General features: G+C 59.4%; 61 protein-coding genes and 1 pseudogene. 31 read left to right on the top strand and 31 right to left on the bottom strand.

Annotated features, from left to right (window positions below; translation table 11 throughout):
* The first annotated feature begins 45 nt into the window (after nt 1-45).
* The 8 genes and pseudogenes from KO536_RS02985 to KO536_RS02955 all read left to right on the top strand — a co-directional run bounded on the left by KO536_RS02985 (nt 46) and on the right by KO536_RS02955 (nt 4,376).
* Nucleotides 46-636 carry a cysteine hydrolase family protein gene (locus KO536_RS02985; protein WP_133076072.1) on the top strand — a complete coding sequence of 197 codons (591 nt, stop codon included), beginning with the start codon at nt 46-48 and terminating at the stop codon, nt 634-636.
* Between the two features lie 146 nt (nt 637-782).
* On the top strand, nt 783-1,103 hold the full coding sequence (locus tag KO536_RS02980; protein ID WP_219261037.1) for a hypothetical protein: 321 nt from the start codon (nt 783-785) through the stop codon (nt 1,101-1,103).
* Nucleotides 1,104-1,166: 63 nt separating this feature from the next.
* Complete coding sequence (locus KO536_RS02975; RefSeq protein WP_133076070.1) at nt 1,167-1,724, top strand: Smr/MutS family protein; 558 nt, start codon at nt 1,167-1,169, stop codon at nt 1,722-1,724.
* Nucleotides 1,725-1,969: 245 nt separating this feature from the next.
* Nucleotides 1,970-2,728 (top strand): response regulator transcription factor, encoded by a 759-nt coding sequence (locus KO536_RS02970; protein ID WP_326397667.1) that lies wholly within the window; start codon nt 1,970-1,972, stop codon nt 2,726-2,728.
* A gap of 4 nt (nt 2,729-2,732) precedes the next feature.
* Nucleotides 2,733-2,993 carry a hypothetical protein gene (locus KO536_RS02965; protein ID WP_133076068.1) on the top strand — a complete coding sequence of 87 codons (261 nt, stop codon included), beginning with the start codon at nt 2,733-2,735 and terminating at the stop codon, nt 2,991-2,993.
* A gap of 123 nt (nt 2,994-3,116) precedes the next feature.
* Nucleotides 3,117-3,335: pseudogene (locus KO536_RS24175) on the top strand (site-specific integrase); the annotation flags it as partial.
* A 22-nt stretch (nt 3,336-3,357) separates the two neighbouring features.
* Complete coding sequence (gene folE, locus KO536_RS02960; RefSeq protein WP_019826593.1) at nt 3,358-3,903, top strand: GTP cyclohydrolase I FolE; 546 nt, start codon at nt 3,358-3,360, stop codon at nt 3,901-3,903.
* Nucleotides 3,904-4,004: 101 nt separating this feature from the next.
* Nucleotides 4,005-4,376 (top strand): glutathione S-transferase N-terminal domain-containing protein, encoded by a 372-nt coding sequence (locus tag KO536_RS02955; protein ID WP_133076067.1) that lies wholly within the window; start codon nt 4,005-4,007, stop codon nt 4,374-4,376.
* 65 nt (nt 4,377-4,441) lie between these two features.
* On the opposite strand, the gene KO536_RS02950 is transcribed toward KO536_RS02955, so the two are convergent.
* Nucleotides 4,442-5,044, bottom strand: coding sequence for a glutathione S-transferase family protein (locus tag KO536_RS02950; RefSeq protein WP_133076066.1), 603 nt, complete (start codon nt 5,042-5,044; stop codon nt 4,442-4,444).
* A gap of 10 nt (nt 5,045-5,054) precedes the next feature.
* Nucleotides 5,055-6,221 (bottom strand): PLP-dependent aminotransferase family protein, encoded by a 1,167-nt coding sequence (locus KO536_RS02945; RefSeq protein ID WP_133076065.1) that lies wholly within the window; start codon nt 6,219-6,221, stop codon nt 5,055-5,057.
* Between the two features lie 82 nt (nt 6,222-6,303).
* Here KO536_RS02945 and KO536_RS02940 point away from each other — a divergent pair, with 82 nt between their 5' ends.
* From KO536_RS02940 to KO536_RS02930, 3 genes are all read left to right on the top strand, one after another.
* Nucleotides 6,304-6,744: a MarR family winged helix-turn-helix transcriptional regulator gene (locus KO536_RS02940; protein WP_019826601.1), complete on the top strand. Its 441-nt coding sequence runs from the start codon at nt 6,304-6,306 to the stop codon at nt 6,742-6,744.
* Nucleotides 6,745-6,961: 217 nt separating this feature from the next.
* The gene (locus tag KO536_RS02935) at nt 6,962-8,311 is read left to right on the top strand and encodes an NCS2 family permease (RefSeq protein WP_219261035.1); all 1,350 of its coding nucleotides are present in this window, start codon (nt 6,962-6,964) and stop codon (nt 8,309-8,311) included.
* A gap of 61 nt (nt 8,312-8,372) precedes the next feature.
* Nucleotides 8,373-8,999 carry a LysE family translocator gene (locus KO536_RS02930; RefSeq protein WP_019826607.1) on the top strand — a complete coding sequence of 209 codons (627 nt, stop codon included), beginning with the start codon at nt 8,373-8,375 and terminating at the stop codon, nt 8,997-8,999.
* Between the two features lie 175 nt (nt 9,000-9,174).
* Here the strand turns inward: KO536_RS02930 and uraH are convergent, their stop codons facing one another.
* The gene (gene uraH, locus KO536_RS02925; RefSeq protein WP_133076062.1) at nt 9,175-9,528 is read right to left on the bottom strand and encodes a hydroxyisourate hydrolase; all 354 of its coding nucleotides are present in this window, start codon (nt 9,526-9,528) and stop codon (nt 9,175-9,177) included.
* A gap of 374 nt (nt 9,529-9,902) precedes the next feature.
* Between uraH and puuE the strand changes: the two genes are divergently transcribed.
* The 8 genes from puuE to KO536_RS02885 all read left to right on the top strand — a co-directional run bounded on the left by puuE (nt 9,903) and on the right by KO536_RS02885 (nt 17,797).
* Complete coding sequence (gene puuE / locus KO536_RS02920) at nt 9,903-10,832, top strand: allantoinase PuuE (RefSeq protein ID WP_133076061.1); 930 nt, start codon at nt 9,903-9,905, stop codon at nt 10,830-10,832.
* The gene (uraD, locus tag KO536_RS02915; protein WP_133076060.1) at nt 10,829-11,344 is read left to right on the top strand and encodes a 2-oxo-4-hydroxy-4-carboxy-5-ureidoimidazoline decarboxylase; all 516 of its coding nucleotides are present in this window, start codon (nt 10,829-10,831) and stop codon (nt 11,342-11,344) included. The genes puuE and uraD overlap by 4 nt, the downstream gene beginning before the upstream one ends.
* 61 nt (nt 11,345-11,405) lie before the next feature.
* Nucleotides 11,406-12,401, top strand: coding sequence for an allantoicase (alc, locus tag KO536_RS02910; RefSeq protein ID WP_019826615.1), 996 nt, complete (start codon nt 11,406-11,408; stop codon nt 12,399-12,401).
* Between the two features lie 150 nt (nt 12,402-12,551).
* The gene (locus tag KO536_RS02905; protein ID WP_133076059.1) at nt 12,552-13,055 is read left to right on the top strand and encodes an ureidoglycolate lyase; all 504 of its coding nucleotides are present in this window, start codon (nt 12,552-12,554) and stop codon (nt 13,053-13,055) included.
* Nucleotides 13,056-13,103: 48 nt separating this feature from the next.
* Nucleotides 13,104-14,393 carry a urate hydroxylase PuuD gene (locus KO536_RS02900; RefSeq protein WP_133076058.1) on the top strand — a complete coding sequence of 430 codons (1,290 nt, stop codon included), beginning with the start codon at nt 13,104-13,106 and terminating at the stop codon, nt 14,391-14,393.
* Nucleotides 14,394-14,478: 85 nt separating this feature from the next.
* The gene (locus KO536_RS02895) at nt 14,479-15,843 is read left to right on the top strand and encodes a nucleobase:cation symporter-2 family protein (RefSeq protein ID WP_219261034.1); all 1,365 of its coding nucleotides are present in this window, start codon (nt 14,479-14,481) and stop codon (nt 15,841-15,843) included.
* A 135-nt stretch (nt 15,844-15,978) separates the two neighbouring features.
* Nucleotides 15,979-16,764: an outer membrane protein OmpK gene (locus tag KO536_RS02890; RefSeq protein ID WP_219261033.1), complete on the top strand. Its 786-nt coding sequence runs from the start codon at nt 15,979-15,981 to the stop codon at nt 16,762-16,764.
* 247 nt (nt 16,765-17,011) lie between these two features.
* A complete protein-coding gene (locus KO536_RS02885) occupies nt 17,012-17,797 on the top strand; it encodes an outer membrane protein OmpK (protein ID WP_133076055.1) in 786 nt (261 codons plus the stop codon).
* A 19-nt stretch (nt 17,798-17,816) separates the two neighbouring features.
* On the opposite strand, the gene KO536_RS02880 is transcribed toward KO536_RS02885, so the two are convergent.
* Nucleotides 17,817-18,419, bottom strand: a complete 603-nt coding sequence (locus tag KO536_RS02880; protein WP_133076054.1) for a TetR/AcrR family transcriptional regulator — start codon at nt 18,417-18,419, stop codon at nt 17,817-17,819.
* 232 nt (nt 18,420-18,651) lie between these two features.
* Here KO536_RS02880 and KO536_RS02875 point away from each other — a divergent pair, with 232 nt between their 5' ends.
* A complete protein-coding gene (locus KO536_RS02875; protein WP_219261032.1) occupies nt 18,652-19,854 on the top strand; it encodes an MFS transporter in 1,203 nt (400 codons plus the stop codon).
* Here KO536_RS02875 and KO536_RS02870 read toward each other — a convergent pair.
* Nucleotides 19,851-20,792: a DUF808 domain-containing protein gene (locus tag KO536_RS02870; RefSeq protein WP_133076052.1), complete on the bottom strand. Its 942-nt coding sequence runs from the start codon at nt 20,790-20,792 to the stop codon at nt 19,851-19,853. The two genes, KO536_RS02875 and KO536_RS02870, sit on opposite strands and share 4 nt — an antisense overlap.
* Nucleotides 20,793-20,924: 132 nt before the next feature.
* Here KO536_RS02870 and KO536_RS02865 point away from each other — a divergent pair, with 132 nt between their 5' ends.
* Entirely contained in the window at nt 20,925-21,530 is a 606-nt protein-coding gene (locus KO536_RS02865; protein WP_219261031.1) for a TetR/AcrR family transcriptional regulator, read from the top strand.
* Nucleotides 21,531-21,606: 76 nt separating this feature from the next.
* Here the strand turns inward: KO536_RS02865 and KO536_RS02860 are convergent, their stop codons facing one another.
* Nucleotides 21,607-22,047 (bottom strand): heme-binding protein, encoded by a 441-nt coding sequence (locus KO536_RS02860; protein WP_048360808.1) that lies wholly within the window; start codon nt 22,045-22,047, stop codon nt 21,607-21,609.
* A 267-nt stretch (nt 22,048-22,314) separates the two neighbouring features.
* Between KO536_RS02860 and gcl the strand changes: the two genes are divergently transcribed.
* The 7 genes from gcl to KO536_RS02825 all read left to right on the top strand — a co-directional run bounded on the left by gcl (nt 22,315) and on the right by KO536_RS02825 (nt 31,111).
* Entirely contained in the window at nt 22,315-24,090 is a 1,776-nt protein-coding gene (gene gcl, locus KO536_RS02855) for a glyoxylate carboligase (protein WP_219261030.1), read from the top strand.
* Between the two features lie 53 nt (nt 24,091-24,143).
* Nucleotides 24,144-24,926 carry a hydroxypyruvate isomerase gene (gene hyi / locus KO536_RS02850; RefSeq protein WP_219261029.1) on the top strand — a complete coding sequence of 261 codons (783 nt, stop codon included), beginning with the start codon at nt 24,144-24,146 and terminating at the stop codon, nt 24,924-24,926.
* A gap of 129 nt (nt 24,927-25,055) precedes the next feature.
* Nucleotides 25,056-25,946: a 2-hydroxy-3-oxopropionate reductase gene (locus KO536_RS02845; RefSeq protein ID WP_219261028.1), complete on the top strand. Its 891-nt coding sequence runs from the start codon at nt 25,056-25,058 to the stop codon at nt 25,944-25,946.
* A 144-nt stretch (nt 25,947-26,090) separates the two neighbouring features.
* Nucleotides 26,091-26,990, top strand: a complete 900-nt coding sequence (locus tag KO536_RS02840; RefSeq protein WP_219261027.1) for an urea transporter — start codon at nt 26,091-26,093, stop codon at nt 26,988-26,990.
* Between the two features lie 39 nt (nt 26,991-27,029).
* On the top strand, nt 27,030-27,851 hold the full coding sequence (locus tag KO536_RS02835; protein ID WP_133076046.1) for an ion transporter: 822 nt from the start codon (nt 27,030-27,032) through the stop codon (nt 27,849-27,851).
* A gap of 93 nt (nt 27,852-27,944) precedes the next feature.
* The gene (locus tag KO536_RS02830; protein ID WP_133076045.1) at nt 27,945-28,952 is read left to right on the top strand and encodes a sulfate ABC transporter substrate-binding protein; all 1,008 of its coding nucleotides are present in this window, start codon (nt 27,945-27,947) and stop codon (nt 28,950-28,952) included.
* A gap of 230 nt (nt 28,953-29,182) precedes the next feature.
* Entirely contained in the window at nt 29,183-31,111 is a 1,929-nt protein-coding gene (locus KO536_RS02825; RefSeq protein WP_219261026.1) for a DNA topoisomerase III, read from the top strand.
* A 3-nt stretch (nt 31,112-31,114) separates the two neighbouring features.
* On the opposite strand, the gene KO536_RS02820 is transcribed toward KO536_RS02825, so the two are convergent.
* From KO536_RS02820 to ccmA, 13 genes are all read right to left on the bottom strand, one after another.
* On the bottom strand, nt 31,115-31,957 hold the full coding sequence (locus tag KO536_RS02820) for a PhzF family phenazine biosynthesis protein (protein WP_133076043.1): 843 nt from the start codon (nt 31,955-31,957) through the stop codon (nt 31,115-31,117).
* Nucleotides 31,958-32,101: 144 nt separating this feature from the next.
* Nucleotides 32,102-32,233 (bottom strand): putative transporter small subunit, encoded by a 132-nt coding sequence (locus KO536_RS02815; protein ID WP_219261025.1) that lies wholly within the window; start codon nt 32,231-32,233, stop codon nt 32,102-32,104.
* A complete protein-coding gene (locus KO536_RS02810; protein ID WP_219261024.1) occupies nt 32,215-33,882 on the bottom strand; it encodes a sodium:solute symporter family protein in 1,668 nt (555 codons plus the stop codon). The genes KO536_RS02815 and KO536_RS02810 overlap by 19 nt, the downstream gene beginning before the upstream one ends.
* A 371-nt stretch (nt 33,883-34,253) precedes the next feature.
* The gene (locus KO536_RS02805; protein WP_133076041.1) at nt 34,254-34,649 is read right to left on the bottom strand and encodes a hypothetical protein; all 396 of its coding nucleotides are present in this window, start codon (nt 34,647-34,649) and stop codon (nt 34,254-34,256) included.
* An 87-nt stretch (nt 34,650-34,736) separates the two neighbouring features.
* Entirely contained in the window at nt 34,737-35,939 is a 1,203-nt protein-coding gene (gene ccmI / locus KO536_RS02800; protein ID WP_219261023.1) for a c-type cytochrome biogenesis protein CcmI, read from the bottom strand.
* Nucleotides 35,932-36,408 (bottom strand): cytochrome c-type biogenesis protein, encoded by a 477-nt coding sequence (locus tag KO536_RS02795; protein ID WP_219261022.1) that lies wholly within the window; start codon nt 36,406-36,408, stop codon nt 35,932-35,934. The genes ccmI and KO536_RS02795 overlap by 8 nt, the downstream gene beginning before the upstream one ends.
* Complete coding sequence (locus KO536_RS02790) at nt 36,405-36,941, bottom strand: DsbE family thiol:disulfide interchange protein (protein ID WP_133076038.1); 537 nt, start codon at nt 36,939-36,941, stop codon at nt 36,405-36,407. The genes KO536_RS02795 and KO536_RS02790 overlap by 4 nt, the downstream gene beginning before the upstream one ends.
* Entirely contained in the window at nt 36,938-38,923 is a 1,986-nt protein-coding gene (locus KO536_RS02785; protein WP_219261021.1) for a heme lyase CcmF/NrfE family subunit, read from the bottom strand. The genes KO536_RS02790 and KO536_RS02785 overlap by 4 nt, the downstream gene beginning before the upstream one ends.
* Complete coding sequence (gene ccmE / locus KO536_RS02780; protein ID WP_133076036.1) at nt 38,923-39,384, bottom strand: cytochrome c maturation protein CcmE; 462 nt, start codon at nt 39,382-39,384, stop codon at nt 38,923-38,925. The genes KO536_RS02785 and ccmE overlap by 1 nt, the downstream gene beginning before the upstream one ends.
* The gene (gene ccmD / locus KO536_RS02775; RefSeq protein WP_133076035.1) at nt 39,381-39,557 is read right to left on the bottom strand and encodes a heme exporter protein CcmD; all 177 of its coding nucleotides are present in this window, start codon (nt 39,555-39,557) and stop codon (nt 39,381-39,383) included. Before ccmD ends, ccmE begins: the two co-directional genes overlap by 4 nt.
* Complete coding sequence (locus KO536_RS02770; protein WP_219261020.1) at nt 39,554-40,312, bottom strand: heme ABC transporter permease; 759 nt, start codon at nt 40,310-40,312, stop codon at nt 39,554-39,556. Before KO536_RS02770 ends, ccmD begins: the two co-directional genes overlap by 4 nt.
* A gap of 84 nt (nt 40,313-40,396) precedes the next feature.
* A complete protein-coding gene (gene ccmB, locus KO536_RS02765) occupies nt 40,397-41,065 on the bottom strand; it encodes a heme exporter protein CcmB (RefSeq protein ID WP_133076033.1) in 669 nt (222 codons plus the stop codon).
* A complete protein-coding gene (ccmA, locus tag KO536_RS02760) occupies nt 41,062-41,643 on the bottom strand; it encodes a cytochrome c biogenesis heme-transporting ATPase CcmA (RefSeq protein WP_374105687.1) in 582 nt (193 codons plus the stop codon). The genes ccmB and ccmA overlap by 4 nt, the downstream gene beginning before the upstream one ends.
* A gap of 245 nt (nt 41,644-41,888) precedes the next feature.
* On the opposite strand from ccmA, the gene KO536_RS02755 reads away from it, so the two are divergent.
* Together KO536_RS02755 and KO536_RS02750 are read left to right on the top strand one after the other, a co-directional pair.
* Nucleotides 41,889-43,460: a flagellar hook-length control protein FliK gene (locus KO536_RS02755; protein WP_219261019.1), complete on the top strand. Its 1,572-nt coding sequence runs from the start codon at nt 41,889-41,891 to the stop codon at nt 43,458-43,460.
* A complete protein-coding gene (locus KO536_RS02750; RefSeq protein ID WP_219261018.1) occupies nt 43,457-43,771 on the top strand; it encodes an EscU/YscU/HrcU family type III secretion system export apparatus switch protein in 315 nt (104 codons plus the stop codon). The genes KO536_RS02755 and KO536_RS02750 overlap by 4 nt, the downstream gene beginning before the upstream one ends.
* Nucleotides 43,772-43,899: 128 nt before the next feature.
* Here KO536_RS02750 and KO536_RS02745 read toward each other — a convergent pair whose 3' ends face one another.
* The gene (locus KO536_RS02745) at nt 43,900-45,177 is read right to left on the bottom strand and encodes an amidase (RefSeq protein ID WP_219261017.1); all 1,278 of its coding nucleotides are present in this window, start codon (nt 45,175-45,177) and stop codon (nt 43,900-43,902) included.
* A gap of 29 nt (nt 45,178-45,206) precedes the next feature.
* The gene (locus KO536_RS02740; protein ID WP_219261016.1) at nt 45,207-45,620 is read right to left on the bottom strand and encodes a VOC family protein; all 414 of its coding nucleotides are present in this window, start codon (nt 45,618-45,620) and stop codon (nt 45,207-45,209) included.
* A 108-nt stretch (nt 45,621-45,728) separates the two neighbouring features.
* Here KO536_RS02740 and KO536_RS02735 point away from each other — a divergent pair, with 108 nt between their 5' ends.
* Entirely contained in the window at nt 45,729-46,595 is an 867-nt protein-coding gene (locus KO536_RS02735) for a LysR family transcriptional regulator (protein WP_219261015.1), read from the top strand.
* 26 nt (nt 46,596-46,621) lie between these two features.
* Here KO536_RS02735 and KO536_RS02730 read toward each other — a convergent pair whose 3' ends face one another.
* The 10 genes from KO536_RS02730 to KO536_RS02685 all read right to left on the bottom strand — a co-directional run bounded on the left by KO536_RS02730 (nt 46,622) and on the right by KO536_RS02685 (nt 55,403).
* Nucleotides 46,622-47,014, bottom strand: coding sequence for a DUF2802 domain-containing protein (locus KO536_RS02730; RefSeq protein WP_133076027.1), 393 nt, complete (start codon nt 47,012-47,014; stop codon nt 46,622-46,624).
* Nucleotides 47,015-47,497: a chemotaxis protein CheW gene (locus KO536_RS02725; RefSeq protein ID WP_133076026.1), complete on the bottom strand. Its 483-nt coding sequence runs from the start codon at nt 47,495-47,497 to the stop codon at nt 47,015-47,017.
* Nucleotides 47,498-47,535: 38 nt separating this feature from the next.
* On the bottom strand, nt 47,536-48,258 hold the full coding sequence (locus tag KO536_RS02720; RefSeq protein WP_133076025.1) for a CheW domain-containing protein: 723 nt from the start codon (nt 48,256-48,258) through the stop codon (nt 47,536-47,538).
* Between the two features lie 84 nt (nt 48,259-48,342).
* On the bottom strand, nt 48,343-49,131 hold the full coding sequence (locus KO536_RS02715) for a ParA family protein (RefSeq protein WP_133076024.1): 789 nt from the start codon (nt 49,129-49,131) through the stop codon (nt 48,343-48,345).
* Between the two features lie 38 nt (nt 49,132-49,169).
* Complete coding sequence (gene motD, locus KO536_RS02710; protein WP_219261014.1) at nt 49,170-50,060, bottom strand: flagellar motor protein MotD; 891 nt, start codon at nt 50,058-50,060, stop codon at nt 49,170-49,172.
* Between the two features lie 2 nt (nt 50,061-50,062).
* The gene (locus KO536_RS02705; RefSeq protein ID WP_133076022.1) at nt 50,063-50,803 is read right to left on the bottom strand and encodes a flagellar motor protein; all 741 of its coding nucleotides are present in this window, start codon (nt 50,801-50,803) and stop codon (nt 50,063-50,065) included.
* Nucleotides 50,803-51,948 carry a chemotaxis response regulator protein-glutamate methylesterase gene (locus tag KO536_RS02700; protein WP_133076021.1) on the bottom strand — a complete coding sequence of 382 codons (1,146 nt, stop codon included), beginning with the start codon at nt 51,946-51,948 and terminating at the stop codon, nt 50,803-50,805. Before KO536_RS02700 ends, KO536_RS02705 begins: the two co-directional genes overlap by 1 nt.
* A gap of 49 nt (nt 51,949-51,997) precedes the next feature.
* Entirely contained in the window at nt 51,998-54,160 is a 2,163-nt protein-coding gene (locus KO536_RS02695) for a chemotaxis protein CheA (protein WP_219261013.1), read from the bottom strand.
* Between the two features lie 62 nt (nt 54,161-54,222).
* Nucleotides 54,223-55,011, bottom strand: coding sequence for a protein phosphatase CheZ (locus KO536_RS02690; RefSeq protein ID WP_133076019.1), 789 nt, complete (start codon nt 55,009-55,011; stop codon nt 54,223-54,225).
* A gap of 20 nt (nt 55,012-55,031) precedes the next feature.
* Nucleotides 55,032-55,403 carry a chemotaxis response regulator CheY gene (locus KO536_RS02685; RefSeq protein ID WP_019828845.1) on the bottom strand — a complete coding sequence of 124 codons (372 nt, stop codon included), beginning with the start codon at nt 55,401-55,403 and terminating at the stop codon, nt 55,032-55,034.
* Nucleotides 55,404-55,576: the final 173 nt, after the last annotated feature.

The raw sequence follows: 55,576 nt of genomic DNA, 5'->3' as shown, positions 1-55,576 counted from the left end.
GCCAGTGGAGAATGTCTCAAAAGCCCCATTCAAAGGAGCCCCCGAATGCCCGCTTTAAAGACGATGTTTCAACTCACTGGACGTGGTTATGCCGCGGCCAATCTGAGCAATGCCAGCCTGCTGATCATCGATGCGCAAAACGAATATCTGAACGGGCCCCTGGCCTTGTCCGGCATGGACGCTGCCACTGCCAACATCGCCCTTTTGCTGGAGGCTGCCCGCAAGGCCAAGCGCCCGGTGATCCATATCCGTCACCTGGGCACCGTTGGCGGCATGTTCGACCCGCAGGGCGAACGAGGCGCGTTCATCAAAGGCCTTGAACCCCAGGGCGATGAGCTGATTATCGAAAAACGCATGCCCAACGCCTTCAATGACACAGGCTTGCAAAAAGCACTGGAGAACCTGGGTTCCCTGGATGTGATCGTCTGCGGCTTCATGAGCCACTCCAGCGTCAGCACCACCGTACGCGCAGCCAAAGACTATGGCCTGCGCTGCACCTTGGTCGAAGATGCCTGCGCCACCCGAGACTTGCCTACCCCGGACGGCATTATCAGCGCAGAGCAGGTTCAGAAAGCCGAGATGGCGATCATGAACGACAACTTCGCCACCCTGACCCTGACTAAAAACCTGATTTGATCTGAATCGGCTTCTGACGGGCGGCCTGCGCAACCGCCCATCAATAAAGACCGTCCACCTGCACGCAGCTTCCTGTTTCCCCCCTCCCAGGAACAACCTGCCCAATTCCCTGTCGAAGGGCCGATACCCTTTAAGGAAAGATCGGAATGAAGATCTCCGATGGTTTTGATGCTCGACGCTTACGCCCCAAGGCACACCGTGACTGGCGCTCACGCCTGGTACTGGTGTTTGCCGCGCTGATTGCGCTTGTGGGCGCGCTGTTACTGGTGGCAGGTGCCGCCAGCCTGATTGGCCGCCCCGGCGCCCTGGGTGAGCTCAATGCCAGCCCGGCGGGTGCAACACTGGTACTGGTGCTTGGCATACTGGTCTGCTGGCTGGGCGTCTGGATGTGGCGTCGTCGCCGTCGCCTGATGCGCCAGCCACTGGGCCTGAACATGGCCCCGCACCTGATGAAAAAACAAGACTGACGCACATCCGCCGCCCGATTGTCGTCGACTTGGGTAAACTAGCCGCCCTTCACGGAGGCTGACATGCAAGACGACGATTTTTCCCTGTTCAAAAACGAGATTCGCGGCGTTAAACCGATCAAGCATGATCGGGCGGACACCGGCAAACCCAAAGCTGACCGTGCACAGCTGGCAAAACTGCGTCAGTCAGCCACTGTGCGCACCAATGCGACCATCATCGACGGCCTGTCAGACCAATTCGTGATCGATGTTGGCCCCGAAGATCAACTGAGCTGGGCCCGTGATGGCGTGCAAGAAAGCCAGATGCGCAAGCTCAAGCTGGGCCAGATCAGCTTCGAAGGCAGCCTTGATCTGCATGGCATGACCGTCGAAAAAGCCCGCGAAACCCTTTGGGAATTCCTCAGCGAAGCTACCCGGCTTGAAGTGCGCTGCGTGCGAGTCACCCACGGCAAGGCCGTACGCCTGGACGGCAAGCGTCCAATGATCAAGAGTCACGTCAATACCTGGCTGCGCCAGCACTCACAGGTACTGGGCTTCTGCTCCTGCCAGGCCAAACATGGCGGTGCCGGCGCGGTGTATGTGATGCTCAAGCGCACCATGATGGAAGGTCGAGACGAATAACACGCTCTGCAAGGATTTAAACCCGCTTGCCTCAGGCAAATCGGTCAAGTCGAGCAGTTATCCACTAACTGCTCAATAAATGCATACTTCATCCGCCCTCTCCAATCCTGACGACTCGCTAAACTTCGCCCCCCCATTAAACTATCTAACTATGCAAAAAGTATGGCTACCCTCGCCTATTAACCTGCTGGATAATACGGGGTAATCGGCGCTTATTTAGCCCTCCACAAATGGATAACCTTTTTGTGACCCCACACCCTCCCAAAACACGCATATTAGTTGTCGACGACCAACCGCTTATCGTTGAAGAGATGTGTGAATTTCTTGAGAGTAACGGGTTCACCTGCATTCCCAGTTACAGTAGCCGCCAGGCCATTGACCTATTCAACGAAGACCCGTCGATCGCCCTGGTGGTGTGCGACTTGCTGATGCCCGGTTTCGACGGCATAGAACTCATCCAGAGGCTCAAGCAATACTCCAAGAAGCATCGCGTCTTCGATGCCGTCCTGCTAAGCGCCCAGGGCGAAAAAAAGGATCTGGTCCGTGCTCTGCGCGAAGGTTTCTCCGACTACCACCAAAAGCCTGTCAACCCCGACTCGCTGCTTCAGACGCTGAAGAAACTCGAAGAAAAGCAAACAGACAGCGCAGCACACAATCAGAGCACCGAGGCCTTGAGCAGGCGTTTGCAAGGCCTGATAAATTCCATAAGCGACATACATTCAGATATTAGAAAAGCCCATCCGCCCCGTACAAGAAATACCAGCAGCCCATCGGACACCGAACAAACGGACTATAAGGAATTTTTATTCAGCAAGTTATCACCTCGCCAACTGCAAGCGGCACAACTTGTCAGCGAAGGTAAAACAAACTACGAAATCGCCAGCGACATGGGCATTACGCCAAATACAGTAAAACTCTATATTTCACAAATACTGAACTTGACGGGCGCCTCCAATAGAACACAGTTAGCGCTCGCTTTAAAATCACATGGATTGAGTCTATAAAGCGATGAACATACGCTACAGCAAAGGGGTTGGCTCCTTTATCACTATTTGTATGCCGGACGCGGTGAGGGTCGGTTTACACCGTCAACTGAATGCAATTAAGAGCGCCAGGAACAGCCTGCAGGTACGCCTGGCCAGTGAGCGCGCAGAGGGCTTTAGTGAAGCACTCAAGACCCTCGATGTATTAACCTGTGAAGATATGGCCAGTGTCTCCCAGGTGATACACGCTGTGGTTCAAGCCAGAACCCAGGCGCTGACACTGTAACCGGGCCATGCACCAAAAAACTCACGGGCCAGGCTGGCGGTGGTCACGATGATTGGTTGAGCGCGCGCCTGGTCGAGTCGGGCTTATTTTCAAGAAGCGCCATCAAATCTGGCCCTCAAAGTGCGCCGACAATACAACTGTCGCCATACCTACGCTACCATGTGCCTCATGGCAGGCATGAACCCTGCGTTTATCGCCAATCAGCTTGGCCACGGCGTGCAGATATTGCTCTCGACTTACGCTAGGTGGCTCAATTCCAGCACAGACTGGAGCGAGCTCGGGAAACTCGAAAACAGCATGATTGGTACAAAATTGGCACGACCCGACGAGGTGCCACTATGAAACCCGCATGGAATATAGCCCTGTGACATTGGAACAAAACTACACCGCGATCCTCGGTCAACTCGGCGAAGACGTTTCCCGTGAAGGCCTTCTGGATACGCCAAAGCGTGCAGCCAAAGCCATGCAGTACCTTTGCCGTGGCTATGAACAAACCCTGGAAGAAGTCACCAACGGTGCCTTGTTCAGCTCTGACAACAGCGAAATGGTGCTGGTTAAAGACATCGAGTTGTACTCGCTGTGCGAACACCACCTGCTGCCGTTTATCGGCAAAGCCCACGTGGCTTACATTCCGAGCGGCAAAGTGCTGGGCCTGTCTAAAGTGGCGCGAATTGTCGACATGTACGCCCGCCGCTTGCAGATCCAGGAAAACCTGAGCCGCCAGATCGCCGACGCAGTGATGCAAGTCACCGGCGCCCTGGGCGTTGCCGTGGTGATTGAAGCCAAGCACATGTGCATGATGATGCGCGGTGTCGAGAAGCAAAATTCGTCGATGATTACATCGGTGATGCTGGGTGAGTTCCGCGAAAACGCCGCCACCCGTAGCGAGTTTCTCAGCTTGATCAAGTAATTGACGACCCGAAAAAGGCCGGCGTTTATCGCCGGTTTTTTTTCGCCTGCCTGTTTTCAGGTAAGCTGCGCCCCTTCTTACTTGCCCATGAGGCTTTTACTGTGTTTATCAAAGCGCTTCGCGTAGGCCTGGGTCAGCTCATCATCGCTGGCGATTTTGTTACCCGGCCCAGCAAAAAGCAGCGCCCGGCAGCCGCTCAGGCGCTGGTCGATCAAGCTGCAAAAAGCCTGACCCTGTACCAGTTCCACGCGTGCCCGTTCTGCGTGAAAACCCGCCGCACGTTGCGCCGCCTGAATGTGCCGGTAGCCCTGCGGGATGCGAAAAACAACGAGCAGGACCGTCAAACCCTGCTGGAGCAAGGCGGCAAGATCAAAGTGCCTTGCCTGCGCATTGAAGAAGACGGCAAGACCACCTGGATGTACGACTCCAAGGTGATCATTGAGTACCTGAACCAGCGCTTTGCCAACGTTTAAAGATCACGCCCCTCCCGCCCATAAAAAAACCGGCTCAAGGCCGGTTTTTTTTATGGGCGATCAGCTCAATCGAGCATCCCCACATGCCGCGGATGGCTGGCCACTCTTTGCAGCCAGGCCTGGATGCCAGGATAGCCGCTGAGATCAAAGCCGCCCTGATCGGCCACATGGGTGTAGGCGTACAACGTCACGTCAGCAATCGAATACTGCTCACCCACCAGGTACGGGGTGCGATTGAGCTGTTGCTCCATCACATCCAGCGCCTTGTAGCCGCGCTTTTGCAGTGTGCGGTACTCCTCCAGACGCTCTTGCGGCAACCCCAGGTAAAACTGGATAAACCTTGCCACCGCAATGTAAGGCTCATGGCTGTACTGTTCGAAAAACTGCCATTGAAGCACCTGGGTGCGCAAACGCGGCTCAGCTGGCAAAAACTCGCTGCCGTCGGCCAGGTAGTTGAGAATCGCGTTGGACTCCCACAGGCACGTGCCGTCTTCCAGCTCCAGCACTGGCACTTTGCCGTTCGGGTTTTTCGCCAGGAAATCCGGGGTTTGTGTTTCGCCCTTGAGGATATCCACCGCGAACCACTGATACTCAATGCCCAGCAAATGCAGCATCAGCTTGATCTTGTAGCAGTTGCCCGAATTGTAATCGCCATAAACCTTGAGCATCGTGCCTCCTTTAGGCCGCTTGAGCGGCCTGAGCCTGACGAATAACGTTAGCCAGGCGCTTGAGGCCTTCGTGCAGACGCGCCGGGTCGATGTGGCTGAAGTTCAGGCGCAGGCTGCCTACGTTCTGGTCCGGGTTGGCGAAGAACGGTTCACCCGGCATGAATGCCACGTTCTGCTCCAGCGCAGGCTTGAGCAACGTACGGGTGTCGAACGGCTGCTTTAGGGTCAACCAGAAGAACAGGCCGCCCTGTGGCACATGCCAGTCCGCCAGGTCCGAGAAGTGCTCTTCCAGCGCCAGCTGAAAACCGTCACGGCGTACGCGGTAGAAGTCACGCAACTCGGCCAGGTGGTTGGTCATTTTCTCGGTGCCGATCCACTGCAAAGCCTGCCATTGGCCAACACGGTTGGTGTGCAGGTCAGCCGATTGCTTGAGGCGCAGCAAATGGGGGAACAGATCAGGGCTGGCAATCAGGAAGCCAACGCGCAAGCCCGGCAACAGGGTCTTGGACACGGTGCCGGTGTAGATCCAGCTGGCTTTTTTCAGGCGGCTGACAATCGGCGTTGCACTGCCACCGTCAAAGTTCAGTTCGCGGTACGGCTCATCTTCAATCAGGGTGACGCCGAACTCGTCGAGCAAGGCCGCTACCGCGTCGCGCTTGGTTTCGCTGTAACGCACGGCAGACGGGTTCTGGAACGTCGGGATCAGGTAGATGAAGGCCGGGCTGTGTTTTTCCAGCTGCACACGCAAGGCGGCCAGGTCCGGGCCGTCGGCTTGCAGCGGGAACGTCAGGCACTCGGCGCCGAACAGCTGGAAGATTTGCAGCGCCGCCAGATAGGTCGGCGCTTCGAGCATGATTTCAGTGCCTTTGTCGATGTACAGCTTGGCTGCCAGATCCAGCGCCTGCTGCGAACCGCTAAGTACCATGACCTGGCTCGCATCGCAATCAACGCCCAATGCGCGGGCCTCTGCGGCCAGTACTTCACGCAGTGCCGGCTCGCCTTCACTCATGCCGTATTGACCCATCGAGGCCGGCATGTCGGTCCAGTCGACCTTGGGCAGCATGGCTTCAGCCGGTAGCCCGCCAGCGAAAGACATGACTTCCGGGCGTTGGGCCGCAGCCAGAATTTCACGAATCAAAGAGCTTTTCAGGCGGGAAACACGTTCGGAGAAGGCCATACAGATCACCGGTAGCGGAAGTAATTGGAAATAAGTCAAACTGGTTGACCGAAACTACGCCGCGAAGCCTAGATACGTCAATATGCTTGACCTTAAAAATCCGACCACTCAGCGTGCCGCCATGGAAGCCTTCTTCTTTGGCTATCAAGCGTTTACTGCAAAGGCAGACGAAATGCTGGCGCGCCGTGGGCTGAGCCGGGTGCATCAGCGCATCGTTTTTTTTATCGCCCACCATCCCGGTGTAAGCGTCAAGGAACTGCTGACGCTGCTGGGCGTAAGCAAACAAGCCCTCAATACGCCATTACGCCAGCTGATCGAAATGGATCTGGTGCGCAGCGTCGCGCCCGAGACCGACAAGCGCAAACGCCTGCTGGAGCTGACTGCTGACGGCGTCACCTTCGAGAAAAACCTGCGCCGCGAGCAGGTCAAACTGCTGCAACGGGTGTTCGCCCAGGCCGGTGACGACGCCGTCAATGGCTGGCTGGCGATCAATCATGCCCTGGGCCAAAGCCGCCAGCCCTAGCCTGGATACTGGATACTGGATACTGGATACTGGAGCAGGGCTCCCACAACAAGCCCACTTCCACCCATCACTTTCGGCCACAATCCAGAAAACATTATTTGCTTTTTTTGTATACAAAAGCATAATTCATCTCGCCTGCATTCTTGACCCAAAGGTCAGAAAAATGCTGCGCGCCTCACCAGTGCCCTTAAAAACAATAAAAGCCTGAGGAAAAACCGTGGACAGCCAAAAGTCAGAAGTACCCGCCGTTGAACTTTCTCCCCCCTCCTCCCGCGGCTGGCTGGAGCGCCTGTTCAAACTGTCGCTGCATGGCACCACGGTCAGGACCGAGCTGATCGCCGGGCTGACCACCTTTATCACCATGGCCTACATCATCTTCGTCAACCCCAACATCATGGCCGACGCGGGCATTGATCACGGCGCAGCCTTTGTGGCGACCTGCATCGCCGCTGCCCTGGGCAGCCTGTTAATGGGGCTCTACGCCAACTGGCCGGTAGGCCTGGCGCCAGGCATGGGCCTGAATGCGTTCTTCACCTACACGGTGGTCGGGACGATGGGCTACAGCTGGGAGACCGCCCTGGGCGCGGTCTTTGTCTCTGGCGTACTGTTTCTGATTCTGACCCTGTCACGGGTGCGCGAATGGCTGCTCAACAGCATTCCTGCCAGCCTGCGTTATGCAATGGGTGCGGGGGTCGGTTTGTTTCTGGGGATCATCGGCCTGAAAACCTCGGGCATCATCGTCGATAGCCCGGCCACCCTGATCAAGCTCGGCTCCCTGCGCGACCCGGCGCCGCTGCTGGCCGCCGTGTGCTTTTTGATGATTGCGATTCTTAGCTACCACCGCGTGTTCGGCGCGATCCTGATCAGCATTATCGCCGTCACTCTCGCGGGCTGGGGCCTGGATCTGGTGCACTACAACGGCATCATGTCTGCGCCGCCAAGCCTGGCTCCGACCTGGATGGCGATGGACCTCAAGGGTGTGTTCAATATCAGCATGATCAGCGTGGTGCTGGCCTTCCTGTTTGTACACATGTTCGACACTGCCGGCACCTTGATGGGCGTGGCCCAGCGTGCCGGCCTGGTCAAGGCTGACGGCAAGATCGAAAACCTGTCCAGGGCACTCAAGGCTGACAGCGCCTCAAGCGTGTTCGGCGCCGTGGTTGGCGTGCCACCCGTGACCAGCTATGTCGAAAGCGCCGCAGGGGTCGCGGCAGGCGGTCGGACCGGGCTCACCGCCGTCACCGTGGGCGTGCTGTTTGTTGCCGCGATGTTCTTCGCCCCCCTGGCTGGCATGATCCCCGCTTATGCCACAGCAGGCGCCCTGATTTACGTCGCGATGCTGATGATGGGCGGCATGCAGCACATCAACTGGGACGAACCCACCGACTGCATCCCGGCCATTGTGACCATGATCATGATGCCAATGACCTTCTCGGTCGCCGACGGGATTGCCCTGGGCTTTATCAGCTATGTCGCACTCAAGGCAGGCACCGGTAAATACCGCGAAATTTCTGTCAGCCTGTGGGTGCTCTGCGCTATTTTCATCGCCAAGTTTATTTACCTGTAAACCGGGCGATATCAACCGGCCCCGCCAATGACGCGGGGTCTTTGTGCTATGGGAGGAAGTGATGAGTCTGGAAACCTGGCTGCTGTTCAGCAGCGCGGCATTGGTGGTAATCCTGATTCCGGGGCCTTTGTCGTTATTGATGATCAGCAACAGTTTGAACTACGGCTTGCGCCGTTCTTACCCGGCATTTCTGGGGGGTGTATTTGCCTCGATTTGCCTGCTCAGTGCTTCGGCACTGGGTTTGGGGGCTTTGTTGCTGGCCTCGGAAAAACTCTTCAGCGCCCTGAAAATCGTCGGCGCGCTGTATCTGTTTTATCTGGCCTGGCAAAGCTGGAAACAATCGCGCCAGCCGGCCACGGTCACTAACGTGCCTGAAGCCGCACCAAAACCGCGCTTCAGCGCCCTGTTCGGGCGCGCGTTTGTACTGGGCGCCAGTAATCCGAAAGACATTTTGTTCTTTGCTGCCTTCCTTCCGCAGTTCCTCAACCCTGACCTGCCCTTCCTTAACCAGTTGCTGGTGATGATCGCCACCTGGACCGTACTCGACCTGCTGTGCAAGCTGGCCTACGGCCTTGGCGCCCATGGTGCGGCGGGTTATCTGCGCAGCGGCAAGGGCCAGAGCTGGTTCAACCGCATCAGCGCCGGGTTGTTTGGTGTAGCGGGAACGGCGTCACTGCTAAGCCGCTGATACAGCACCGCCTGTGTGGGAGCGGGCTTGCTCGCGATACAAGCGCCGCCGTGTTTCTGGATGAACGCGTCGATGCCATCGCGAGCAAGCCCGCCCCCACAAGTCATGTGTAGACAGGCAAAAAAAAGCCCGCAGTGTGAGCGGGCAAATAACCACATGCGCAGATCGATATCTTCTAGCTACCGCGATAGGTCGAGTAGCTGTACGGCGAAATCAGTAGCGGTACATGGTAGTGATCCTGCTCGGAACTGATCCCGAAACGCAGTACCACCACGTCCAGAAACGCCGGCTCCGGCAATTTCACACCCCGCGCGCGGTAGTAATCACCGGCACTGAACTGCACCTGGTAAACCCCCGAACGGTACGTATCCCCTTCCAGCAACGGCGCGTCGCAGCGGCCATCGCTATTGGTCAGCGCTGTAGCGACCAACTCCAGCCCCGAACCTTCAACCCGATACAACTCGACCTTGATCGAGCTGCCCGGACAGCCATGTGCGGCATCCAAAACGTGCGTAGTCAAACGTCCCATAGATTGTGCGACCTCCCGAGTCGGTGAAAAAAATGGCCACTGCACCCCTTTGGCGCACCAAAAGCATCAGCGAGAACACGATTAAGACATTTATCAAAAAAATTGTACACAATTAAAAAGCACAATTTCAGCCAGCCCTTGAGCCGCACCGCCTGCACGGTATTTCCTGTCAAAGCCGCAGGGTTAGCAGACTTCTTATCCATAAGCTGACCAATCAGGCAGGTTTCTTGCAAGTACCTTTCAGGCGCGAAGCATGGTAGAAATAGAAAAAATCAGGGTTACAAATAGATTATAAAGTTGTATACAATCAAGCCATCGCAGTGACGCCAGGTCTGGCCAATCGACTGTTAACACAAACAATAAGGAAGACTGTAGTGAGCGCTGACTACCCACGCGACCTGATTGGTTACGGTCCAAACCCTCCGCACCCGCATTGGCCGGACAACGCCCGTATCGCCCTGTCTTTCGTACTCAACTACGAAGAAGGCGGCGAGCGCAACATTCTGCACGGCGACAAGGAATCTGAAGCGTTCCTGTCCGAAATGGTCTCGGCGCAGCCGTTGCAAGGCGAGCGCAACATGAGCATGGAGTCCTTGTACGAGTACGGCAGCCGCGCAGGCGTGTGGCGTGTACTCAAACTGTTTCGCGAGTTCGACATCCCGCTGACCATATTTGCCGTGGCGATGGCCGCCCAGCGCCACCCGGACGTGATCCGCGCCATGGTTGCTGCCGGGCATGAGATTTGCAGCCACGGGTATCGCTGGATCGACTACCAGTACATGGATGAAGCCCTTGAGCGTGAACACATGCTCGAAGCCATCCGCATCCTCACCGAAATCAGCGGTGAACGCCCCCTGGGCTGGTACACCGGCCGCACCGGCCCCAATACCCGGCGCCTGGTGATGGAAGAAGGCGGTTTCCTGTACGACTGCGACACCTATGACGACGACCTGCCCTACTGGGAGCCCAACAACCCTACCGGCAAGCCGCATCTGGTGATCCCTTACACCCTGGACACCAATGACATGCGCTTCACCCAGGTGCAGGGTTTCAATACCGGCGAGCAATTTTTCCAGTACCTCAAGGATGCTTTCGATGTGCTGTACGCCGAAGGCGCAGAGTCGCCGAAAATGCTATCCATCGGCCTGCATTGCCGCCTCATTGGCCGCCCTGCGCGTCTCGCCGCCCTCAAGCGTTTCATTGAATACGCCAAGGGTCATGAACAGGTCTGGTTCACCCGCCGCGTGGACATCGCCCGCCACTGGCACGCCACCCACCCTTTTGTTGCAGAGACCGCCAAATGAGCGCCTTCAAGACCCTCAAGCCTTCACAACTGAGCCGTGAAGCGTTCGTGGCAGCCTTTGCCGATATCTACGAACACTCGCCCTGGGTCGCCGAAAAAGCCTGCGACCTGGGCCTGGACAGCAGCGTCGACACCATCGAAACCCTGCACCAGCGCATGAGTGACATTTTGTTGAGCGCCGATCACGCCAGCCAGCTGGCATTGATCAATGCTCACCCGGACCTGGCCGGCAAAGCAGCCGTCCAGGGCCAACTCACCGAAGCCAGCACCCATGAACAAGCTGGCGCCGGTATTCACCAATGCACGGCCGAAGAGTTTCAACGCTTCACCGAGCTGAACGAGGCCTATAAAGCCAAGTTCAAGTTTCCCTTCATCATGGCGGTAAAAGGCAGCGACCGGCACCAGATCCTCGCCGCGTTCGAGACCCGCATCCATAACCCGGCAGACGTCGAGTTCAAATGCGCGTTGGCAGAAATCAACAAAATTGCCCTGTTCCGATTACTCCAGCTCTAAGCCGAACCGGCACGTGCCGGTGACGCATCTCCAGCCACTTAATTAAAGGCAGACAAGAAGAATGAAAGCTTACGCCGTACCTTTCGAGAAGTTCGTCAACCTGGCCGATGCCCGCCTGGGCACCAAAATCGTTTCGGTCACCGATGACTGGTTCGCCGACGCCAACCGCCTGTTCCAGCCGACCCCGGCCGTATGGAAGGAGGGCGTTTTCGATGACAACGGCAAGTGGATGGACGGCTGGGAGTCCCGCCGCAAGCGCTTCGAAGGCTATGACAGCGCAGTGATCCGCCTGGGCGTTCCGGGCTCGATCAAGGGTGTGGACATCGACACTTCATTCTTCACCGGCAACTTTCCGCCGTCTGCCTCGCTGGAAGCCTGTTTCCTGGCCTCGGGCGAACCCAACGAAAACACCCAGTGGGTTGAAGTGCTGTCGGCTGTCGAGCTGCAAGGCAACAGCCATCACTACCACGAAATCAGCAATGACCAGGCCTTCAGCCACCTGCGCTTCAACATCTACCCGGATGGCGGCGTAGCGCGTCTGCGCGTGTATGGCGTGCCGTTCCGTGACTGGTCGGCAGTGGGTGACAACGAGCAGATCGACCTGGCAGCCGCCCTCAACGGTGGCCGCGCCCTCGCCTGCTCCGACGAGCACTTCGGCCGCATGAGCAACATCCTCAACCCGGGCCGCGGCATCAACATGGGCGACGGTTGGGAAACCGCACGCCGCCGTACTCCGGGCAATGACTGGGTCATCGTGGCGCTGGGCCATGCAGGCGAGATTGAAAAAATCATCGTCGACACCCTGCACTTCAAAGGCAACTACCCCGACAGCTGCTCGATCCAGGGCGCGTTCGTCAAGGGCGGTACCGACAGCCAGATCGAAACCCAGTCGCTGTTCTGGCGTGAGCTGCTGCCGAGTCAAAAAATGGAAATGCACGCTGAGCACACCTACAGCGAGCAACTCAAAAACCTCGGCCCGATTACCCATATTCGCCTGAACCTGTTCCCGGACGGTGGTGTAAGCCGCATTCGCGTACTGGGCAAAGTAGCGAAGTAATGCTGAGCCTGTAGTCGCTGCCGCAGGCTGCGAAGGGTTGCGAAGGGTTGCGAAGGGTTGCGGAGCAACCCGCTATCTCACTCGCAGCCTGCGGCAGCGACAACAAAAGCAACACGATGACCTGACAGAAACCCGAATAAGAAGACCACCATGCGCACATTGATGATTGAACCGCTGACCAAAGAAGCCTTCGCCCCTTTCGGCGATGTGATTGAAACCGATGGCAGCGACCACTTCATGATCAATAACGGTTCGACCATGCGCTTTCACCGTCTGGCAGAAGTCGAAACGGCTACGCCAGAAGACAAGGCGATCATCAGCATTTTCCGCGCCGAGGCGCAGGACATGCCATTTACCGTTCGCATGCTGGAGCGCCATCCGCTGGGCAGCCAGGCGTTTATACCGCTGCTCGGCAACCCCTTTCTGATCGTGGTCGCGCCACTTGGCGATGAACCTGTATCAGGCTTGGTCCGCGCCTTTGTCAGTAATGGCAGGCAGGGCATTAATTACCATCGCGGCGTTTGGCACCATCCGGTGCTGACGATCGAAAAGCGGGATGACTTCCTGGTGGTTGATCGCAGTGGCACAGGCAATAACTGCGATGAGCATTTCTTTAAAGAGGATCAGTTGCTGTTCCTCGCCCCCCACCAATAAGAGAAGGTCCAACACTCATAAAAGAGTGACGGGCAAGAGGTAAAGACTGTGGAAGCACATCTAATGGAATGGCTGAATCTGAGCGTGCGCTGGATTCATATGATCACTGGTGTGGCCTGGATCGGCGCATCGTTTTATTTCGTCTGGCTGGAGAACAATCTCAACCGTGCCAACCCCAAGGATGGCCTGGCAGGCGATCTATGGGCGATTCACGGCGGCGGCATTTACCACCTCGAAAAATACAAGCTGGCCCCACCCACCATGCCGGAAAACCTGCACTGGTTTAAATGGGAAGCCTATTTCACCTGGATGTCAGGCATCGCCCTGCTCTGCCTGGTCTTCTACTTCAACCCCGCGCTGTACCTGATTGCTCCCGGCAGCAGCCTGAGCGGTCCCGAAGCAGTGGCCATCGGGATCGGTTCGCTGATCGCCGGCTGGTTCGTTTACGACTTTCTCTGCGACTCCGCCCTGGGCAAGCGCCCGGCGTTGCTCGGTTTCGTCCTGTTTGTGTTGCTGGTTGCGGCAGCGTTCGGCCTGAGCAAGGTGTTCAGCGGGCGCGGTGCTTACCTGCATGTGGGCGCCATTATCGGCACCATCATGGTCGGTAACGTGTTCCGCACCATCATGCCCGCACAACGCGCTCTGGTAGCCGCGATCAAGGAAGGCCGCAGCCCCGATCCAGCCCTTCCGGCCAAAGGACTGCTGCGTTCGCGACACAACAACTACTTCACCTTGCCGGTGCTGTTCATCATGATCAGCAACCACTTCCCGAGCACCTATGGCAGCCAGTACAACTGGCTGATCCTGGCCGGGATTGCGGTGCTGGCGGTGTTGGTGCGTCATTACTTCAACACCCGTCACGACAGCCACAAATATGCCTGGACCTTGCCTGTGGCAGCGTTGGGCATGATCTGCCTGGCTTACGTCACCGGTCCAAAACCGGTATCGACCGCGCCCGAAACGGCCAAAGTCATCAAGTACCAGCCGCTTCCTGAAACCGCGCTGGGCGGCGTCAAAGCCGCGGATGCTCCGGCCCCGGTCACCGCACCCGCTGCCCCGGCAGCACCGGTGGCCACCGTCGATTTCGAGAAGGTCCATTCGGTGATCCAGGAACGCTGCACGGTCTGTCATTCCGCCACGCCTACCAGCCCGCTGTTCAGTGCAGCCCCAGCAGGCGTGATGTTCGACACCGCGCAGCAGATCAAGCTCATGGCTCCACGTATTCAGGCCCAGGCCGTCGCCACCCCGATCATGCCGCTGGGCAACATCACACAGATGACCCAGCAGGAACGTGACCTGATTGGCGCCTGGATCAGTGCGGGAGCCCAGACCAACTGATGCACATACTTTGCGGGCGCAGCCTGGCTGAGCCCGCTAGTACACACCACTAGCTCACAACAATAAAAAATGACCGAGGTGTTGCATGTCCGATTTAACCGAACCGCGCATACCCGCCATAACCGCGCCGCCCCCGCTGGCGCGGCTACCCATGCTGCAACTGATCCTGGTCGGTTTGCAGCATGTGCTGCTGATGTATGGCGGCGCCGTGGCCGTGCCGCTGATCATCGGACAGGCCGCAGGCCTGAGTCGGGAAGAAATCGCCTTTTTGATCAACGCCGACCTGCTGGTGGCGGGTGTCGCCACTATCGTGCAATCGATGGGGATCGGCCCCATGGGTATTCGCATGCCGGTCATGATGGGGGCCAGCTTTGCGGCCGTCGGCAGTATGGTGGCAATGGCCGGGATGCCGGGCATCGGCCTGACCGGGATCTTCGGCGCGACCATCGCCGCAGGCTTTTTCGGGATGATCATTGCGCCGTTCATGTCCAAGGTGGTTCGCTTCTTTCCACCCCTGGTCACCGGCACCGTGATTACATCGATCGGCCTGTCCCTGTTCCCCGTTGCGGTCAACTGGGCCGGTGGCGGCAGTGCTGCTGCGCAGTTCGGTTCCCCGACGTACCTGGCCATTGCGGCACTGGTGCTGGGAACCATCCTGCTGATCAACCGCTTCATGCGTGGCTTCTGGGTCAACATTTCGGTATTGATCGGCATGGCCCTGGGCTATGTCCTGTCAGGCGCCATTGGCATGGTCGACCTCTCCGGCCTGGACAACACCCCGTGGCTCCAGGTCGTCACGCCGCTGCACTTCGGCATGCCGGAATTTCATCTGGCCCCGATCCTCTCGATGTGCCTGGTGGTGGTGATCATTTTTGTCGAGTCCACCGGGATGCTCCTGGCACTGGGCAAAATCACCGACCAGGAAGTCACTCCACGCATGCTGCGTCGCGGCTTGCTGTGTGATGCCGGGGCGTCGTTCATTGCAGGTTTCTTCAACACCTTTACCCACTCCTCATTCGCCCAGAACATTGGTCTGGTACAGATGACCGGCGTGCGTTGCCGCTCGGTGACGATCATGGCCGGTGTCTTTCTGATCACCCTGAGCCTGCTGCCCAAGGCAGCGTATCTGGTGGCCTCGATTCCGCCTGCAGTTTTGGGTGGCGCCGCCATCGCCATGTTCGGCATGGTCGCGGCCACAGGCATCAAGATCCTCCAGGAAGCCGACATTGCCGACCGCCGCAATCAATTGCTGGTGGCCGTCAGCATCGGCATGGGCCTGATCCCGGTGGTACGCCCCGAGTTCTTCGCCCACCTGCCACTGTGGATGGACCCCATCACCCACAGCGGCATCGCCATGGCCGCCGTCAGCGCGGTATGCCTGAACTTGATGTTCAACGTACTGGGCGGCGCCGAGCGCGCAGCCATGAGCGGGCACGTGCATCAGCACTGACCTGTGGGAGCGGGCTTGCTCGCGATCGGATCACCGCGGTTTACCTGAACAACCGCAGTGCCTGAGTCGCGAGCAACCCCGCTCCCACAGATTTGCCAGCATCTGACACAAAACAATAATAAAAAGGAGTTATCCATGAACTGCAAACACTGGGGCGTCACGCTCGCGGGTGGGTTTCTGGCTGCCAGCCAGGCAATGGCCGGTGATCTGTTTCTGTGGCAAACCAACAGCCTGGCTTACCTGTACGGCAAGAATTTCGCGATCAACCCTTCGATCCAGCAAACCGTCACTTTCGAACATGCCGACAAATGGAAATACGGCGACAACTTCCTGTTTGTCGACCGCATTTTCTACAACGGCAAGGATGACCCCAACAAAGGCCCGCACACCTACTACGGCGAGTTCAGCCCACGCCTGTCGTTCGGCAAGATCTTCGACCGCACGCTTGAGTACGGCCCGATCAAGGACGTGCTGCTGGCCATGACCTATGAGTACGGCGAAGGCGACAGCGAGGCGTATCTGATCGGCCCCGGCTTTGATCTGGCGGTGCCGGGCTTTAACTACTTCACCCTTAATTTCTATCGTCGTCATACCGAAGGGCCGCGCCCTGGTACCGGGGTTTGGCAGATCACCCCGTCGTTTTCCTACACCATCCCCATGGGCCGTTCCAACCTGCTGATCGACGGCTACATGGACTGGGTGGTGGACAATGACCAGAACTCACGCGGCACCTATCACGCCAACCTGCACTTCAACCCCCAGATCAAATATGACCTGGGCAAGGCCCTGAACCTGGGTGAAAAACAGCTGTATGTCGGTATTGAATACAGCTACTGGAAGGACAAGTACGGCATCGAAAGCAGCAGCCGCCTGGACACCAACCAGAACACCGCCAGCGCCCTGATCAAAGTCCACTTTTAAGTTAAAGACAGTGCACGCTCTGTTGTCCCTCACCCAGGGTGATAACAGAGCGCTTGAGTGCAAACGCCTGAGCCAGTATTCTCCGCGCCCGCTCGAACGCCAGTAATATTTAAAGTTGACTCAAGAGGCAACTTTAAACCTTTAAATCAAAGGCTTACTGACTGTTTTAAAGCACGGACCAAGGCGCCAATACAGAGCGCCACGTTCTCACTACTGCACGACTTTTTACTTTTTTGGAGCTAACCGAATGAAGCGCACTCTTACCAGCCTGATGCTTGCGGGGAGCATGTTGGGCGGGGCTCCGGCAGTCGCCGGCGACCTGCTGCAATGGCAAACCAACAGCCTGACTTACTTGTATGGCAAGGACTTCCAGGTCAATCCGAAGATTCAGCAAACCCTCACCTTCGAGCATGCTGACAGCTGGAAGTACGGCGATAACTTCTTCTTCCTCGACCGTATTTTCTACAACGGCAAAGAAGACGGTAACGTTGGCCCGAACACCTATTACGGCGAGTTCACGCCTCGTTTGTCGTTCGGCAAAATCTTCGACCAGAAGTTTGAATTTGGCCCGATCAAAGACGTGCTGCTGGCCATGACTTACGAGTTTGGCGAAGGCGACACCGAGGCCTACCTGATCGGCCCGGGTTTCGACCTGAACGTGCCGGGCTTTGACTACTTCCAGTTGAACTTCTACCAGCGCTTCCCTGAAGGCAACCGTGCTGGCAAAGGCGTCTGGCAGATCACCCCGGTGTGGTCCTACACCCTGCCCCTGGGCAATTCCGATGTGCTGATCGACGGCTACATGGACTGGGTGGTGGACAACGACCAGAACTCACGCGGCACCTACCACGCCAACCTGCACTTCAACCCGCAGATCAAATATGACCTGGGCAAGGCATTGAGCTGGGGCGCCAAGCAGTTGTACGTCGGCGTTGAATACGACTACTGGAAAAACAAGTACGGCATCGAAGACAGCGGTTCATTCAAAACCAACCAGGACACTGCGAGCCTGCTGGTCAAGTACCACTTCTGATGCGCGAGCCCCGGGCGCCTTATCGCGCCTGGGGCACCTGCAACAAACCCCGCAGCATCAGGTCCAGGCTGTCCAGCGCAGCCGCCAGACGCTGCGGCGGGTTGTCGGCCTCGGCAATCCAGAACGACGCATCCATCAAGCCGCCCTGAATCAGGCGCGCCAACGCCTCGGGGTCGGTGCGTTGAATCACGTGTGTATCCATCAAGCCCTGCAGCATCGCCGCCATCGACAGACAGCACACTGACTGAGTGTTCTGCACGTATTGCGAGCCCAGCACCGAAGGCGCATCCCGCAACAAAATACGCTGCACTTCGATTTGCAGAGCCATCTCCAGATACAGCCGGCACTGATCCTGAAACCCTTGCCACTGGCTGTCGGCTTGCTCAAGCACCTGAGCCAGTTGCGCATCCAGCTCGGCATCGATTTGCTGGGCCACCGCCTGAAACAAACCCTTCTTGTCACCGAAATGGTGATACAGCGCCCCGCGCGTCAAGCCCACCGAAGCCGTCAACTCATCCATCGAGGTCTGGGCGTAGCCCACTGAACCAAAGGCCAGCCGTGCAGCTTCAAGCAGCTTGCCACGGGTTTCTTCGATCATTTGCGACCGCGCTTTGGGCGCCATGCCTGCCACCTTTAATTTTGGATACACGACGTATGTTAATTGACATACGCCATGTATGCGTATATTTCTACATACGCCGCGTATGTAGCATTCACGAAAATATGTAGTCGCTGCCGCAGGCTGCGAAGGGAGCCGCGGAGCGTTTTGGAAAACGGGTTGCAGAGCAACCCTTCGCAGCCTGCGGCAGCGACTACAGAATCAAAGTGTGTCCACCCAATGTTCCGGAGCTTGTATGGCTAACCCTTATCGCGAGATTTTCAGCGCCCCCGGCACCAAGGCTTTCAGCGGCGCGGGCCTGATCGCACGGATGCCGATATCCATGGTCGGCATCGGTATCATCACCATGCTTGCACAGTTGCAGGGCTCCTATTGGCTGGCCGGTGGCGTGGCCGCCACCTTTGCCCTGGCCACTGCCCTGCTGGCACCGCAGATCTCACGCTGGGTCGACCGCTACGGCCAGAGCCGTATCCTGCCAGGCGTCACCGCCATTGGCGTCAGCGGCCTGCTGGCCCTGCTGCTGTGCAGCCACTTTGGCGCGCCGGACTGGACGCTGTTTGTGTTCGCCGCACTGTCGGGCTGCATGCCCAGCATGTCGGCGATGGTCCGGGCACGCTGGACCGAGCTGTACCGCGGCTCGCCCAAATTGCACACCGCGTTTTCATTCGAGTCGGTACTCGATGAGGTCAGCTTCATTATCGGCCCGCCGATTTCCGTAGGCCTGAGCGTCGCCCTGTTCCCCCAGGCCGGGCCACTGGCGGCAGCCATCCTGCTGGCCATTGGCGTCAGCGTGTTTGTGCTGCAACGCAAAACCGAACCGCCGGTACATCCGCGCAGCAACGAACACAGTGGCAGCGTACTGCGCCAGGGCGCCGTGGTGATCCTGCTGCTGGCCTTGCTTGGGCTGGGGACGATTGTGGGCACAGTGGACGTGGTCAGCGTGGCCTTTGCCCAGCAACAGGGCCAGCCTGCGGCTGCCAGCATCGTACTGTCGATGTACGCCTTCGGTTCCTGTGTCGCCGGGCTGATCTTCGGCACGCTCAAACTGAACATGCCGCTGCCCAAACTGTTTGTGCTGGGGGCACTGGCCACATCGGTCACGATGGTGCCACTGATGTGGGTCGACAGCGTCGCCACGCTGGCCGTGGGGATGCTGGTCGCCGGGCTGTTTTTTGCGCCAACCCTGATCACCGCCATGGGCCTGGTGGAAAACATCGTACCGCCCGCCAAACTGACCGAGGGCCTGACCTGGATGATTACCGGCCTGGGCATGGGGGTTGCCCTTGGCGCCGTCCTGGGTGGCTGGGTGGTGGACGCTTACGGCGCCCAGGCGGGCTTTACCGTGTCCCTGGCTGCCGGTGGCGTGATGGTGCTGTTCGCCGTGCTCGGCTACCGCCTGCTGCAGGACAGCACCGTACCCCGCGCCATAGCGGCCTAGCCTTTGACCGTGCGCCAGACCTTGCTCACACCAGACACCACCGCCAGCACCACTGCGCCGGCAATAATGCCGGCCACGGCGTTGAGCAAGGTCGGCACGATTGCCGAGACCACGCCCAGCCATTGCGCGCTGCCTTGCGCCACGCCTTCAACCCAGTGATGCAGCGCCGGCACGCCATGGGTCAGGATGCCGCCGCCGACCATAAACATCGCCGCCGTGCCGATCACTGTCAGGCTTTTCATCATGTAAGGCGCAGCGCTCAACACGCCGCGGCCAAAACTGCGCTGGAACCGCGGCCATGCACCGTCGCCGGTTTTTTTGCTCAAGTACAAGCCACCATCGTCGAGCTTGACGATACCGCCCACCACGCCATAGACGCCGATCGTCATCACAATCGCGATCCCCGACAACACCACCACTTGCTGCATCAGCGGTGACTCGGAGACGATTCCCAGGGTGATGGCAATGATTTCGGCCGACAGAATGAAGTCCGTGCGCACTGCGCCCTTGACCTTGTCCTTTTCAAACGCCGCCAGGTCGACTTCAGCGCCGGCCAGCGACTCTTGCAATGCCTGGCGCTGGTTTTGGGCGTCAGCCTTGCTGTGTGTGAGGCTATGGGCAACCTTCTCAAAACCCTCAAAACACAGATATGCACCGCCCACCATCAACAACGGTGTCACCGCCCACGGCGCAAATGCGCTGATGGCCAGTGCTGCAGGCACCAGGATCAGCTTATTGCGAAACGAGCCCTTGGCCACGGCCCACACCACCGGCAACTCCCGGTCGGCCCGCACGCCCGAGACCTGCTGGGCGTTGAGTGCCAGATCGTCGCCCAGCACTCCGGCGGTTTTTTTGGCGGCCACTTTAGTCATCAGTGCGACGTCATCGAGCACGGCGGCAATATCGTCGAGCAACATCAGCAAGCTACTGCCAGCCATAGAAAAACGTCCTTTGGGATTGAATGGCCACAAGCATAGCGCGTGACAGCCCGAAAGCTGCAATCTTGAGCCACTTGCAAGCCCGGTGCTACCATGCCCGACCGCCCCAGAAGGCAAGGACATATCGGGTTTATGAGCAGTATCCGCGAGCGTAATAAAGAACTGATTTTGCGTGCCGCCAGCGAAGAGTTCGCTGACAAGGGTTTCGCCGCCAGCAAAACCAGCGACATCGCGGCCAAGGCAGGCGTGCCCAAGCCCAACGTCTACTACTACTTCAAATCCAAGGAAAACCTCTATCGCGAGGTACTTGAGAGCATTATCGACCCGATTCTGCGGGCTTCGACACCGTTCAATGCCGATGGCGAACCGAACGAAGTGCTGAGCAATTACATCCGCTCAAAAATCCTCATTTCCCGCGACTTGCCGTTTGCCTCCAAGGTGTTTGCCAGCGAGATCATGCACGGCGCCCCGCACCTGAGCGAAAAACAGGTCGAACAGCTCAACGTCCAGGCCAAGCACAACATCGACTGCATCCAGATCTGGATCGACCGTGGCCAGATAGCCCCGATCGACCCCCATCACCTGATGTTCAGCATCTGGGCGGCGACCCAGACCTACGCCGATTTTGACTGGCAGATCACCGCCATCACCGGCAAGGCCAAACTCGAAGACAGCGACTACGAAGCCGCGACCCAGACCATCATCCGGCTGGTGCTCAAGGGTTGTACTCCAGACTGAGCCCCTCTTAGAAACCTGTGGGAGCGGGCTTGCTCGCTCCCACAAGGCCCGCCCCGCCTCAATACGGTCTCTGCGTTTAGACCACCACCCCCGCATCCGCCCGCAAGCCCAGCGCTTCCACTGCACTGATCGCGCACTGCTCGTCGATATCCGAGGTGTCGCCGCTGATGCCGATCGCGCCGACCACTTGCCCCGATTGATCACGGATCAACACCCCACCAGGCGCCGGTACGACGTCGCTCTGCCCCATCCCGTTAAGGGCGGCATAAAACGCCGGGCGCTGCTGTGCGTCCAGCGCCAGCAAACGCGAACCCTTGCCCAGGGCAATCGCGCCCCAGGCTTTGCCAATCGCGATGCTGGGACGCAACAGGCTGGCGCCATCCTCGCGCTGCAGCGCCAACAGATGTCCGCCACTGTCGAGCACCGCCACCGTTAACGGTGCCGCGCTGATCTGGCGCCCCGTGCTCAAGGCCTGAGCAGTAAGGTCTAAAGCGACTTTCAAGGTTAAAGCACTCATGGTTGCCGTCCTTATCTTGTTATGGAAAGCCTTTCGCGCGCCGTTTCAAGGCGCATTCAATGCAGACAATAGAACACAATATAAAATTGTTTTGTATACAATTTTAATGAGCCATTCATTTAAAAAATACCGGCAGTGCCTGAATACAGGGACTGGGACTCATCAGTCACAGATTCAACAAAAGCCATTGACCTGCACCGCGGAGGATGAATACACTCGCTCAACAGCCACTTGTATACAATTACAAAACGTAAGAGGCACAAAACAATGAGCAAAATGAGAGCAATCGAAGCCGCCGTTCTGGTGATGCGTCGCGAAGGTGTCGATACCGCGTTCGGTATCCCGGGTGCCGCAATCAACCCGTTGTACTCGGCCCTGCAAAAGGTCGGTGGCATCGATCACGTCCTTGCTCGCCACGTGGAAGGCGCCTCGCACATGGCCGAGGGCTACACCCGTACCAAGGCCGGCAATATCGGCGTGTGCATCGGCACTTCGGGCCCGGCAGGCACCGACATGGTGACGGGCCTGTACAGCGCTTCGGCCGACTCGATCCCGATTCTGTGCATCACCGGCCAGGCACCACGGGCGCGGATGCATAAAGAAGACTTCCAGGCAGTCGATATCACCACCATCGTCAAACCCGTCACCAAGTGGTCGACCACCGTGATGGAGCCTGGCCAGGTGCCTTACGCCTTCCAGAAAGCCTTTTACGAAATGCGCTCCGGGCGTCCCGGCCCGGTGCTGATCGACCTGCCGTTCGATGTACAAATGGCCGAGATCGAATTCGACATCGATGCCTACGAACCGCTGCCATTGGCCAAGCCATCGGCGACCCGATTGCAGGCTGAAAAAGTCCTGGCCCTGCTCGATCAGGCCGAACGCCCGCTGCTGGTCAGTGGCGGGGGCGTCATCAACGCCGACGCCAGCGAGTTGCTGGTGGAATTCGCCGAGTTGACCGGCATCCCGGTCATCCCGACCCTGATGGGCTGGGGCACGATTGCCGACGATCACCCGCTGATGGTGGGCATGGTCGGCCTGCAGACATCCCACCGCTACGGCAACGCCACCCTGCTCAAGTCCGACGTGGTACTGGGCATCGGCAACCGTTGGGCCAACCGTCATACCGGTTCGGTCGACGTTTACACCGAGGGTCGCAAGTTCATACACGTTGATATCGAGCCAACCCAGATCGGCCGCGTGTTCAACCCGGATCTGGGCATCGTTTCCGACGCAGGTTCCGCGCTCAAGGTATTCCTTGAAGTGGCCCGCGAATGGAAGGTCGCCGGCAAGCTGAAAAACCGCAGCGCCTGGCTGCAAGACTGCCAGCAACGCAAGGCCACGCTGCACCGCAAGACTCACTTCGACAACGTGCCGGTCAAACCCCAGCGCGTGTACGAAGAGATGAACCAGGTGTTCGGCAAAGACACGTGCTACGTCAGCACCATCGGTTTGTCGCAGATTGCCGGTGCGCAGTTCCTGCACGTTTACAAACCGCGTCACTGGATCAACTGCGGTCAGGCCGGCCCTCTGGGCTGGACCATTCCTGCGGCGCTGGGCGTGGTCAAGGCCGACCCCGACCGTAATGTCGTGGCGCTGTCCGGCGACTATGACTTCCAGTTCATGATCGAAGAACTGGCCGTGGGCGCACAGTTCAACCTGCCGTATATCCACGTCGTGGTGAACAACTCCTACCTTGGGCTGATTCGTCAGGCACAACGCGGGTTTGAAATGGACTACTGCGTTCAGTTGGCTTTCGACAACCTCAACGCACCCGAACTCAACGGCTATGGCGTTGACCACGTTGCCGTCGTTCAAGGCCTGGGCTGCAAGGCCTTGCGTGTGTTCGAACCGAGTGAAATCCAGCCTGCACTGCGCAAGGCCCAGGAGCTGATCAAGGAGTTCCGCGTACCCGTGATGGTGGAAATCATCCTGGAGCGCGTGACCAATATCTCGATGGGCACCGAAATCAACGCCGTGAACGAATTTGAAGACCTGGCGCTGGTGGGCAACGATGCACCGACCGCCATTTCGATGCTGGATTAATTGACTGCCCCTCTCTTTAAAGGAGAGGGGCCACCTATTTGCAGGAGTTCACCATGCCGCGTTTTGCCGCCAACCTGTCCATGCTGTTCACCGAACAGGATTTCCTTGTCCGTTTTCAAGCGGCTGCCAACGCTGGTTTTCATGGCGTTGAATACCTGTTCCCTTACGACTACAGCTCTGCCGAGATCAAGGCGCAACTCGATGCCAACAAGCTGACCCAAGTGCTGTTCAACCTGCCGGCCGGTGACTGGGCCAAGGGTGAGCGCGGGATCGCCTGCCATCCGGATCGGGTGGATGAGTTCCGTGCCGGGGTTGACCTGGCCATTGCTTACGCCCAGGTACTGGGTAACGACCAGATCAACTGCCTGGCGGGGATTCGCCCACAAGGCGCAGACGAAGCGCTGATCGAAAAAACCTTCGTCACCAACCTCAAATACGCGGCCGACAAGCTTCAGGCGGCGGGTATCAAGCTGGTCATGGAGTCGATCAACACCCTCGACATTCCGGGCTTTTACCTGAACAACACGAAACAGGCCCTGGCCATTCAGGAAAAGGTCGGCAGCACCAACCTGTTCCTGCAATACGACATCTACCACATGCAAATCATGGAGGGCGATCTGGCCCGCACCATGCAAACGCACCTGGGGCACATCAACCATATCCAGCTGGCCGATAACCCGGGCCGCCATGAGCCGGGCACTGGCGAAATCAACTACCGCTTCCTGTTCGATCACCTGGACCGCATTGGCTATCAGGGCTGGGTGGGTTGCGAATACAAGCCACTGACCAGCACCGAAGCCGGTCTGGTGTGGCTCAAGACCCATAACGCGGTGTAACCACAAAACACTGTAGCCGCTGCCGAAGGCTGCGATGGACTGCGCAGCAGTCCCCCTTGAAGGCCCTGCGGGCCTTATCGCAGCCTGCGGCAGCGACTACAAAGACCCTATAAAATAAGAGGATTTGTCATGGCTAAAATCGGATTTATCGGCACAGGCATCATGGGTTCGCCTATGGCCAGCAACCTGCAAAAGGCCGGGCATAGCCTGTTTCTGTCGACCCATCACGGCGCCGCACCGGCCGATCTGGTCGCCGCAGGCGCAATCGCCCTGGCCAGTCCGCGAGAAGTGGCCCAGGAAGCCGAATTCATTATTGTCATGGTGCCGGACACCCCTCAGGTCGAAGACGTGCTGTTCCGTGAAGACGGCATCGCCGCAGGCCTGAGCCCGAACAAGGTGGTGATCGACATGAGTTCGATCTCGCCGACGGCAACCAAAGCCTTCGCTGAAAAAATCAACGCCAAGGGCGCGCAGTACCTGGACGCCCCAGTGTCTGGCGGTGAAGTGGGCGCCAAGGCTGGCAGCTTGAGCATCATGGTCGGCGGCGACGAAAAAACCTTCGCCCGCGCCCTTCCCCTGCTCCAGAGCATGGGCAAAAACATCACCCTGGTCGGCGGCAACGGCGACGGTCAGACCGCCAAGGTGGCCAACCAGATCATCGTTGCCCTGAACATTCAGGCAGTGGCTGAAGCGTTGGTGTTTGCCGCCAGGAACGGTGCTGACCCGGCCAAGGTTCGCGAAGCCCTGATGGGTGGGTTTGCTTCGTCAAAAATCCTTGAAGTCCACGGCGAGCGCATGATCAAGGGCACCTTCGATCCGGGTTTCCGCATCAGCCTGCACCAGAAGGACCTCAACCTGGCCCTGGCGGGCGCCCGCGAACTGGGGATCAACCTGCCCAACACCGCCAACGCCCAACAAGTGTTCAGCACCTGCGCCGCCATCGGTGGCAGCAACTGGGACCACTCGGCGCTGATCAAAGGCCTGGAACACATGGCCAACTTCTCGATTCGCGACAAGTAACCCCGCCGGTCTGCCCTTTTTTGGGGAGACCGCACTACCTGTAGTCGCTGCCGAGGCACGAAGGCTGCGAGTTCTTGATCATGCAGGGAGCCAATCAAGAGCTCGCAGCCTTCGTGCCTCGGCAGCGACTACCAGGTAACAATCATGAGTTCACACCCCTGCCCCGACTGGGCGACTGCCCTGTGCGCCGGTTTCAGCCAAATCTTCCTCCAGCGCCATCCGCTGTGCGGAGTGATGTGCCTGCTGGCGATTCTGCTCAGTGCTCCCACCCTGCTCGGTGGCGCCTTGCTGGGCGGTGTTGCGGGGCTCTTGACCGCACAACGTCGCGACTACCCCAAAGCCGAACGCCAGGCCGGGCTCTACAGTTACAACGGCATCTTGCTGGGGTTGCTGTTAAGCCACCAACTGGAGTGGTCCGCCCTGTTGCCCCTGCTGATTATTGCCAGTGCAGGATTGAGCACGATGCTCGTCCACCAGTGGCTAAAACGCGCCGCCCACGGGCAAAGCCTGTTGGCCTATACCGCGCCGTTTGTGGTACTTGGCTGGATCTTGCTGCACCTGAACAACACCCCTGCCCCTGCCCTGAACCCCGATCAGGCCGTCAACAGCCTGACGCTGGTACAGGCCGTGTTCAAAGGCGTGGCCCAAGTGATGCTGCTACAGCACCCCGTTGCCGGGCTGCTGATTGTGCTCGGCCTGTGCCTGAGCAGTCATCGGGCGGCGCTATGGGCCATTACGGGTTCGCTGGCGGGCCTGGCATTTGGGCTGTATCAACAGGACACGGCCGCCGCACTGGACGGGCTGGCAGGCTACAACCCGGTACTCGCCGCATTGGCCCTGAGCCAGCAGCGACGTCGGCCGTGGCTTCCATTAGTCGGCATCCTCGTCACCCTGTTGCTTACACCCGGGTTTATCGCCCTGGGGCTTGCGCCATTAACGGCGCCGTTTATTCTCAGTTGCTGGCTGGTACATGCCAGCGTACGGATACTCAGTCCCCAGGCACCCGATGCCGAAGAACAATGCAGGTTGCGCATTGAGCGTTAATACTCGAACCTTCTGACATTTGGGCATCGAGCAACCTGCATGGACAACAAGGATTGGCGCCAGCGCCTGTACATCATGGTCTTCCAGGCCGACACACCCGCAGGACGGCGCTTTGACACCGCACTGCTGCTGATCATCATGTGCAGCCTGGTGGTGGTGGTGCTCGACAGCATCAACAGCATTCACCGCGACTACGCCAACATGCTGGCCTATATCGAATGGGGCTTTACCTTTGTCTTTGCCATCGAGTACGGCCTGCGCCTGTATTGCTCCCCCAAACCGCTGCGTTACGCCTTCAGCTTCTACGGGCTGGTGGATTTGCTGGCCATCGTGCCGGGGATCCTGGCGATCTATTACAGCGACGCGCAGTACCTGCTGATTATCCGCATCATCCGCATGCTGCGCATTTTTCGCATCCTCAAACTGCGACCCTACCTGAGCCAGGCTAACTACCTGCTCGCGGCCCTGCGCGGCAGCAAGCAGAAAATCATCGTGTTCCTGGTCAGTGTCTCGACCCTGGTCACGGTGTTCGGCAGCCTGATGTACGTGGTCGAAGGCCCGGAAAACGGCTTTACCAGCATCCCGGTGAGCATTTACTGGGCCATCGTCACCCTGACGACCGTGGGCTTTGGCGACATCGTGCCCAAGACCGTGCTGGGCCAAGTGATCTCGGCCATGGTAATGATCACCGGCTACTCGATCATTGCCGTGCCCACCGGCATCTTCACCGCCGAGCTGGCCAATGCCATGCGCGGCGAACAGCTCAAGCACGACTGCCCCACCTGCAAGAAAAACACCCACGAACAATCGGCTTCTTTTTGTTCCCGTTGCGGCAATGCACTCTTTGCTAAAAATGCATAACCACAGCACTTTTTAATCTTTTAAGGACTATGCGTCAGCCGCTATAGTTGCTGGCAAATTGCCCTTATTGCTCTCCATAACAAGGAATTCGCAGTGAAAAAACTCTTTAGTGCTTCAATTCTGGCCGTAGGCCTGGCCCTCGGCAGCGTCGCTCACGCAGCGACTCCTCCGCCGTTGCTGAACGTGTCCTACGACGTGATGCGTGACTTCTACAAGGACTACAACGCGGCCTTCCAGAAGCACTGGGCACAAGAGCACAACGGCGAAAAGCTCAACATACAAATGTCCTTCGGCGGCTCCAGCAAACAGGCCCGCTCAGTCATCGACGGCCTGCCGGCTGACGTGATCACCATGAACATGGCCACCGACATCAACGCCCTGGCCGACAACGGCCAGTTGGTCCCGCAAAACTGGGTCACACGCCTGCCCGACAACAGCGCGCCGTTCACCTCGGCCACTGTGTTTATCGTGCGCAAAGGCAACCCGAAAGCCCTGAACGACTGGCCTGACCTGCTCAAGGACGGCGTACAGGTGATCGTGCCCAACCCGAAAACTTCGGGCAACGGCCGCTACACCTTCCTCTCGGCCTGGGGTTATGTGCTGAAAAACGGCGGTGACGAAACCAAGGCCAAAGACTTTGTCGCCAAGCTGTTCAAGCAAGCGCCGGTACTCGACACCGGCGGCCGTGCAGCCACCACCACCTTCATGACCAACCAGATCGGCGACGTGCTGGTGACCTTCGAAAACGAAGCTGAAATGATTGCCCGTGAATTTGGCCGCGACCAGTTCGAAGTGATCTACCCGAGCGTATCGGCAGAAGCCGAGCCGCCAGTGAGCGTGGTTGACAAAGTGGTCGACAAAAAAGGCACCCGCGCAACCGCTGACGCCTATCTGAAGTACCTGTGGTCCCCTGAAGGCCAGGAAATCGCCGCCAACAACTACCTGCGTCCACGTGACAAGGCAGTACTGGCCAAATACAACGACCGCTTCCCGAAAGTCGACTTCCTGTCGGTTGAGAAAACCTTCGGTGACTGGCGCGACGTGCAGAAAAAGTACTTCAACGACGGTGGCGTGTTCGACCAGATCTATAACGGTCAATAATCCCACCAACCTCGACAGCGCCGTAGTCGCTGCCGAGGAACGAAGGCTGCGAGCTCATGACTCCCGTCGCTGCAAGTTAAAAGCTCGCAGCCTTCGTTCCTTGGCAGCGACTACGGGAAGAGCATTACCCTCCCCGCAATAGCTGTACAAAAAACCAGTAAAAACACTTGCCCTCGCGCCCGTCTCTGCCCATGCTGTGCGTCTTCTGCGCACCCTGAATGAGTTGAGCGATGCGGTTGTTTTTGTGTGAAAAACCCTCCCAGGCCAAAGATATCGCCGCCGTACTCGGTGCCAGCCGACGCGGTGATGGCTGCTGGATCGGCCCCGCTGCCACCGTCACCTGGTGCATCGGCCACCTGCTCGAAACCGCCCCGCCCGACGCCTACGACGAGCGCTACAAGCGCTGGGTACTGGCCGACCTGCCGATCGTTCCCGAAAAATGGAAAATGCGCGTCAAGCCCAAGACCGCCAGCCAGTTCAAGGCCGTCAAGCGCCTGCTCGGGGAAGCCAGCGAACTGGTGATCGCCACCGACGCCGACCGTGAAGGCGAGATGATCGCCCGCGAGCTGGTCGAGCACTGCCGCTATCGCGGCCCGATCCAGCGCCTGTGGCTGTCAGCCCTGGACGACGCCTCCATTCGCAAGGCCCTGGCCGCACTCAAACCGGGGGCCGAAACCTTCAACCTCTACCACTCGGCACTGGGACGCTCACGGGCCGACTGGTTGATCGGCATGAACATGAGCCGCCTGTTCACCCTGCTCGGTCGCCAGTCCGGCTATCAGGGCGTGTTGCCGGTGGGCCGGGTGCAAACCCCGACGCTGCGCCTGGTGGTCGACCGTGACCGCAGCATCAGCGACTTTATCCCCGTGGCCTACTGGGCCATTGATGTGCAACTCAAACACGACGGGCAGTTGTTCGCCGCGCAATGGCGCGCGGATCCCGACACGTGCGACGACCAGGACCGCTGCCTCAACCAGGCCCATGCACAGCAGGCCGCCGCCGCAATGAACAGCGCGAGCAGCGCCCGGGTGATCAAGCTGCGCACCGAGCGCATGCGTGAAGTGGCACCCTTGCCGTTCGACCTGGGCACGCTGCAAGAGGTGTGTTCAAAAAAACTCGGCCTGGGCGCCCAGGAAACCCTGGACGTCGCCCAGGCCCTGTACGAAACCTACAAAGTGATCACCTACCCGCGCAGCGACTGTGGCTACCTGCCACAAAGCCAGCACGGCGAAGCACCGTCGATCCTGAGCGCCCTGCAGCACGCAGACCCGGCATTGGGGCCACTGGCCGCGCATCTGGACCCCCAGCGCCGTTCACGGGCCTGGAACGATGCCAAGGTCAGCGCCCACCACGGCATCATCCCCACGGCGGCTGCCAAAAACCTCGAACGCCTGAGCGGCAAACACCGCGCCGTGTATACGCTGATTCGCGCACGCTACCTGGCGCAATTTCTGCCCAACCACGAATACGACCGCACCCAGGCCGACTTCGATTGCGCGGAACAAAATGTGCGTGCCGTCGGCAAGCAAATCGTCGAGCCCGGCTGGAAGCGCGCACTGCCCGAAGCCCTGGCCCCGGCCAAGGGCCGCGAAGCCCCGGCACCACAACCGTTGCCTGTATTGCGCGAAGGCCTGGACTGCGCGATTGTCGGGGTCAACCTCAAAGACCTGTGGACCCAGCCACCCAAGCCCTTCACCGAAGGCGACCTGATCAAGGCGATGAAAAACGTCGCCAAGCTGGTGCAAGACCCACTGCTCAAGCAAAAACTCAAGGACACCACCGGCATCGGCACCGAAGCCACCCGGGCAGGCATCATCCAGGGCTTGCTGGACCGCGGTTACCTGATCAAAAACGGCAAGGCCCTGGCCGCCACGGCGCCCGCCTTCAGCCTGATCGACGCCGTGCCCCGCGCCATCGCCGACCCCGGCACCACGGCCATCTGGGAACAGGCACTGGACATGGTGCAAAGCGGCGAGATGACCCTCGACGTATTCGTCGCCAAGCAGGCGGCCTGGATGAGCAAGCACATCGAGCGTTGCAGCGCCCTGACGCTGACCATCAGCAGCCCGGCGGGTGCGGCACCTGCCTGGAAAAAGAAACGCAAGCCCGCAACCGGCAAGGCCAAGCCAAAACGGGCGGTGAAAGCCAAGGGGGCATGAATGCTAAAGCGAGAGTTGCCCCGAAATACAGGTCACTGCTGAGCCGCCCACCCAGATATCGTCGCCGATCTGCTCAATGGCTACGCGCCCTGCTCGCCCCATTGCCGTCCCTTGACTGGCCACATAGCGCGCCGGGGCCAGACCGTCGCCGATCAACCACTGGGCCAGCCCGGCATTCAGGCTGCCAGTGACCGGATCTTCGGGCATGCCTTCACCGGCACAGAACGCACGCACTTCAAACTGCGCCTCATCGCCATCACGCCCGGCATTCCAGGGCGCGACCACCCCGATGGACAGGCCCATCAATTGTGCGTAATCAGGGTTTAAAGCCAGTACCTGCTCGCGGTCGCGCAGCATCAGCGCCACCCAGCCGGGACCGTTGTCGACCCAACGCGCCAGCACCACCGCCTGCAACTCGATACCCAGGCCACCACAGATACGTTGCAGCAATTCACTCTCGACAGCGCCGGTACGCAACAGAGGCGGCGCCGTAAAGGCCAGTTGCCCGGCGTCGCGGCGGATTCTGATCAAGCCTGCGCTGCATTCCTGAATGATTTCTTCACCCTTGGGCGTGCCCCCGGCTTCCAGCCAGGCGTGACAACTGCCCAGCGTCGGGTGCCCGGCAAACGGCAGTTCTTTCAGAGTGGTAAAGATGCGCAAGCGGTAATCCGCTTCAGGATTTTGCGGTTTCAGCACGAAGGTGGTTTCACTGAGATTGGTCCAGCGCGCAAAGTCGGCCATCTGCCCGTCGGTCAGGCTGTCAGCGTTCAACACCACGGCAACCGGGTTGCCCTTGAGTGCAACCGTACTGAAGACATCAACTTGCTTGAATTCAAATGGGCTCATGGCCAGCTCCTGATAACGACCCGTAGCACCCTACACAATCAGGGGAAAAATGGCGCGATTTTGTCGCGGCTGCAGAAACACAAAAGCCGCGATCGGCTGTACAAGCAGATCGCGGCCTTCTCGTCTTAACCCCTGTTACACGGGTTAAACCAGATCTGTACCGTCACGCCTGGCCTTGCGCATGTCGCGCCACAGGCTCACGCACAGTGTCAGCATCACCACGGCCGCGATGGCCGGCCAGATCAATACATAAGCAGTCAAAGCGAAACTGGACATGGGGAGGCTCCGTTTTCAGTGTCAGGTTCAGGGTTGTGGTGAAAAGCCACCACCCGTTCGTTGATGCAGTCAAAATCAAATGTCTGGTTGGAACGCAAACTCACCAGCACACACACCACCGTACTGACGCCATAGGCCGTCAATGAGCTGAGCAGTACCGGGTAATCACGTAAAAAACCAAACGCAAAGGGCGCAAACACCATAAAGGCCAGCGCACCCAGCACAAACCCGGCGCGCTTACCCAAGAAGCCGAATGCCATCAGTCCGATCACCACCCCGCCACCTATCGAGGCGCAACATTCGAAAAGCAGCGCCACCAAACCCTGCATCTCCAGCAACTCGAACCGCGCGACCAAAAACATCACAAAGCCTGCGATCGCCGCACTGGTAAACGCTGCATTGGTAATCCGTTCCCAATACAGGCTGGCGATGACAGGGAACACGATGGCACCCCACAGCGCACCGACAAAAATCAGCATGGTCAGAATGTCGAGTTTCATGCTGGCGAAAATCATTGCCAGCATCGTTGCCAGCACCATGGTCAGGCGCCCCACAAACAACATGGTTTTGGGGTTTGGCTTGCCCTTGGCGATGTTCTTGCCATACACGTCGGTCATGACCAGTGCCGACAACGCGGACAGATCCGAGTCGGCAGTGGATGACAGCGAACCAATCACCATGATGAAAAACAGCCCCACCGCAAAAGGCGGCAAATAGGTCGAAGCCATTTGCGGAATCAGGTTGTTGAGATCGCCGTCCAGCGGTTCGATACCGGCCAGCAATGCCATAAAGCCCAGCATGCCAAGCCCGATCACGATTGAGGCATAACCGATGGTGGCCGTGACAAAGGTCGACTTCATCAAATCCTCGCGCACGGCAAACAGGCGCTGGGCGATGGTCTGATTACCGATGGCGTAGGCCAGCACGGCGACGAAGTACGGTGCACCCTGCTCAAGAATCGCGGTTTTGGAATAGAAGCTGGCTTGCTCGGGCGTGATCTTCGGCATGCCCTGGGCAAAGAGTTCCGGGCCGCCCAGCTGAAAGAAAATAATCGGAATGATCACCACGGCAGCGAAGATCATGGCGAACAGCTGACCGAAATCTGTGAGCACCGACGAGCGAAATCCCGACCAGATGGTGTAGGTGAGAATACCCACGCCCGCAATCAGAACGCCGTGGGTAAAGCTAAGCGGCGAGAGCACCGCCACCAACGCCCCGGCGGCGGTGAAGTTGACCATCAGGCTGATGAGGCTTCCGACAATATTGGAACCCGCCAGAATCATCTGGCTGGAGCGCCCGTGCCGTGCATGCATGATTTCAGCGAGCGTGTGGGCCTTGGGTGCCAGTTGCCGAAATCGCCGGCCAAAGGGGTAAATGAACAAAATCATCAGCGCGCCCCAGAAGCCGTAGTGCAGCGCCCCCGAGATCCCGAATTTGTAACCCGCAGTGGCGGCGGCATAAAACGATGCCGCCCAGATCCAGGTGGCCGTCATGCTGGCGGCTGACATGCCAAAACCGATGGAGTTATTGGAAACCATATAACCATCGACATTTTCTTCCTTGCGACCCACACGCAAAGAAACCAGAAAAGTCAGGCCATAGAAACAAAACATAAGCAGCAACACAGTGAGGGTGGAAAGTTGAAACATTCCTTTCTCCTTTTTATGTGCGCGCAATCGCTACTGACGCAACGAAAGGCCAGGAATCGGCAAGCGCAACAACCCGGAATTCCTGACAGGCAGGCGATAGCGGACAGAGGTCCGTGGGTTGTCAGAGTGATGGCTGGCAAGTGACGGAACGCAAGTGGCGTCCCAGGTCAAAAGGCAAAGCGTGCGCTAGCACGTTGAGCCCGGTGCTTGCAGCAATGGCCGGCAGGTGCCGGGAGATAAGTCCTGCATCAGAAGCGTAAAGCCCTGACGCGGACGGATGTGAAGTATACAGATTCGAGTCAAATTGTGCTGGTTGGCACCCAACGTCCGACCACAAACAAAAACGGCGACCCGAAGGTCGCCGTTGAGCACTACTTGAATTGCCGACTCAACCCTGGCGGCACGCCGCTGATGTCAGTCTCTTCCCACGGCCCGTTGGGGCTCACCGAACGGCTCCAGCCGTTGTCCCAACGGTAGTAGGCACGCTGGCGGTAGAAAATGTTGGTCTGGTTGTCCAGCACGTAAACGCCCATGCGCGCATCCCAGTGGCTGGGGCCACCCGGCGGCGGGGCGAAGGTGGCCGAGGTGCGTGGCAAGGGTTTCGGCGCCTTCGGGATCGGCATGTCCGGCAGCGGTTTGCCGGAGGGCTGGGGCGTCGGCGGCGGCATCGGCGTTGAGGGCGCCGTCGGCTCATAAGGCTGATGAACCGCACAGGCGCTCAGGCCAAGGACCAGGCTGAGCAGGGTGATGCGTGCAAATACGGCCATGGTGACTTCTCTTGTGAGTCATTATTTATTGTGCCGGCTAAACCTCTGTCTGCGGGAGCGGGCTTGCTCGCTCCCACAATCAGGAAATTACTTGTCCGGGCTGTCGATCGTCAGCTGTTGCAGCTCTTGAGTGCTGCTGGACAACGGCTGGCTACGCCCTACCCACTCGCCCGCCGTCGGCTGACCAGCACGGGAGATGCGTGCCATCAGTTGGACTTCAGGAAAGTTGGACAGTTTCAATTGCGGCATCATTGCGTCGACATCGCCCAGCTCAACCGTGATCGGCAGGTCCGCAACGGTCACGCGCTTGACCGCGAGCGGTGCCGGTGGGCCGGATACCGCACGGGCGAAAATGAATACGCTGTCGCCCGGCAAGGCACTGGCCTTGACCGCATCCGCCAGATCGACGCTCACCTTGATCGACGCCATCGCCTTGGCCACCGGCGCCGCCTCCACCTTGGCGCCGCTGGCCTGCAGCTGCTCGCGGGCTTTGGCGATACCGCCTTCGAGGGCAGAACGTGAAGCATCGCCTTCGGGCAGCTCATCCATCAAACGCTGCCAGTAGCCAATGGCCTCCTGGAAACGCCGCTCTTCAAAGGCGGCAATGCCCAGCAGACCCAGGCTGGTGACTTCTTTCGGGTCGGCCTTGAGGGCTTCGTCGGTCAGTGCCTGGAGCGTGTCACTCCACTTTTTGTCGTCGGCGAAGTACTTCGCCTGCGCCCACTGGCCCAGCAACTCAGGCTGACGCCCGGCCAGGTTGGCAGCGCGCTCGAACACCTTGGCCGCCTCCGCCGGACGGTTTTGCGCCATATAGGCGCGACCCAGGAAGTACAGGCCTTCGGCCGAATCCGGTTGCGCAGCAGCGGCACGCTCCAGGCGCGCGACCATTTCTTCAAGGGATTGCGGCGGTTGCGAAAACTCGCGGGTCAGCTCGACTTTATCGCTGGAACCAAAGTGCAGGTACAGCCCCAAGCCCAGCACCGGCACCAGCACAGCCGCCAGCAACGGAATGGCCTTGCCCAGGCTGGAAACCCGACCCGGCGCAACGCCTTCGGTGTCAGCGAGCAATTCGCGGGCCGCTTCGGCGCGGCCGGTTTCAAATTGCTCGGGGGTCAACACGCCCTCTTCGCGCTGCTGCTGCAACTCGGCGACACGCTCCTGGTACAGCGCGACATTCAATGCGGTGCGGTCTTCTTCGCGCTGGGCGCGGCGGCCACGCAATACCGGGATCAATAAAAAGCTGAGGGCTATGAGTAGCAGCAGGCCTGCTGCGAGCCAGAAATCAATCATCTTTGGTTTTATCCAGCAAAGTGTCGAGGCGCTTGCGCTCCTCGACAGAAAGTGTGTCCGAGCTTTCGGTCTGCCCTGTGCGACGACGGCGCCCCACGATGACGCCAATCACTACCAGCCCCCCCACCAGCAAGGCCAGCGGGCCAAACCAGAGCACTGCCGTCTTGCTGGTCAGGGCCGGTTTGTAGAGCACGAAATCGCCGTAGCGGGCGACCATGAAATCGAGGATCTGCTGGTTGTCCTTGCCCTCGCCCAGCATGCGGAAAATCTCGCGGCGCAGGTCGGTGGCAATCGGTGCGTTGGAATCGGCAATGTCCTGATTCTGGCACTTGGGGCAGCGCAGTTCCTTGGTCAGTTCGCGAAAACGCTCGCGCTCGGCGTCGCTGGCAAACTCGTAGGTGTCGATGGCGGCATGGGCCATACCCGTCAACGTCAACCCGAACACCATAGCGGCTAGCCAGCGCTTCATGGTTTGGCCTCGTCAACCAGTGCCTGATATTTGCCCGCAAGCTGCTCGCGCCACACGGTTTCGTCGATCACACCCACAAACTTGTGGCGAATGATGCCCTTGCTGTCGATCAGGAATGTCTCGGGCGCGCCGTACACGCCCAGGTTCAGGCCCAGGGTGCCATCAGCATCGTCGATGTCCAGCTGGTACGGGTTGTGGAACTCCTTGAGCCACTTTTTCGCGTCCGCGTTGACGTCCTTGTAGTTCACGCCGTAGATCACCACGCCCTGCTCGGCCAGCTTGGTCAGCATCGGGTGTTCGACCCGGCATGAAATGCACCAGGTGGCCCACACGTTGACCAGCGCGGGCTTGCCCTTGAGGTCGGCCTCGGTCAGGACCTTGTCGCCCTCCACCGCAGGCAGGCTGAATGCCGGGAACGGCTTGTCGATCATCGCCGACGGCAACTCGGTCGGGTCCAGGTACAAGCCTCTGTAGAGAAACCACGCCATGCCCAAGAACACGGCCAGGGGGATCAGCATCAACCAGCGTCTCATGCCGTGGCTCCTGTCATGCCCAATGCTTCACGCACGCGGCTTTTAACCTTGACCCGGTAGCGACGGTCCATCGCTGCCAGCAATCCACCCAAACCTGTGAGCAGGCCGCCAAACCAGATCCAGCGGACAAACGGCTTCACATGCACCCGCACCGCCCAGGCGCCATCGCCCAAGGGCTCGCCCAGGGCGACGTAGAGATCACGGGTGAAACCGGCGTCGATCCCGGCCTCGGTCATCATCGAGTTCTGCACCGTGTACAGGCGTTTTTCCGGGTGCAGCACGCTGACTTCCTTGCCGTTACGGATCACACGCACGGTACCTTTGTCCGACGTGAAGTTCGGGCCCTGGAAGTGCTTGGCACCTTCAAAGATGAAGTGATAACCGCCCAGCTCCATCGACTCGCCCGGCGCCAGGCGCAAATCGCGCTCGGCACTGTTCTGGCTCGACAGCACCACACCCAGGGCGCACACGGCGATACCCAGGTGGGCGATCTGCATGCCCCAGTAGCTGCGGGTCAGGCAGCGTACGCCTTTGACCAGGCCTTTGTGACGGGTTTTGTCACCAATGTCGCGCACCCCGGCCAGCAGCACCCAGGACGCCAGCATAAAGGTGGTCAGCACGGCCCAGTTGAAATCGCCATAAGCCACGCCGGCAATCGCCGACAGCGCGGCGCTGCCCAGCAACACCGGGGTCAGCATGCCCAACAGCCATTTGACCGGGGTGTCTTTCCAGCGCACCAGCATGCCCACCGCCATCACCACCATCAGCAACCCCATCAGCGGGATGAACATGGCGTTGAAGTACGGCGGGCCCACCGACATCTTGGCGCCGCTGATGGCATCCACAATCAGCGGGTACAGGGTGCCGAGCAGAATCATCGACGCGGCCACCACCAGCACCAGGTTGTTGCCCAGCAGCAAGGTCTCCCGCGACCACAGCTTGAAGCTGACGTGGCTTTTGACCACTGGCGCACGCAACGCAAACAGGGTCAGCGAGCCGCCCACCACAAACAGCAGGAAGATCAGGATGAAAACGCCGCGCTCAGGGTCGGAGGCGAATGCATGCACCGAGGTCAGTACGCCGGAACGGACCAGGAAAGTTCCCAGCAGGCTCAGGGAAAACGCGGCAATGGCCAGCAGCACGGTCCAGCTTTTGAACACGCCACGTTTTTCGGTCACGGCCAGCGAGTGAATCAGGGCAGTGCCCACCAGCCACGGCATGAACGAGGCGTTCTCCACCGGGTCCCAGAACCACCAGCCGCCCCAGCCAAGTTCGTAGTACGCCCACCATGAGCCCAGGGTGATGCCGATACCGAGGAAGGCCCACGCCACGATGGTCCACGGGCGGGACCAGCGCGCCCATGCAGCGTCCAGTCGGCCGCCCAGCAAGGCGGCAATGGCGAAAGCAAAGGCCACCGAGAAACCGACATAACCCATGTACAGCATCGGCGGGTGAACAATCAGGCCGATGTCCTGCAGCAGCGGGTTAAGGTCATTACCGTCCGAAGGAATCTGCGGCAGCAAGCGTACGAAAGGATCCGAAGTCAGGATCAAAAACAGCAGGAAGCCCACGCTGATCATGCCCATGATCGCCAGCACCCGCGCCAGCATCACTTGCGGCAATTGCCGCGAGAAGATCGACACGGCGAAGGTCCAGCCGCCCAGAATCATGGCCCACAGCAGCAGCGAACCTTCGTGGGCGCCCCACACGGCACTGAACTTGTAGTACCACGGCAACGCACTGTTGGAGTTGCTCGCCACGTACGCCACCGAGAAATCATCGGCCATGAAGGCATACGTCAGGCAGCCGAACGAGAACAACAAGAAGGCAAACTGCCCCCAAGCGGCGGGTTGCGCCAGGCTCATCCACAATTTGTCGCCGCGCCAGGCTCCCAGCAGCGGCACGATGGCCTGCACAATGGCAAAGCACAGCGCCAGAATCATGGCCAGATGGCCCAATTCAGGAATATAGAGTCCAGACATCAGTACTTACCCTCACTCGCCGGCACAGGCGCGGACAGGCCGCTTTCATTCAACGCCTTGGTGACTTCAGGCGGCATGTATTTTTCGTCGTGCTTGGCCAGCACTTCATCGGCCACTACCACGCCCTGGGCATTGAGCTTGCCCAGCGCGACGATGCCCTGCCCTTCACGGAACAGATCCGGGAGGATGCCGCGGTAGGTGATGGTCACGGACTTGTTGAAATCGGTGACCACAAACTGTACGTCCAGCGAGTCGCCCGAACGCTTGAGCGATCCGGCTTCAACCATGCCACCGGCACGGATACGGGTGTCCAGTGGCGCTTCGCCATTGGCGATTTGGGTCGGGGTATAGAACAGGTTGATGTTCTGCTGCAAGGCGCTCAGGGCAAGGGCCACGGCAGCGCCCACACCCACCAGAATCGCCAGGATGATGATCAAACGTTTTTTACGCAGCGGATTCACTTCATATTCTCCCGACGCAAACGACGCGCCTCTTGTTGCAAATAACGTCGGCGCGCCATGATCGGCAGCGCCACGTTCAACGCCAGTACCGCCAGACAAATGCCGTAGGCCGACCAGACATACACCCCGTGATGGCCCATGGCGATGAAGTCACCAAAAGAAGCAAAACTCATCGCGCGCCCTCCAGTGCCTTCAACACCTCAGCCTTGACCCAGCTGCTGCGGGCCTCGCGCTTGAGTACTTCCAGGCGCATGCGCAACAGCAGCACTGCGCCAAAGAAGCAATAAAAGCCCAGCACCGTGAGCAGCAGCGGCATCCACATTTCCATGGGCATGGCCGGTTTTTCGGTGAGGGTGAAGGTCGCGCCCTGATGCAGGGTGTTCCACCACTCCACCGAGTACTTGATGATCGGGATATTGATCACGCCCACAATCGCCAACACCGCGCAGGCCTTGGCCGCGCTGTCGCGGTTAGTGATGGCATTGCCCAGGGCAATCAGGCCGAAATACAGAAACAGCAGGATCAGCATCGAGGTCAGGCGCGCATCCCAGACCCACCACGAGCCCCAGGTCGGCTTGCCCCAGACGGCACCGGTGACCAGCGCCACGGCGGTCATCCAGGCACCGATGGGCGCGGCAGCCTGCAGCGCCACGTCGGCGATTTTCATCTTCCAGACCAGGCCCACCACACCGCACACCGCCAGCATCACATAGCAGGACTGCGCCAGCATGGCGGCCGGAACATGGATATAAATGATCCGGAAACTGTTGCCCTGCTGGTAGTCCGGCGGCGCAAACGCCAGGCCCCAGACCACCCCGCAGGTGATCAGCAACACGGCAGCAATGCTTAACCACGGCAACAGCCGCCCACTAATGGCATAGAACCATTTGGGCGAGCCGAGTTTGTGAAACCAAGTCCAGTTCATCACGCTGTTTCCATCACGGTGCCGGTCACGACAGGTCGAGTGTCATGCCAGCCAGGGTCTTTACTGGTCCACGGGGACCAGACCTCATTATTCACCGACGCTGATTTTCAGGCCGGCAGCTATAGCAAAGGGTGTCAGGGTTACTGCCAGGGCGGTCAGGCTACCAAGCCACAGCAGATAACCGGTTGCGGGCATGCCCTGGAGTGCCGCCTGCAAGGCGCCACTGCCCAGGATCAGCACCGGGATATATAAAGGCAAAATCAGCAACGCCAGCAGCAGGCCGCCACGCTTGAGGCCAACGGTCAGTGCAGCCCCCACGGCCCCGAGCAGGCTCAATACCGGCGTCCCGAGCAGCAACGACATCAGCAACACCGGCAGGCAGGCTACCGGCAGCCCCAGCATCAAAGCCAGCAGTGGCGACAGGATGACCAGCGCCAGGCCGGAGAACAGCCAGTGTGCCAGCACTTTGGCCAAGACCAGTAGTGGCAGGGGGTGCGACGAAAGGACCCACTGCTCAAGGGATCCGTCCTCAAAATCACTGCGAAAAAGCCCGTCCAGCGAGAGCAAAACCGCTAAAAGCGCCGCGACCCACAGCAGCCCCGGAGACAAGGTTTGCAACAATTGAGTCTCGGGTCCGACCGCCAAAGGGAACATGGCGATCACAATTGCAAAAAATACCAGGGGGTTGGCCAACTCGGCCGGACGGCGAAACAGCAAGCGCGCCTCACGCGTTACCAACGTTGCGAACACACTCATACAGCCCACTGTCCCAGGTCGATATTGCGATAACCGGCCGGCATCCGGCTCAACGTATGGTGTGTGGTAAGCACCACCATGCCGCCGCTTTCGCAGTGGCGGGCCAGGTGTTCTTCGAGTTGCGCCACGCCTTGTTTGTCGAGCGCGGTAAAGGGCTCGTCGAGAATCCACAACGGCGGGCTGTCCAGATACAAACGGGCCAGCGCCACACGCCGCTGCTGACCGGCCGACAAGGTGTGGCACGGCACATCTTCAAAGCCCTTGAGCCCTACCGCCGCCAGTGCCGTCCAGATCGCTTCGCGGGTGGCCGGGCGGTGCAACGCACAGAGCCAGCCCAGGTTTTCTTCGGCGGTGAGCAAATCCTTGATCCCGGCGGCATGGCCGATCCACAGCAGGTTGGTCGTCAGTTCATGGCGCTGACTGCTCAAGGCCTGACCGTTGAGGCGTACTTCCCCCGCCGTCGGCTGCATCAGGCCCGCCAACAATCGCAGCAGGCTGGTTTTGCCGCTGCCGTTGGGGCCGCTGATTTGCAACATGTCACCGCTGGCCAGACGCAATTCGAGGTTCTCGAACAACATCCGCCAGTCACGCTCACAGGCGAGCGATACGGCTTCTAAAAGAGGGCTGGTCACGTAATTGAGGCCTTCACGGTTCAAGTCGGCTCAGGCGCGGCCGTTAAAGTGATGCAGAATAAATGCATTTGCGGCCGGTTTCAGAGAGCTGGATCAAACAATTGCAATGTTTTCATGCCCTCTGAACGACGGGGCAGCATTATACATGCCATGTCCTACGCTAAAGAGGGCAATTTCGACAGGTTGTTACGATGAAAGGCGACATGAATATTCCACCTATCCCACAAACCACGCCCAGTAGTCTGCGCCCCGGTCTTGTGGGCGGTGAAGTGCTCAAGTTGTTACAGCCTGCAGAAGGCCTGATAAGACCCGGCCAAAGTGCCCAGGCAGAAGTGATATCGCTCAAGCAAAACGATCTGGCGTTCCAGTTGCTGCTCAAGCTGACCCTGGCCGGTGGCCGGGAAACCAACGTCCAGGCCAGCAGCAACTTTCCTTTGCCCGTGGGCACACAGTTGGCCGTGACCCAGACTTCAGCAGGCAATCTTGCGATCAGCCTGCAACAGGCACTGAGTAGCAGCGTCGCCACCCTGACCCGCCTTGATACACAGCAAGTACCCGTGGGCACGCTGCTCCAGGGCAAAGTGCTGACCACCCAGGCGTTGGCCCAACCCGCCGGGCAACCGGCAATCTATCGCTCGTTGGTCACACTGCTCAACAGCGCCTTGAGCGGCAGCACCCTGACCCTGGACAGCCCGCAGCCTTTGCGGATCGGCAGTTTGCTGAGCGCCCGGGTGCACGATGCGCAAAGCCTGAACTTTGTCCCGCTCAGTGGGCGCCAGGAGCAACTGGCCGTCACGCAGCAACTCGCAATTCAACAAAGCCGCCAAGGGTCACTGGAGGGACTGCTCAGCGCCCTGCAAAAACTGCCGCCCACCGCACAGATGCCTCCTGAACTACGTGCCTCTATCGACACGCTGTTGGCTCAATTGCCTACACCCTCGCAACTGAGCAGCCCCAAAGCACTGAGCAGTGCCTTGCTCAACAGCGGCGCATTCCTGGAAACCAAGTTGCTCAGCGGTCAGGTACAAGCACTGGCTCCGGACATGAAGGCCACGTTGCTGCGACTGATTGCGCAGATTCTGCCCGGCGTACCGGCCAGTGCCGGTTTCAATCCCGGCATGGCCGCCAGCACCCAGGCCCAGGCACTGCCGACCTTTGTGCGCAATGCCCTGGGCATGCTCGGCCAGGTCAGCGCCAAGCCGCAGCCGGGCGGTTTCCCCCTGCCCCAGCGTTCGGTGCAGAGCGGCGAACATGAAGACAACCTGGAAAATTTGCTGAAACTGGCAGCAGCGGCCATTTCACGCCTGCAAAGTCATCAGTTGTCGAGTCTTGAGCAAAGCGGACGCACGGCCGATGGCGGCGTGCTGACCACATGGCAACTGGAAATCCCCATGCGCAATGCCCACGACATCGTGCCTTTGCAGGTCAAGTTTCAGCGAGAAGACCCGACCGAAAAAGAGCCACAAGACACACCCGAGCCCCGGGAAATCAAGGACCCGCTGTGGCGGGTAGAACTGGCCTTCGACCTCGCACCTCTGGGTCCGCTGCATGTGCAGGCGCAGCTGCTGCGCGGCAACCTGTCGGGCCAGCTGTGGGCCGAACGGGCCTCTACGGCGCACTTGATCGAGAGCCAGCTGGGCGACTTGCGCCAGCGTTTGAACGACGCAGGGTTGAGTGTGACCGATCTGGACTGCCACCAGGGCACCCCGCCACAGAGCGGCCACACCCGACTGGAACAACGCTGGGTGGACGAAACCGCATGAACACAGAGTCCGTACCCCGCCAGGCGATAGCCCTCAAATACGACGGCAAACAGGCCCCTACCCTCACCGCCAAAGGCGACGATGAATTGGCGCAAGCCATCCTCATACTGGCCCGCGAGCATGGGGTGCCGATCTATGAAAATGCCGAGCTGGTCAAATTACTGGCGCGCATGGAATTGGGCGACAGCATCCCGCAGGAGTTGTACCGAACCCTGGCAGAAATCATTGCCTTTGCCTGGCAGCTCAAAGGCAAACTCCCGGCAGGGTTTGATCCGGATGCCGAGCCGCAAGAGCGGGATATCACCCCCTGACAGCCTCAGACCTTGTAGTCGCTGCCGAGGAACGAAGGCTGCGATCGACGGCACAGAGCGGTCAGTCAGTCAAACCGTGTCGACACCCTCGCGAGCAAGCCCGCTCCCGCGGGCATGGTTTGACACCCTCACGATCGCAAAGCCCTGTCCACCTGCTGCGCAGCCTCAAGCAGCGCACTGTCCTGACGAAAACCACCAATCAGTTGCAACCCCACCGGCAGTTCACCCGGCTGCCTGGGTAAGGGAATGTTGATTTGAGGCAGCCCGAATGCCATCCAGCATTTGCAAAAGTCCGAAGGACCCGTCGTTTCCAGGCCCAGGGGCGCAACCATGCCGCAGGTGACGCTCAGCATCGCATCGAAGGGTGCAAAAATCGCCTGCAGTCTCGGTGCCTGCGCAGCCAGGCGAGCCTTGGCCGCTGACTCCTGCTCCCATGTCGTACCCCTGGCCCGCTCGATCATGGCCACCACTGACGGACTCAGCAGTTCAGGGCTGGATTGCCACTCTTTGGACAGCGACCGTGCGCCCTCGCAGTCATTGATCAGCAGGTGGTCGTCAAACACGTTCGCAAAATCATCCGGCAGGTCCACTGTGGTCACGGTGTGGCCTGCAGCCTTCAACCTCTGGACCGCCGCCAGTAAAGCGTCAGCCACCACCGGATCCACCTGGTCCCAGCGCGCAGTACGACAAAACCCGAACGTCCTGCTGCCGCTCTCCCGAGCCGATTGCGGCAAACCGGGCACCAGTACCTGAGCGACGAGAGCCAGGTCGCGAACCGACCGGCCATACCAGCCCAGCGTGTCGAAGCTGGGTGCCAGGGGCTTGATCCCTTCCAGCGAAACCAGCCCATAGGAAGGTTTAAACGCATACAGCCCGCAATAGGACGCAGGCTTGAGCAGCGAGCCCGCCGTTTGCGTGCCCAGCGCCACAGGAAAGAAACCCGCGGCCATGCCTGCAGCAGAACCGGCACTGGAGCTGCCTGGAGTCCGGTCCAGATCATGGGGATTGCGGGTCGGCCCGGTTTGCATATAGGCAAACTCGGTGGTGTGGGTCTTGCCCATGATCACCGCTCCCGCCTGACGCAGCAGCGCAACCACATGGGCATCGCGCGACGGCCAGTTGTTGTCATAGATCGAGGAGTAAAAACCCGTGGGGTGGTCGCGGGTATCAATGATGTCCTTGACCCCAATCGGCACTCCGGCCAGCAAGCCGTTGATCCCGGGGCTGCTCAGCCCCTGTGCCTGTTTGCGCACCACCTGCGGGTCGAGGGCGACGAACGCCCGGATCGCAGACTCACGGGCGTTTGTCTGACTCAGGAAATGCTCGGCCACAATGCCGGGGCTCAGGTGCGCGGTGCGGACCTGCTCGGCAATCGAGTGGGCGTCCGCCGTGTCGAGAAAACTCATGCTGTATTCAACCTCTGCTCATGACTGCGTTACTGGGCATACACCGACGCCCACTCTGTAAAACCCTTGATCTCGATGGGGTTGCCCGAAGGATCGAGGAAAAACATCGTCGCCTGCTCCCCCGGGGTCCCGACAAAACGAAGGGTCGGCTCCAGCACAAACTCCACGCCGCGATCCATCAGACGCTCTTTCAAGGCCAGCCAGTCAGGCATGCTCAGCACCACCCCGAAATGCGGCATGGGCACCCAGTGATCGCCCACCTTGCCGGTGTTGCTGACGGCAAACGGCTCACCCAGGTGCAAGGACAATTGATGGCCGAAAAAATCGATGTCCAGCCACGTATCAGTGCTGCGACCTTCCGCGCAGCCCAGCACATCGCAGTAAAAGTGGCGCGCCGAGCCCAGATCGTGAACGTGATAAGCAAAATGAAAGAGTGATTGCACAGTAACCTCCTGAAACTTGAAATAGCCCAATGCCCCTGCAGGAAATCATGCAGTGCGCCATTCAAAAGAGATAACCTGTTATTTTTTCCATTAAAGAAAGAAATTCTAATGGATACGCGCTATCTCAGAAGCCTGATCGCCGTGGTGGAATGCGGGTCAATCGCCAAGGCGGCCCGCCTGGAAAACCTGACGGCTGCCGCGGTCAGCCAGCGTATTGTGGCGCTCGAACGGCAGTTGGGGCTCCAGCTTCTGGTGCGGGTCGGCCACGAGGCCAAGCCCAGCCTGGCCTGCATGGACTTGCTGCCCAGGGCCAGAGGCATCGTCGATGAAGTGGCGCTTCTGACAAGTGACGTCGACGCCCTGGGCCTGACCGGCCCCTTGCGCATCGGTGCGATTTCAACGGTACTCACGGGCCTTCTGCCCCAGGCCTTGCGCAGCCTGACCCGCTCAACTCCCCAGCTGAAGCCGGTGATCGTTCCAGGGACATCCCGTTCGCTGTATCAGGCGCTGGAGGCCAACGAACTGGATGCCGCGATAGTGGTCGCGCCGCCGTTCACGCTGGCCAAGACCTTCAATGGGGTATTGCTGCGCAAGGAACCCTTGGTGTTTATCTCCAATGAGCACTCAACCCAGGGCATCGACGCGCGCCTGCAACACTGCCCGTATATTCAATATGACCCGGATGCGTGGGGGGGCCGCCATGCCGTCCAGTACCTGCAAGACCAGGGGCTGAAACCAGCCGCCCTGCTGGATCTGGATGCGCTGGAAACCATCGCCCTGCTGACTGCGCAGGGGTTGGGAGTCAGCCTGGTGCCTTGCTGGTCGGGGATTGAGCGCTGGACGGACAGTTGTGTCGTGGAGCCTGTGGGTGACGAACGCTATGACCGCAGGATTATGCTGATCAGTCATGCACAAGGGCCACGGGTGCGAATGGTTGAAGCGTTGAAACAGGCGCTGCAGGAGAAGACGCCATGACCTGATCTGTGGGATCAGGATCAGGCTCAGCCCTTGTGCATCTTGCTCATTAACTCGGCCTCGGCCTGAGTCAAACCACAGGCCTGGGTCAGTTCGTCGACGCTGGCGCCCATGCTGACCAGGCGCGCTGCCTGGTTGAACGACAGGCTGGTGGGGTCGCGCTGTTCCAGCTGGGTCAGCTTTTCGGGCAGCGGTGCGACCACCGCGCGCAGCTCGTGCAGGTCTTCACCCATTTGCACATTGCCGTTCTGGTAGGTGTCCAGCCGCCGCGCCAGTTCCCTGAGGCGCCGGTCACGCTGCTCATCGCCCGCAACCTGCTGCGCCGCGAGCACGCGCTGACGGCGCACATGGCTCACGAACAACCACAGGGTCACAGCCCACAACAGGCCCAGGACGATTACCGCCACCTCAAGGATCAATCAGATGTTCTCCAGATCCGACCATTCTTCTTCGGTCATCATTTTGTCCAGCTCAACCAGAATCAGCAGTTCGCCGTTCTTGTTGCATACGCCCTGGATAAACTTGGCCGACTCGTCGTTGCCCACATTAGGCGCCGTTTCGATTTCAGACTGACGCAGGTAAACCACCTCGGCCACGCTGTCGACCAGAATCCCGACCACTTGTTTGTCCGCTTCGATGATGACGATGCGCGAATTGTCGGTGATTTCTGCGTTGTAGAGGCCAAAACGCTGACGCGTATCGATGACCGTCACCACGTTGCCGCGCAGGTTGATAATGCCCAGCACGTAGGAAGGCGCACCGGGGACCGGGGCAATTTCGGTGTAACGCAGCACTTCCTGCACTTGCATCACATTGATGCCGTAGGTCTCGTTGTCCAGCTTGAAGGTCACCCATTGCAGGATCGGATCTTCACTACTTTGTTGTGCGGCTGACTGTTTCATACACCAAACCCTTGACTGAATACCGCTGATTTAAATAATTACTGCTTGCCCTTGGCAATCAACTCGGCCAATTGCGCCACGTCCAGCAATGCGCACATGTGTTCAATCACGGTGCCCGCCAGCCACGGCCGCTGCCCACGCTGGGAGCGCCATTTGATTTCGTTCGGATGCAGGCGCAATGAGCGGCTGACTTGATGCACCGCCAACCCCCACTCGTAGCCCTGCACGGAAATAACGTATTGCAGGCCCTCGCGAAAATCATCGCGATAGCGCTCGGGCATCACCCAGCGCGCGGTATCCAGCACGTTGAGCTTGCCGCTCTGGCTCGGCAGTATCCCCAGGAACCAGTCCGGCTGACCAAACAGCGGCGTCAGTTCACGACCGGCCAGCGAATAGATAGAACCCAGGCACACCAATGGCACCGCCAGGGTCAGTCCGGCCACGTCGAACAGCAGGCATTCGAAGGGTTCTGCGGCCCACGCGGGGCGGCCATCATCGGGTATCGGCAAATGCGCACCGGGCGCACTTGGCCGATGAACCTCGACCAACGGATGGGCCAGCGCCTCCGCGGGCACGCCCACTTGCGAGAGTTCCACCGGCATGGCCAGCGGCGCTTCAACAGGCGCGTCAGTGGCCGGTTCAAGTTCCGGCGCAGCGGGTTCAACCGACTCCAGCGCCTGGGTTGCATCAAACAGCAAGTCGTCCAGATACGACTGCAACGCCACTTGCGAGCGGTTGGAAAGTGCTATCGGCTGCGTCATAAAGTGCCCCACTCAACAGCCTCGCGACAGAGACTTGTAGACGTTATCGGCCACACGGGACCGATACTTGAATAACCGTCCACCTCAAGCCACCTGAGGGGCAAGCTGGCGGGTCAGTACGTGCTTGAGCAACGCACGATAGGCGATTACCCCCCGGGTCTTGTCATCGAACTGCGAAGGCGTCTGCCCTGCCCGGCTGGCATCACGCAAGCGGGTGTCGACCGGGATGAAGCCCTGCCACAGGGTGTCGGGATACACGTCGCGCAACACCCGCAAGGTGCTCATCGAGGCCTGTGTACGGCGGTCAAACAAGGTCGGCACGATACAAAACGGCAGTTCCTGCGCCCGCGAGCGATTGATCATGCGCAGGGTGTGGACCATGCGCTCCAGGCCCTTGAGCGCCAGATGCTCGGTCTGCACCGGAATGATCAATTGCTGGCTGGCCGCCAATGCGTTGACCATCAGCACACCCAGGATCGGCGGGCTGTCGATGATGGCGTAGTCATAGTCCTGCCACAGTTGCGCCAGGCTGCGCGCAATCACCAGGCCCAGGCCACTTTGCCCCGGCGCCTGACGTTCCAGGGTCGCCAGGGCGGTGGTTGCCGGCAGCAAGGCAATCTTCTCGTGGCTGGTGGGCAGCAGCAATTGCGCAGCCAGACCTTCCGGCACCTGGCCCTGATGCAGAAAGAGGTCATACACACTGTGTTCCAGACCATCGGGGTCATACCCGAAATAACTGGTCATGGAGCCGTGCGGGTCGAGATCGACCACAACCACCCGCTTACCCGCTTCTGCCAGCAAACCGGCCAGAGCGATGGATGTGGTGGTCTTGCCGACCCCACCTTTTTGATTGGCTACTGCCCAGACTCTCATTCAGTTGTTCCTCCCGGCTGCATGCGTGCCGGCCGAGACTATAGGGTTGGTGACGGGGAATTGACGGCATTCCCTCTAACCAGTGGCTGTGTCTGTGGCGGTGCAGTTTGTGTGCCAGCACGCTTGAGGGCGGCATCCGGTGTCGCGTTGGCGGTTCCCGTACCGGTCAGGCTGCGACGCACCTCCAGGTTACGCGACACCACCAGCACCACCCGGCGGTTGAGCGCACGCCCTTCCGGGGTTGCGTTATTGGCCACCGGCTGGAACTCGCCGTAACCCACCGACGCCATGCGCCCCGGGTTCACGCCCTGCATCGCCAGCATGCGCACGATGCTCGCCGAGCGTGCCGACGACAGTTCCCAGTTGGTGGGATATTGCGCGGTACGGATCGGCAGATCGTCCGTAAAGCCCTCGACGTGAATCGGGTTTTCGAACGGCTTCAGGATCGCTGCCACCTTGTCGATAATGGTGAACGCTGCATTGCTGGGCATCGCGTCGCCACTGCCGAACAGCAAGCTTGAATTGAGTTCGATCTCGACCCACAACTCATTGCCGCGCACGGTCAATTGTTTGGACGCGATCAAGTCGCCAAACGCATGGGTGATGTCATTGGCAATGGTTTTAAGCGGGTCATCGGGGACTTGCCCAAGGCCCGCGTCGGTATGCTCACTGTCTTTGATAAGGGGCTCGGCAGGCGCGACCGTCAGCGGGCGCTCCTGACCAATGGGCACCGGCTTGATGCTGCGCTCTGTGTCATTGAACACGCCCACCAGCGCCTGGGAGATCACCCGATACTTGCCTTCGTTGATCGAGGAAATCGAGTACATGACCACGAAGAAGGCAAACAGCAAGGTGATGAAGTCCGCGTAGGACACCAGCCAGCGCTCGTGATTGATGTGTTCATCCGCAGGGCGACGGCGACGGCTCATAGTTAACCCGTGAAGCCTTGAAGCTTGAGTTCGATTGAGCGCGGATTCTCGCCTTCGGCAATCGACAGGATGCCTTCGAGCAGCATTTCGCGGTACAGCGACTGGCGCATGGCAATGGCCTTGAGCTTGCTGGCGATGGGCAGCAACACCAGGTTGGCACTGGCCACCCCATAAATGGTCGCCACAAACGCCACCGCAATTCCGCTGCCCAGTTGTCCCGGATCGGCCAGATTGCCCATCACATGAATCAGGCCCATGACCGCGCCGATAATGCCGATGGTCGGCGCATAACCGCCCATGCTTTCAAATACTTTGGCGGCTTCGATGTCGCGGCTTTCCTGGGTCATGTAATCGACCTCCAGCACGCTGCGAATGGTTTCTGGCTCAACCCCGTCAACCAGCAACTGCAGGCCCTTGCGCGAATAATTGTCGGGCTCGGTGTCGGCCACGCCTTCCAGGCCCAGCAAGCCTTCCTTGCGCGCCGTCAGGCTCCAGTTGACGACACGGTCAATGCCCCCCGCCATGTCGATACGCGGCGGAAACAAGATCCACACTACGGTCTGCATCGCCCGCTTGAATGCGCTCATGGGCGACTGCAACAGTGCCGCGCCCACCGTCCCGCCCAGCACGATCAGCGCTGCCGGACCATTGGCCAGGGCGCCGAGATGGCCGCCCTCCAGGTAGTTGCCGCCGATGATCGCGACAAACGCCATGATGATGCCAATCAGACTGAGCACATCCATCAGTGGCAGGCCTCCACCAGGTGTTTGCCGATGTCATCAAGGCTGTACACCGCGTCGGCCAGGTTGGCTTTGACGATGGCCATCGGCATGCCGTAAATCACGCAGCTGGCTTCGTCCTGTGCCCACACCTGACTGCCGCCCTGCTTGAGCATGCGCGCACCTTCACGGCCGTCCGCACCCATGCCGGTCAGGACCACCGCCAAAACTTTGTCACCAAAAGACTTGGCAGCCGAACCGAAGGTGATATCCACACACGGCTTGTAGTTCAAACGCTCGTCGCCCGGCAGGATGCGTACCGCGCCGCGACCGTCAATCATCATCTGCTTGCCGCCCGGTGCCAGCAGGGCCAGGCCGGGGCGCAGGATGTCGCCGTCTTCGGCTTCCTTGACGCTGATGCGGCACAGCTTGTCCAGGCGCTCGGCAAACGCCTTGGTAAACGCGGCCGGCATGTGCTGCACCAGCACAATCGGCGCCGGAAAATTGCCCGGCAACTGGGTCAACACCCGCTGCAAGGCCACCGGCCCGCCGGTCGAGGTGCCGATGGCGACCAGTTTGTAGGCCTTGCGCTTGGGCATGCCCGACGTTGATGCCGGTGCAGGCGCGCCACGGCTGGCAATCGGCGTGGTGCGCGCAGGGGGCAACGAGGCGGTCGGCGCGGGGGACACAAAACCGCCAAGGGCAGGCCGAGGCACAGGCGCAGGGGCTGAGACCGCAGGCGCTGGCGCGCTGTAGCTGGACATTCGGCGGTTGCTGCGCGAGATGCTGTGAACCTTCTCGCACAGCATCTGCTTGACCTTCTCGGGGTTGCGCGAGATGTCTTCGAAGTTTTTCGGCAAAAAATCCACCGCCCCGGCATCCAGCGCATCGAGGGTCACGCGGGCGCCCTCGTGGGTCAGCGAGGAGAACATCAATACCGGGGTCGGACAGCGCTGCATGATATGACGCACGGCCGTGATGCCATCCATCAACGGCATCTCGTAATCCATCGTGATCACGTCCGGCTTGAGCGCCAGCGCCTGATCGATGGCTTCCTTGCCATTGGTGGCGGTGCCGATCACTTGAATCGTCGGGTCAGCCGACAGAATTTCCGAGACGCGGCGGCGGAAAAAACCGGAATCATCCACCACCAGGACCTTGACTACCATAAACACTCCGTTAGGCGGTGCGGGGCGCAAAAGCCCCGGCTCACCAGAATCAAATACGCCGTGATGCGTAGTGCTTGAGCATGCTCGGAACATCCAGAATCAAGGCAATACGACCATCACCGGTAATGGTGGCGCCCGACATGCCTGGCGTGCCCTGGAGCATTTTGCCCAACGGCTTGATCACCACCTCTTCCTGGCCGACCAGTTGATCGACCACAAAACCGATGCGCTGGGTACCGACCGACAAAATCACCACATGCCCTTCGCGCTGTTCTTCATGGGCGGCAGACGCCACCAGCCAGCGCTTGAGGTAGAACAACGGCAGGGCCTTGTCGCGCACGATCACCACTTCCTGGCCGTCGACCACGTTGGTGCGCGACAGGTCGAGATGGAAAATCTCGTTGACGTTGACCAGCGGGAAGGCAAACGCCTGGTTGCCCAGCATCACCATCAGGGTCGGCATGATCGCCAGGGTCAACGGCACCTTGATGACGATTTTCGAGCCACGACCCAGCACCGACTCGATGCTCAGCGAGCCGTTGAGCTGGGCGATCTTGGTTTTCACCACGTCCATGCCCACGCCACGTCCGGACACATCGCTGATCTCGGTCTTGGTGGAAAAACCCGGTGCAAAAATCAGGTTGTAGCAGTCGCTTTCGCTCAGGCGATCGGCTGCGTCCTTGTCCATCAGGCCTTTTTTCACCGCCAGGGAGCGCAGGAAATTGGCATCCATGCCTTTGCCGTCATCGGAGATCGACAGCAGGATATGGTCGCCTTCCTGCTCTGCCGACAGCACCACTCGACCGCAGCTTGGCTTGCCTGCAGCAGCACGTTCTTCCGGGGTTTCGCAACCATGGTCGACGGCGTTGCGCACCAAGTGGACCAGTGGATCGGCCAGGGCTTCGACGAGGTTTTTATCCAGGTCGGTCTCTTCGCCCACCAACTCCAGGCTGATTTCTTTCTTCAACTGACGCGCCAGATCCCGCACCAGCCGCGGGAAGCGACCGAAGACTTTCTTGATCGGCTGCATCCGGGTCTTCATCACTGCGGTTTGCAGGTCAGCTGTAACCACGTCGAGGTTGGACAGGGCCTTGGCCATGTCCTCGTCATGGCTGTTCAAGCCCAGGCGCACCAGACGGTTACGCACCAGTACCAGTTCGCCGACCATGTTCATGATGTCGTCCAGCCGTGCGGTATCGACCCGCACGGTGGTTTCTGCCTCAGAGGCAACCGGTTTTTCCGACGGTGCAGCTGCCGCCCGGGCCGGGGCAGCACGCGCAGCCGCAACCGGCCTGGCGGGCACAGCCGCAGCGACAACGGTTGCGGAGTCCGGACTGAACTTGCCTTTACCGTGCATCTCATCGAGCAGGGCTTCGAATTCGTGATCGCTGATCAGGTTCGGGTCGCCCGCTGGCTCCTCGGCCGGGGCAACAGGTTCGACGGCCGCAGCGCCCAGTGCGTCGGTGTTGAACGCACCCTTGCCATGCAATTGATCGAGCAAGGCCTCGAATTCATCGTCGGTGATTTCATTGCTGACTTCAGCTACGGCTACCGGCGCTTCGTCGGGCACTGCGCCGACCACTGCGGCATCCGCAGAAAACTGGCCCTTGCCGTGCAACTGGTCAAGCAGCAACTCAAATTCGGCGTCGCTGATTTCGTCACCCGCCGAGATGTCTGCCGGGACAACCGGCTCGGGCTCGTGGGCAGCGGCCTTGACCGCATCGAGGGATTCCAGCAACTGTTCAAATTCGCTGTCGGTGATATCAGTCACCGGAGCTGCGACTACCGCCACCGGCACAGGTGCAGCAACCACGTGAGCGGCCGCAGGCTCTGCCAGACGCGCCAGCGCCGCCAGCAACTCGGGGGTCGCCGCGGTGATCGGGCTGCGCTCGCGCACTTCGCTGAACATGCCGTTGACCGCATCCAGGGCCTCAAGCACCACGTCCATCAACTCCGCGTCGACGCCTCGTTCACCCTTGCGCAGGATGTCGAAGACGTTCTCGGCGATGTGACAGCACTCCACCAATTCATGGAGCTGCAGGAAGCCGGCGCCCCCTTTGACAGTATGAAAACCGCGAAAAATGGCATTGAGCAGGTCCGCATCATCCGGTCGGCTTTCCAGCTCGACCAGTTGCTCGGACAGCAACTCCAGAATTTCGCCGGCTTCAACCAGGAAATCCTGAAGGATTTCTTCATCGGCGCCGAAGCTCATGTACGTGCTCCTTGAGAAAGGCCCGCGACGCCAGGCAACAGCGCCCGCACGTCTATCGAGTCCTAAAAACCTAAACTGGACAGCAAATCGTCTACATCATCCTGACCGGATACGACGTCATTACGTGTATCGGCATGAATCTGCGGACCTTCACCCTTGGCCTGGTTTTTTTGCGAATTATTTTCAGCGCGCAACGCATCACGGTCGTGTTCGATGCCGGCAAAGCGATCCACCTGACTGGCCATCAGCACCAGTTTGAGCAGATTGCTTTCAACGTCCGTGACCAGTTGCGTCACCCGCTTGATGACCTGACCGGTAAGGTCCTGGAAATCCTGGGCCAGCAAGATGTCGGTGAGGTTGGCGGACACGACCTGACTTTGCTCGTCGCTACGCGTCAAAAAACTGTCAACCCGACGCGCCAGCTCGCGAAACTCCTCGGCACCGATTTCACGGCGCATGAAGCGACCCCAGTCTGCACTCAGGGCCTTGGCTTCCTGCCCCAGGCCGTTGACCAGCGGCGTGCTGTTCTCCACCAGGTCCATGGTTCGATTGGCGGCCGCTTCCGTGAGCTTCACAACATAAGCCAGGCGTTCCGTGGCATCCGTGATCTGCGACACTTCTTCGGCTTGCGGCATGCTCGGATCAATATGGAAATTGACAATTGCACTGTGCAGTTCACGGGTCAGTTTGCCGACTTCGCGATACAACCCGCGATCACGGGTCTGGTTGAGTTCGTGAATCAGCTGCACTGCATCGCCAAACTGGCCTCTTTCAAGGCTTTCGACCAATTCGTGAGCATGTTTTTTCAGGGTCGACTCAAAATCGCCCTGTGTAGATTCTTTATGCTCCATAGCGCCCCCAAGGCAACCGATCAACCGATGCGATCAAAGATCTTCTCGATCTTGTCTTTGAGTGCGATAGCCGTGAACGGCTTGACCACATAGCCGTTAACACCGGCCTGGGCGGCTTCGATGATCTGCTCGCGCTTGGCTTCGGCGGTCACCATCAGCACCGGCAAGTGCTTGAGTTTTTCGTCGGCGCGCACGTGGCGCAGCAACTCGATACCGGTCATGCCCGGCATGTTCCAGTCGGTCACCAAAAAGTCGATGTGACCCAGATTGAGGATCGGCAACGCCGTGATGCCGTCGTCCGCCTCGACCGTGTTGGTGAACCCCAGGTCACGCAACAGGTTTTTAATGATCCGCCGCATCGTTGAAAAATCATCAACGATAAGGATTTTCATGTTCTTGTCCAATTCGACCTCCAAGCAGTCTTAAACGCGCCCGGTCTGGGGACACGCCATTCAATCAATTCGTTTTCAAACACCGCCAGAATCGACTGTGGGAGCGGGCTTGCTCGCGATGCTGGCGGCGCGGTTTTTCTGATTCACCGTGTCGATCCCATCGCGAGCAAGCC

The sequence above is a fragment of the Pseudomonas sp. NKUCC02_KPG genome (assembly GCF_019345465.1).
Taxonomy (GTDB): Bacteria; Pseudomonadota; Gammaproteobacteria; order Pseudomonadales; family Pseudomonadaceae; genus Aquipseudomonas.
This window is presented reverse-complemented; position numbering and strand designations above follow the sequence as displayed.

Excerpts from the sequence above, each read along its gene's own strand:
- hyi (WP_219261029.1), top strand. The coding sequence starts at position 24,144 with ATGCCGCGTTTTGCCGCCAACCTGTCCATGCTGTTCACCGAACAGGAT.
- KO536_RS02715 (WP_133076024.1), bottom strand. The coding sequence starts at position 49,131 with ATGAGAGTCTGGGCAGTAGCCAATCAAAAAGGTGGGGTCGGCAAGACC.
- KO536_RS02685 (WP_019828845.1), bottom strand. The coding sequence starts at position 55,403 with ATGAAAATCCTTATCGTTGATGATTTTTCAACGATGCGGCGGATCATT.
- ccmA (WP_374105687.1), bottom strand. The coding sequence starts at position 41,643 with ATGTTGTTCGAGAACCTCGAATTGCGTCTGGCCAGCGGTGACATGTTG.
- gcl (WP_219261030.1), top strand. The coding sequence starts at position 22,315 with ATGAGCAAAATGAGAGCAATCGAAGCCGCCGTTCTGGTGATGCGTCGC.
- KO536_RS02885 (WP_133076055.1), top strand. The coding sequence starts at position 17,012 with ATGAAGCGCACTCTTACCAGCCTGATGCTTGCGGGGAGCATGTTGGGC.
- ccmB (WP_133076033.1), bottom strand. The coding sequence starts at position 41,065 with ATGAGTGTGTTCGCAACGTTGGTAACGCGTGAGGCGCGCTTGCTGTTT.
- KO536_RS02975 (WP_133076070.1), top strand. The coding sequence starts at position 1,167 with ATGCAAGACGACGATTTTTCCCTGTTCAAAAACGAGATTCGCGGCGTT.
- KO536_RS02725 (WP_133076026.1), bottom strand. The coding sequence starts at position 47,497 with ATGAAACAGTCAGCCGCACAACAAAGTAGTGAAGATCCGATCCTGCAA.
- KO536_RS02705 (WP_133076022.1), bottom strand. The coding sequence starts at position 50,803 with ATGGATGTGCTCAGTCTGATTGGCATCATCATGGCGTTTGTCGCGATC.
- KO536_RS02815 (WP_219261025.1), bottom strand. The coding sequence starts at position 32,233 with ATGTCCAGTTTCGCTTTGACTGCTTATGTATTGATCTGGCCGGCCATC.
- KO536_RS02735 (WP_219261015.1), top strand. The coding sequence starts at position 45,729 with ATGGATACGCGCTATCTCAGAAGCCTGATCGCCGTGGTGGAATGCGGG.
- KO536_RS02745 (WP_219261017.1), bottom strand. The coding sequence starts at position 45,177 with ATGAGTTTTCTCGACACGGCGGACGCCCACTCGATTGCCGAGCAGGTC.
- KO536_RS02880 (WP_133076054.1), bottom strand. The coding sequence starts at position 18,419 with ATGGCGCCCAAAGCGCGGTCGCAAATGATCGAAGAAACCCGTGGCAAG.
- KO536_RS02805 (WP_133076041.1), bottom strand. The coding sequence starts at position 34,649 with ATGGCCGTATTTGCACGCATCACCCTGCTCAGCCTGGTCCTTGGCCTG.
- KO536_RS02875 (WP_219261032.1), top strand. The coding sequence starts at position 18,652 with ATGGCTAACCCTTATCGCGAGATTTTCAGCGCCCCCGGCACCAAGGCT.
- KO536_RS02790 (WP_133076038.1), bottom strand. The coding sequence starts at position 36,941 with ATGAGACGCTGGTTGATGCTGATCCCCCTGGCCGTGTTCTTGGGCATG.
- KO536_RS02950 (WP_133076066.1), bottom strand. The coding sequence starts at position 5,044 with ATGCTCAAGGTTTATGGCGATTACAATTCGGGCAACTGCTACAAGATC.
- KO536_RS02720 (WP_133076025.1), bottom strand. The coding sequence starts at position 48,258 with ATGACGCAGCCGATAGCACTTTCCAACCGCTCGCAAGTGGCGTTGCAG.
- alc (WP_019826615.1), top strand. The coding sequence starts at position 11,406 with ATGAAAGCTTACGCCGTACCTTTCGAGAAGTTCGTCAACCTGGCCGAT.
- KO536_RS02795 (WP_219261022.1), bottom strand. The coding sequence starts at position 36,408 with ATGAAGCGCTGGCTAGCCGCTATGGTGTTCGGGTTGACGTTGACGGGT.
- KO536_RS02895 (WP_219261034.1), top strand. The coding sequence starts at position 14,479 with ATGTCCGATTTAACCGAACCGCGCATACCCGCCATAACCGCGCCGCCC.
- KO536_RS02700 (WP_133076021.1), bottom strand. The coding sequence starts at position 51,948 with ATGGTAGTCAAGGTCCTGGTGGTGGATGATTCCGGTTTTTTCCGCCGC.
- KO536_RS02750 (WP_219261018.1), top strand. The coding sequence starts at position 43,457 with ATGAACACAGAGTCCGTACCCCGCCAGGCGATAGCCCTCAAATACGAC.
- KO536_RS02965 (WP_133076068.1), top strand. The coding sequence starts at position 2,733 with ATGAACATACGCTACAGCAAAGGGGTTGGCTCCTTTATCACTATTTGT.
- ccmD (WP_133076035.1), bottom strand. The coding sequence starts at position 39,557 with ATGAGTTTTGCTTCTTTTGGTGACTTCATCGCCATGGGCCATCACGGG.
- KO536_RS02985 (WP_133076072.1), top strand. The coding sequence starts at position 46 with ATGCCCGCTTTAAAGACGATGTTTCAACTCACTGGACGTGGTTATGCC.
- KO536_RS02905 (WP_133076059.1), top strand. The coding sequence starts at position 12,552 with ATGCGCACATTGATGATTGAACCGCTGACCAAAGAAGCCTTCGCCCCT.
- ccmI (WP_219261023.1), bottom strand. The coding sequence starts at position 35,939 with ATGATTGATTTCTGGCTCGCAGCAGGCCTGCTGCTACTCATAGCCCTC.
- KO536_RS02845 (WP_219261028.1), top strand. The coding sequence starts at position 25,056 with ATGGCTAAAATCGGATTTATCGGCACAGGCATCATGGGTTCGCCTATG.
- motD (WP_219261014.1), bottom strand. The coding sequence starts at position 50,060 with ATGAGCCGTCGCCGTCGCCCTGCGGATGAACACATCAATCACGAGCGC.
- KO536_RS02820 (WP_133076043.1), bottom strand. The coding sequence starts at position 31,957 with ATGAGCCCATTTGAATTCAAGCAAGTTGATGTCTTCAGTACGGTTGCA.
- KO536_RS02980 (WP_219261037.1), top strand. The coding sequence starts at position 783 with ATGAAGATCTCCGATGGTTTTGATGCTCGACGCTTACGCCCCAAGGCA.
- KO536_RS02825 (WP_219261026.1), top strand. The coding sequence starts at position 29,183 with ATGCGGTTGTTTTTGTGTGAAAAACCCTCCCAGGCCAAAGATATCGCC.
- KO536_RS02785 (WP_219261021.1), bottom strand. The coding sequence starts at position 38,923 with ATGTCTGGACTCTATATTCCTGAATTGGGCCATCTGGCCATGATTCTG.
- KO536_RS02860 (WP_048360808.1), bottom strand. The coding sequence starts at position 22,047 with ATGAGTGCTTTAACCTTGAAAGTCGCTTTAGACCTTACTGCTCAGGCC.
- KO536_RS02870 (WP_133076052.1), bottom strand. The coding sequence starts at position 20,792 with ATGGCTGGCAGTAGCTTGCTGATGTTGCTCGACGATATTGCCGCCGTG.
- KO536_RS02865 (WP_219261031.1), top strand. The coding sequence starts at position 20,925 with ATGAGCAGTATCCGCGAGCGTAATAAAGAACTGATTTTGCGTGCCGCC.
- KO536_RS02940 (WP_019826601.1), top strand. The coding sequence starts at position 6,304 with ATGCTTGACCTTAAAAATCCGACCACTCAGCGTGCCGCCATGGAAGCC.
- uraD (WP_133076060.1), top strand. The coding sequence starts at position 10,829 with ATGAGCGCCTTCAAGACCCTCAAGCCTTCACAACTGAGCCGTGAAGCG.
- uraH (WP_133076062.1), bottom strand. The coding sequence starts at position 9,528 with ATGGGACGTTTGACTACGCACGTTTTGGATGCCGCACATGGCTGTCCG.
- KO536_RS02755 (WP_219261019.1), top strand. The coding sequence starts at position 41,889 with ATGAAAGGCGACATGAATATTCCACCTATCCCACAAACCACGCCCAGT.
- KO536_RS02945 (WP_133076065.1), bottom strand. The coding sequence starts at position 6,221 with ATGGCCTTCTCCGAACGTGTTTCCCGCCTGAAAAGCTCTTTGATTCGT.
- KO536_RS02930 (WP_019826607.1), top strand. The coding sequence starts at position 8,373 with ATGAGTCTGGAAACCTGGCTGCTGTTCAGCAGCGCGGCATTGGTGGTA.
- KO536_RS02690 (WP_133076019.1), bottom strand. The coding sequence starts at position 55,011 with ATGGAGCATAAAGAATCTACACAGGGCGATTTTGAGTCGACCCTGAAA.
- KO536_RS02810 (WP_219261024.1), bottom strand. The coding sequence starts at position 33,882 with ATGTTTCAACTTTCCACCCTCACTGTGTTGCTGCTTATGTTTTGTTTC.
- KO536_RS02835 (WP_133076046.1), top strand. The coding sequence starts at position 27,030 with ATGGACAACAAGGATTGGCGCCAGCGCCTGTACATCATGGTCTTCCAG.
- KO536_RS02695 (WP_219261013.1), bottom strand. The coding sequence starts at position 54,160 with ATGAGCTTCGGCGCCGATGAAGAAATCCTTCAGGATTTCCTGGTTGAA.
- KO536_RS02890 (WP_219261033.1), top strand. The coding sequence starts at position 15,979 with ATGAACTGCAAACACTGGGGCGTCACGCTCGCGGGTGGGTTTCTGGCT.
- KO536_RS02840 (WP_219261027.1), top strand. The coding sequence starts at position 26,091 with ATGAGTTCACACCCCTGCCCCGACTGGGCGACTGCCCTGTGCGCCGGT.